The organism is Gallibacterium salpingitidis (assembly GCF_001678495.1).
In the GTDB taxonomy this organism is placed as follows: Bacteria; Pseudomonadota; Gammaproteobacteria; order Enterobacterales; family Pasteurellaceae; genus Gallibacterium; species Gallibacterium salpingitidis.
In genome coordinates this window covers 115343-173013 of record NZ_JTJL01000012.1, presented here as the reverse complement: position 1 = coordinate 173013, position 57671 = coordinate 115343, and the positions used below count along the sequence as shown (strand labels likewise).

53 protein-coding genes and 1 tRNA gene (2 of these 54 running past the window's edge) are annotated in these 57671 nt (G+C 37.3%); 25 read left to right on the top strand and 29 right to left on the bottom strand.

Annotation, left to right across the window (positions count from 1 at the left end; genetic code table 11):
- Window positions 1-622, top strand: partial view of a TRAP transporter substrate-binding protein gene (locus QS62_RS03705; protein ID WP_066106091.1) — the 3' portion only. Its footprint begins 428 nt before the window's first position; 622 of the gene's 1050 nt are visible here — the last part of the coding sequence; its start codon lies off the left edge, out of view; it ends in the stop codon at window positions 620-622.
- Window positions 623-791: 169 nt separating this feature from the next.
- On the opposite strand, the gene mglC is transcribed toward QS62_RS03705, so the two are convergent.
- The 4 genes from mglC to QS62_RS03685 all read right to left on the bottom strand — a co-directional run bounded on the left by mglC (window position 792) and on the right by QS62_RS03685 (window position 5611).
- Window positions 792-1802: a galactose/methyl galactoside ABC transporter permease MglC gene (mglC, locus tag QS62_RS03700; RefSeq protein ID WP_066106088.1), complete on the bottom strand. Its 1011-nt coding sequence runs from the start codon at window positions 1800-1802 to the stop codon at window positions 792-794.
- Between the two features lie 19 nt (window positions 1803-1821).
- Window positions 1822-3339, bottom strand: coding sequence for a galactose/methyl galactoside ABC transporter ATP-binding protein MglA (mglA, locus tag QS62_RS03695; protein WP_066106085.1), 1518 nt, complete (start codon window positions 3337-3339; stop codon window positions 1822-1824).
- Between the two features lie 63 nt (window positions 3340-3402).
- Complete coding sequence (gene mglB / locus QS62_RS03690; protein WP_066106082.1) at window positions 3403-4395, bottom strand: galactose/glucose ABC transporter substrate-binding protein MglB; 993 nt, start codon at window positions 4393-4395, stop codon at window positions 3403-3405.
- A 211-nt stretch (window positions 4396-4606) separates the two neighbouring features.
- The gene (locus tag QS62_RS03685) at window positions 4607-5611 is read right to left on the bottom strand and encodes a substrate-binding domain-containing protein (RefSeq protein ID WP_066106077.1); all 1005 of its coding nucleotides are present in this window, start codon (window positions 5609-5611) and stop codon (window positions 4607-4609) included.
- A gap of 177 nt (window positions 5612-5788) precedes the next feature.
- Between QS62_RS03685 and galT the strand changes: the two genes are divergently transcribed.
- From galT to galM, 3 genes are read left to right on the top strand one after another with little or no spacing between them, the layout of a single operon-like run.
- Window positions 5789-6835: a galactose-1-phosphate uridylyltransferase gene (galT, locus tag QS62_RS03680; RefSeq protein ID WP_066106074.1), complete on the top strand. Its 1047-nt coding sequence runs from the start codon at window positions 5789-5791 to the stop codon at window positions 6833-6835.
- Between the two features lie 15 nt (window positions 6836-6850).
- Window positions 6851-8005 carry a galactokinase gene (gene galK / locus QS62_RS03675; protein ID WP_066106069.1) on the top strand — a complete coding sequence of 385 codons (1155 nt, stop codon included), beginning with the start codon at window positions 6851-6853 and terminating at the stop codon, window positions 8003-8005.
- On the top strand, window positions 7999-9024 hold the full coding sequence (galM, locus tag QS62_RS03670) for a galactose-1-epimerase (protein ID WP_066106064.1): 1026 nt from the start codon (window positions 7999-8001) through the stop codon (window positions 9022-9024). Before galK ends, galM begins: the two co-directional genes overlap by 7 nt.
- 52 nt (window positions 9025-9076) lie before the next feature.
- On the opposite strand, the gene QS62_RS03665 is transcribed toward galM, so the two are convergent.
- The 6 genes from QS62_RS03665 to maiA form a co-directional block, all read right to left on the bottom strand.
- Window positions 9077-10354, bottom strand: a complete 1278-nt coding sequence (locus QS62_RS03665; RefSeq protein ID WP_066106062.1) for a TRAP transporter large permease — start codon at window positions 10352-10354, stop codon at window positions 9077-9079.
- Between the two features lie 2 nt (window positions 10355-10356).
- Window positions 10357-10857, bottom strand: coding sequence for a TRAP transporter small permease (locus QS62_RS03660; protein ID WP_066106059.1), 501 nt, complete (start codon window positions 10855-10857; stop codon window positions 10357-10359).
- 9 nt (window positions 10858-10866) lie between these two features.
- Window positions 10867-11838: a TRAP transporter substrate-binding protein gene (locus QS62_RS03655; protein WP_066106056.1), complete on the bottom strand. Its 972-nt coding sequence runs from the start codon at window positions 11836-11838 to the stop codon at window positions 10867-10869.
- A gap of 109 nt (window positions 11839-11947) precedes the next feature.
- Window positions 11948-12643 (bottom strand): fumarylacetoacetate hydrolase family protein, encoded by a 696-nt coding sequence (locus tag QS62_RS03650; protein ID WP_066106053.1) that lies wholly within the window; start codon window positions 12641-12643, stop codon window positions 11948-11950.
- A gap of 22 nt (window positions 12644-12665) precedes the next feature.
- Window positions 12666-13694: a cupin domain-containing protein gene (locus QS62_RS03645; RefSeq protein ID WP_066106050.1), complete on the bottom strand. Its 1029-nt coding sequence runs from the start codon at window positions 13692-13694 to the stop codon at window positions 12666-12668.
- Window positions 13695-13728: 34 nt separating this feature from the next.
- Window positions 13729-14370: a maleylacetoacetate isomerase gene (gene maiA, locus QS62_RS03640; RefSeq protein WP_066106048.1), complete on the bottom strand. Its 642-nt coding sequence runs from the start codon at window positions 14368-14370 to the stop codon at window positions 13729-13731.
- Between the two features lie 115 nt (window positions 14371-14485).
- Here maiA and QS62_RS03635 point away from each other — a divergent pair, with 115 nt between their 5' ends.
- Window positions 14486-15415, top strand: a complete 930-nt coding sequence (locus tag QS62_RS03635) for a LysR family transcriptional regulator (RefSeq protein ID WP_066106045.1) — start codon at window positions 14486-14488, stop codon at window positions 15413-15415.
- Between the two features lie 115 nt (window positions 15416-15530).
- Here the strand turns inward: QS62_RS03635 and QS62_RS03630 are convergent, their stop codons facing one another.
- Window positions 15531-15932: an NUDIX hydrolase gene (locus QS62_RS03630; RefSeq protein ID WP_066106042.1), complete on the bottom strand. Its 402-nt coding sequence runs from the start codon at window positions 15930-15932 to the stop codon at window positions 15531-15533.
- 108 nt (window positions 15933-16040) lie between these two features.
- Between QS62_RS03630 and QS62_RS03625 the strand changes: the two genes are divergently transcribed.
- The 3 genes from QS62_RS03625 to QS62_RS03615 are packed head-to-tail and all read left to right on the top strand — an operon-like array spanning window position 16041 to window position 18205.
- Window positions 16041-16391 carry an ArsC family reductase gene (locus QS62_RS03625; RefSeq protein WP_066106039.1) on the top strand — a complete coding sequence of 117 codons (351 nt, stop codon included), beginning with the start codon at window positions 16041-16043 and terminating at the stop codon, window positions 16389-16391.
- Entirely contained in the window at window positions 16391-17524 is a 1134-nt protein-coding gene (dapE, locus tag QS62_RS03620) for a succinyl-diaminopimelate desuccinylase (RefSeq protein ID WP_066106036.1), read from the top strand. The genes QS62_RS03625 and dapE overlap by 1 nt, the downstream gene beginning before the upstream one ends.
- A gap of 3 nt (window positions 17525-17527) precedes the next feature.
- Window positions 17528-18205 (top strand): M15 family metallopeptidase, encoded by a 678-nt coding sequence (locus tag QS62_RS03615; protein ID WP_066106033.1) that lies wholly within the window; start codon window positions 17528-17530, stop codon window positions 18203-18205.
- 3 nt (window positions 18206-18208) lie between these two features.
- Here QS62_RS03615 and QS62_RS03610 read toward each other — a convergent pair whose 3' ends face one another.
- The gene (locus tag QS62_RS03610) at window positions 18209-19045 is read right to left on the bottom strand and encodes an endonuclease/exonuclease/phosphatase family protein (protein WP_197495422.1); all 837 of its coding nucleotides are present in this window, start codon (window positions 19043-19045) and stop codon (window positions 18209-18211) included.
- A gap of 142 nt (window positions 19046-19187) precedes the next feature.
- On the opposite strand from QS62_RS03610, the gene QS62_RS03605 reads away from it, so the two are divergent.
- From QS62_RS03605 to glpK, 10 genes are all read left to right on the top strand, one after another.
- Window positions 19188-20516 (top strand): cation:proton antiporter, encoded by a 1329-nt coding sequence (locus tag QS62_RS03605; RefSeq protein ID WP_066106027.1) that lies wholly within the window; start codon window positions 19188-19190, stop codon window positions 20514-20516.
- Between the two features lie 94 nt (window positions 20517-20610).
- On the top strand, window positions 20611-21291 hold the full coding sequence (gene cmk, locus QS62_RS03600) for a (d)CMP kinase (RefSeq protein ID WP_066106023.1): 681 nt from the start codon (window positions 20611-20613) through the stop codon (window positions 21289-21291).
- 102 nt (window positions 21292-21393) lie between these two features.
- Entirely contained in the window at window positions 21394-23043 is a 1650-nt protein-coding gene (gene rpsA / locus QS62_RS03595) for a 30S ribosomal protein S1 (RefSeq protein ID WP_065234489.1), read from the top strand.
- Window positions 23044-23088: 45 nt separating this feature from the next.
- Window positions 23089-23403 (top strand): integration host factor subunit beta, encoded by a 315-nt coding sequence (locus tag QS62_RS03590; RefSeq protein ID WP_330997957.1) that lies wholly within the window; start codon window positions 23089-23091, stop codon window positions 23401-23403.
- 174 nt (window positions 23404-23577) lie between these two features.
- Window positions 23578-23874, top strand: a complete 297-nt coding sequence (locus QS62_RS03585; RefSeq protein WP_066106017.1) for a LapA family protein — start codon at window positions 23578-23580, stop codon at window positions 23872-23874.
- The gene (lapB, locus tag QS62_RS03580; RefSeq protein WP_066106014.1) at window positions 23874-25058 is read left to right on the top strand and encodes a lipopolysaccharide assembly protein LapB; all 1185 of its coding nucleotides are present in this window, start codon (window positions 23874-23876) and stop codon (window positions 25056-25058) included. The genes QS62_RS03585 and lapB overlap by 1 nt, the downstream gene beginning before the upstream one ends.
- A 30-nt stretch (window positions 25059-25088) precedes the next feature.
- The gene (gene pyrF / locus QS62_RS03575) at window positions 25089-25784 is read left to right on the top strand and encodes an orotidine-5'-phosphate decarboxylase (protein ID WP_066106011.1); all 696 of its coding nucleotides are present in this window, start codon (window positions 25089-25091) and stop codon (window positions 25782-25784) included.
- 3 nt (window positions 25785-25787) lie between these two features.
- The gene (yciH, locus tag QS62_RS03570) at window positions 25788-26111 is read left to right on the top strand and encodes a stress response translation initiation inhibitor YciH (protein ID WP_066106008.1); all 324 of its coding nucleotides are present in this window, start codon (window positions 25788-25790) and stop codon (window positions 26109-26111) included.
- 256 nt (window positions 26112-26367) lie between these two features.
- The gene (locus QS62_RS03565; protein WP_066106005.1) at window positions 26368-27168 is read left to right on the top strand and encodes an MIP/aquaporin family protein; all 801 of its coding nucleotides are present in this window, start codon (window positions 26368-26370) and stop codon (window positions 27166-27168) included.
- Window positions 27169-27198: 30 nt separating this feature from the next.
- Complete coding sequence (glpK, locus tag QS62_RS03560; protein ID WP_066106002.1) at window positions 27199-28719, top strand: glycerol kinase GlpK; 1521 nt, start codon at window positions 27199-27201, stop codon at window positions 28717-28719.
- A 162-nt stretch (window positions 28720-28881) separates the two neighbouring features.
- Here the strand turns inward: glpK and QS62_RS03555 are convergent.
- The 3 genes from QS62_RS03555 to putA form a co-directional block, all read right to left on the bottom strand.
- A tRNA-Ser gene (locus QS62_RS03555) sits at window positions 28882-28971 on the bottom strand.
- Window positions 28972-29155: 184 nt separating this feature from the next.
- Window positions 29156-30661, bottom strand: a complete 1506-nt coding sequence (putP, locus tag QS62_RS03550; RefSeq protein WP_066105999.1) for a sodium/proline symporter PutP — start codon at window positions 30659-30661, stop codon at window positions 29156-29158.
- 22 nt (window positions 30662-30683) lie between these two features.
- On the bottom strand, window positions 30684-34124 hold the full coding sequence (putA, locus tag QS62_RS03545; protein WP_066105996.1) for a bifunctional proline dehydrogenase/L-glutamate gamma-semialdehyde dehydrogenase PutA: 3441 nt from the start codon (window positions 34122-34124) through the stop codon (window positions 30684-30686).
- A 279-nt stretch (window positions 34125-34403) separates the two neighbouring features.
- On the opposite strand from putA, the gene QS62_RS03540 reads away from it, so the two are divergent.
- The 6 genes from QS62_RS03540 to QS62_RS03515 all read left to right on the top strand — a co-directional run bounded on the left by QS62_RS03540 (window position 34404) and on the right by QS62_RS03515 (window position 41056).
- Window positions 34404-35999, top strand: coding sequence for an ABC transporter substrate-binding protein (locus tag QS62_RS03540; protein WP_066105991.1), 1596 nt, complete (start codon window positions 34404-34406; stop codon window positions 35997-35999).
- Window positions 36000-36099: 100 nt separating this feature from the next.
- Window positions 36100-37110 carry an ABC transporter permease subunit gene (locus QS62_RS03535; RefSeq protein WP_066105987.1) on the top strand — a complete coding sequence of 337 codons (1011 nt, stop codon included), beginning with the start codon at window positions 36100-36102 and terminating at the stop codon, window positions 37108-37110.
- Window positions 37111-37120: 10 nt separating this feature from the next.
- Window positions 37121-38011 carry a dipeptide ABC transporter permease DppC gene (gene dppC, locus QS62_RS03530; protein WP_066105984.1) on the top strand — a complete coding sequence of 297 codons (891 nt, stop codon included), beginning with the start codon at window positions 37121-37123 and terminating at the stop codon, window positions 38009-38011.
- A 10-nt stretch (window positions 38012-38021) separates the two neighbouring features.
- Entirely contained in the window at window positions 38022-39005 is a 984-nt protein-coding gene (gene dppD / locus QS62_RS03525; RefSeq protein WP_066105982.1) for a dipeptide ABC transporter ATP-binding protein, read from the top strand.
- On the top strand, window positions 38998-39999 hold the full coding sequence (locus QS62_RS03520; RefSeq protein WP_066105979.1) for a peptide ABC transporter ATP-binding protein: 1002 nt from the start codon (window positions 38998-39000) through the stop codon (window positions 39997-39999). Before dppD ends, QS62_RS03520 begins: the two co-directional genes overlap by 8 nt.
- A 133-nt stretch (window positions 40000-40132) precedes the next feature.
- The gene (locus QS62_RS03515; RefSeq protein WP_066105974.1) at window positions 40133-41056 is read left to right on the top strand and encodes an EamA family transporter; all 924 of its coding nucleotides are present in this window, start codon (window positions 40133-40135) and stop codon (window positions 41054-41056) included.
- 47 nt (window positions 41057-41103) lie between these two features.
- Here the strand turns inward: QS62_RS03515 and QS62_RS03510 are convergent, their stop codons facing one another.
- The 11 genes from QS62_RS03510 to trmJ all read right to left on the bottom strand — a co-directional run bounded on the left by QS62_RS03510 (window position 41104) and on the right by trmJ (window position 53280).
- Window positions 41104-46338, bottom strand: a complete 5235-nt coding sequence (locus tag QS62_RS03510) for a YadA-like family protein (protein WP_066105971.1) — start codon at window positions 46336-46338, stop codon at window positions 41104-41106.
- A 103-nt stretch (window positions 46339-46441) separates the two neighbouring features.
- Window positions 46442-46636 carry an ESPR domain-containing protein gene (locus tag QS62_RS03505; protein ID WP_066105968.1) on the bottom strand — a complete coding sequence of 65 codons (195 nt, stop codon included), beginning with the start codon at window positions 46634-46636 and terminating at the stop codon, window positions 46442-46444.
- Between the two features lie 346 nt (window positions 46637-46982).
- The gene (iscX, locus tag QS62_RS03500) at window positions 46983-47177 is read right to left on the bottom strand and encodes a Fe-S cluster assembly protein IscX (RefSeq protein WP_065237834.1); all 195 of its coding nucleotides are present in this window, start codon (window positions 47175-47177) and stop codon (window positions 46983-46985) included.
- 2 nt (window positions 47178-47179) lie between these two features.
- Window positions 47180-47518, bottom strand: coding sequence for an ISC system 2Fe-2S type ferredoxin (gene fdx, locus QS62_RS03495; protein WP_066105965.1), 339 nt, complete (start codon window positions 47516-47518; stop codon window positions 47180-47182).
- Between the two features lie 14 nt (window positions 47519-47532).
- Window positions 47533-49386 (bottom strand): Fe-S protein assembly chaperone HscA, encoded by a 1854-nt coding sequence (gene hscA / locus QS62_RS03490; protein ID WP_066105962.1) that lies wholly within the window; start codon window positions 49384-49386, stop codon window positions 47533-47535.
- 18 nt (window positions 49387-49404) lie between these two features.
- Window positions 49405-49923 carry a Fe-S protein assembly co-chaperone HscB gene (gene hscB / locus QS62_RS03485; protein ID WP_066105960.1) on the bottom strand — a complete coding sequence of 173 codons (519 nt, stop codon included), beginning with the start codon at window positions 49921-49923 and terminating at the stop codon, window positions 49405-49407.
- A gap of 28 nt (window positions 49924-49951) precedes the next feature.
- Window positions 49952-50275, bottom strand: coding sequence for an iron-sulfur cluster assembly protein IscA (iscA, locus tag QS62_RS03480; RefSeq protein ID WP_066105958.1), 324 nt, complete (start codon window positions 50273-50275; stop codon window positions 49952-49954).
- A 54-nt stretch (window positions 50276-50329) separates the two neighbouring features.
- Window positions 50330-50713 carry a Fe-S cluster assembly scaffold IscU gene (gene iscU / locus QS62_RS03475; RefSeq protein ID WP_066105955.1) on the bottom strand — a complete coding sequence of 128 codons (384 nt, stop codon included), beginning with the start codon at window positions 50711-50713 and terminating at the stop codon, window positions 50330-50332.
- 14 nt (window positions 50714-50727) lie between these two features.
- Window positions 50728-51942: an IscS subfamily cysteine desulfurase gene (locus tag QS62_RS03470; protein WP_066105952.1), complete on the bottom strand. Its 1215-nt coding sequence runs from the start codon at window positions 51940-51942 to the stop codon at window positions 50728-50730.
- Window positions 51943-51966: 24 nt separating this feature from the next.
- Window positions 51967-52437, bottom strand: coding sequence for a Fe-S cluster assembly transcriptional regulator IscR (iscR, locus tag QS62_RS03465; protein ID WP_066105950.1), 471 nt, complete (start codon window positions 52435-52437; stop codon window positions 51967-51969).
- 99 nt (window positions 52438-52536) lie between these two features.
- On the bottom strand, window positions 52537-53280 hold the full coding sequence (gene trmJ / locus QS62_RS03460; RefSeq protein ID WP_066105947.1) for a tRNA (cytosine(32)/uridine(32)-2'-O)-methyltransferase TrmJ: 744 nt from the start codon (window positions 53278-53280) through the stop codon (window positions 52537-52539).
- Between the two features lie 157 nt (window positions 53281-53437).
- Between trmJ and suhB the strand changes: the two genes are divergently transcribed.
- A complete protein-coding gene (gene suhB, locus QS62_RS03455) occupies window positions 53438-54241 on the top strand; it encodes an inositol-1-monophosphatase (protein WP_066105944.1) in 804 nt (267 codons plus the stop codon).
- A 49-nt stretch (window positions 54242-54290) separates the two neighbouring features.
- On the opposite strand, the gene uxuA is transcribed toward suhB, so the two are convergent.
- The 3 genes in view from uxuA to QS62_RS03440 are tightly spaced (at most 31 nt apart) and all read right to left on the bottom strand, a layout consistent with a single transcriptional unit that may run on beyond the window.
- Complete coding sequence (gene uxuA / locus QS62_RS03450) at window positions 54291-55478, bottom strand: mannonate dehydratase (RefSeq protein WP_066105940.1); 1188 nt, start codon at window positions 55476-55478, stop codon at window positions 54291-54293.
- A gap of 31 nt (window positions 55479-55509) precedes the next feature.
- Window positions 55510-56271: an FCD domain-containing protein gene (locus QS62_RS03445; RefSeq protein ID WP_066105938.1), complete on the bottom strand. Its 762-nt coding sequence runs from the start codon at window positions 56269-56271 to the stop codon at window positions 55510-55512.
- An 18-nt stretch (window positions 56272-56289) separates the two neighbouring features.
- Window positions 56290-57671, bottom strand: the 3' portion of a protein-coding gene (locus QS62_RS03440) for a glycoside hydrolase family 31 protein (RefSeq protein WP_066105935.1). Its footprint extends 1000 nt past the window's final position; 1382 of the gene's 2382 nt are visible here — the last part of the coding sequence; its start codon lies off the right edge, out of view — the gene reads right to left on this strand; the stop codon is at window positions 56290-56292.

Below are 57671 nucleotides of genomic sequence, written 5' to 3'. Positions count from 1 at the left end.
GATTTCCAATTCTGGTGGATGGCGCAACTTTGCTACAACAAAAAAATCTATTCATAATCCTAAAGATATTAAAGGATTAAAATTAAGAACTGTACCAGCAGCTGTTCAACAACAATTGGTAAAAACATTAGAAGGAGCACCAACACCAATTGCTTGGCCTGAAGTATATACTGCTTTATCTACAGGCATGGTAGATGGAACTAAGAATAGCATCGTAGATATCGTTCAAATGAAACTCAATGAAAGCTTAAAATATATCATCTTAGATGGACATGGTTATATGGGTGGAGCTTGGGTAATGAATAACGATAAATTTAATTCATTACCAGATCATTTGAAAAAAGTAGTTATTGACGCCGTTGCTGCACAAAATCAATATTTAAGAGCTTATCCAAAATGGAAAGAATTTGAAGCTTATGAAGAATTCAAAAAGACAGGTGGTAAAATTTATAACCCATCTGAACAAGAAAAAGCAGAATTCAGAGCAGCAACAAAACCAATCCTTGATTCTTATATGAATTCAGGTGATGCCGAACATAAAAAATGGTTAACTATCTTTGAAAATCAAGTGAAAAGCTGTGAAGCAAAAATTAGTGACGAAGATAAAGCTGCATTAAAATAATACTTGAATAGATCCTCCACTAACTTAATAAGCTCATATTACAATTAGTATGAGCTTATTCTTTTGTATAAATAAATCATATATCCTTATTTATAATCAATAAAAAAACTGCACCCTATTTTTAATAGGATGCAGAAGTTATTTAAGGATGTTATATGAAACCTAACTATTATTTCTTCTTCGCATATTTCAAAGAGTCAATTGCAACCGCTAAGATAATAATTGTACCTTTGATAATGTATTGCCAATATGGGTTAACACCGATATAAGTTAAACCATAGTTGATAACGGTGAAGATGATTACCCCAGTGATAACACCGATAACTGTACCCACACCACCAGCGAATGATACACCACCAACCACACAAGCAGCGATAGCATCCAATTCGTACATAAAACCAAGGTTGTTAGTTGCACTACCGATACGACCGCCTTCTAACATCCCTGCGAAACCATAGAAGGCACCAGCTAGAACATAGACAAAGATTAAGTTACGAGCTACGTTTACACCTGATACTCTTGCGGCTTCTGGGTTACCACCGATAGCAAACATATTTTTACCAAAGCGGGTTTTATTCCACACTACCCAAACAAAGAACGCAGCAATCGCAGCATAAATCGTGATGTAAGAGAGTCTAAAATCACCTAATTGGAAGAAACCTTGGGTAAATTCTGAGAATGATTTGCTAAATCCAGCAATTGGTGAAGAACCTACTGCATCATAGTAAAGTGAGTTAGCACCATAAACGATAATCATCGTACCTAGGGTAGCAATAAATGGTGTTACATTAAGATAGGCAACAATTAAACCATTCACCATTCCAATAACTGCACCAATACCACATACAATAAGGATTACCACTGGAATTGGCATTTCAGCTAAATCTGGGAATACTCGGTTTGTATTATCTAACGCTTGTAACATAGTAGCAGACACCACCGCAGCAAGACCAACCTGACGCCCAGCAGACAAGTCAGTACCTTGAGTAATCAAAATACCCGCCATACCTAGTGCAATAATCAATCTTACTGATGATTGTGTGAGAATGTTACTGAAGTTCAATAAGCTTAAAAAGGTATCATCTTGAGAAACGATCACACCTAACAAGATTAAGAGAACAAAATAGATTGCATTTTGTTTCATAAAATCTAGTGATTTTTTTTGTTGAATACCAGCCATAATTCAATCCTTTTATCAACTATAAATATTTCGCTGCTAGTTGCAAAATCTCTTCTTGCGAAGTTTTTGCCGTTTCGACAATACCTGCAACACGACCATTACTCATTACTAAGATTCTGTCTGTTACCCCTAAAAGTTCAGGCATTTCAGAAGAAATCATAATGATCCCTTTGTCTTTTTCCGCTAACTGCATCATTAATTGGTAAATTTCAAATTTTGCCCCAACGTCGATACCACGTGTTGGTTCATCCATCATTAAAATTTCAGGTTGTGTCAATAACCAACGACCGATAATCACTTTTTGTTGGTTACCACCAGAAAGTGAACCAATATTGGTACGATGTGATGGTGTTTTTACATTCATTGAATCAATAACCCATTGCGTATCGCTTTTCATTTTAGCTGTACTCAATAAGCCAAATTTACCTAAGTAAGATTTCATATTAGAAATCAATGAGTTAAATTCAATGCTCAAATTGGCATAGATACCTGTCGAACGACGTTCTTCCGTAATCAACGCAAAACCATTGTTAATCGCTTCTAATGCACTACGGTTACGCATTTCTTTACCATGCAATTTGATTGTACCGCTGCGTTTTTCACGAATACCAAAAATGGTTTCTACAATATCAGTACGTTTTGCACCAACTAACCCAGCGATACCAAGAATTTCACCTTTACGAAGTTCAAAGCTAACATCTTGGATAGAAGGTTGGTTTTTGGCAGTTAAATGTTCTACGGTAAGGATAGTTTCTTTTGGTACATTGTGTTTTTCTGGGAAGCGTTGTGTTAATTCACGCCCTACCATCATTGCAACTAATTGATCCATATTGGTATCTTTAATTGCAACCGTATTCACCCATTTACCATCACGTAAGATGGTGACTTCATCACAGATTTTGAAAATTTCGTCCATTTTGTGTGAAATATAGATAATTCCACAACCACGACTCTTCAGTTTCGCAATAATCTTAAATAAATGATCAACTTCTTTTTCAGAAAGGGACGATGTTGGTTCGTCCATAATCACAATTTTTGCGTTGTATGAGAAAGCTTTTGCAATCTCAATCATCTGCATTTGTGAAACAGAAAGTTTTGCAACTCTTTCTTTTGGATCAATATCAATATCTAATTCATCAAAAATCGCTTTTGTATCACGATACATTTTACCATGATCCACTAATCCTGCTTTCAATGGATAACGACCTAACCAAAGGTTATCCATTACACTTCTTTGACGAACTAAGTTTAATTCTTGGTGCACCATGGAAATCCCGTTTTCCAGTGCCTCTTTTGATGTTTTAAAATTAACTGTTTTTCCGAGATAAAGAATCTCACCTTCATCTTTGGCGTAAATACCGAACAGACATTTCAGTAATGTTGATTTTCCTGCACCATTTTCACCCATTAATGCATGCACGGAATATGAACGTACCGTTAAGTTTGCATGATCGAGCGCTTTCACACCGGGAAATGACTTACTGACGTCCTTCATTTCTAACAGTATTTCACTTCGGTTTTCGACTTGCATTGACATATCTAACCCCAAACTAACGAAAGAGGGGAGGAATCTCCCCTCTAGGAATGACAAATCACGGTATTATTTTAAGAAATCACCTAAATTATCTTTATCTACGCCAACATATGGAACACGAACATAACGTTTATTAATTTTCCATTGTGTACCTTCGTCAGCTGCTTTGCCATGTGCTAAGTTGTTAGATAAATCAACAACTGCTTGCGCTTGGTTTACACCGTCATTTAACACAGTACCTGCAATTTCACCTTTCTTAATTAATTGCAATACTTCTGGTAATGCATCAACACCAAAGATTGGTAATTTCTTACCATGTGCTTTAGTCGCTTCTAATGCACCCATTGCCATACCATCGTTGTTAGAGATGATAACTTCGATATCTTTTGCTTTAGAGCTTGATAACCATGCGTCAGTTTTATCTTTCGCCATCGCAGCATCCCACATACCGGTATCTAAGAAGAGTTGCTCAGTTTGGATACCTTTTGCATTTAATTCTTCAATCACATATTTAGTACGTGCTTCTGCATCTGGGTGGCCTGGTTCACCTTTTAATAATACAAATTGGATTTTACCGTCTTTATTTAAGTCCCAATCTGGATTTGCTTTCCATTGTTTTGCGATTAAGTCACCTTGGATAACGCCAGATTCTTTTGGATCAGTACCAACGAAGTATGCTAAATCATAGCTATCGATTGCTTTTTGACCTGGATCTTTGTTGAAGAATACAACAGGTACATTACTTGGTTTTGCTTTAGCAATAATGGTTGGTGCTGCTGAAGGGTCAACTAAGTTAATTGCTAACGCTTTAACACCTTTAGAAAGTAGAACATCTACTTGGTCATTTTGGATTGATTGTGCATTTTGCGAGTCATTCATTAATAATTTAATGCCAGGAACTTTTTCTGCATCTTTATTAATTTCTTTACGCATTAATGACATAAAGTTGTCATCGTATTTGTAAATGGTTACACCGATACGCACATCTTTTGCTTGTGCTACAGAACCTAAACCTAAGCCTAATGATAAAGCAATCGCACTTAATACAATTTTCTTCATAATACAGATCTCCTGATTATATTTTACTGGAAATTCATAGTGTTAAAGTTAACAACTTTCCTTCGTTTAATAGCTCGCTACTTATTCGCCAACTATTTTGTTATCTTTCCATACCACTCTTGCAGAAATAATAACTGTTAATAGCATACCGCTTTTTTTGCACCTTTGATGTGATCGGTTTCACAAAAATGTAACTCCATTACAATTTTTTTTATTTTTGCCGTCTTTCTACGGAAAAACGTCTTACTAAAGTAGGATTAAATTGAATCGGTTTTGGTAAATTTACATCATCATTAGCTAATCCAAGCGCTAATTCAGCTGCATAATTTGCCATTAAATCAATAGGATAACGAATAGTTGTTAATTTAGGAATTAAATGGTTTGCAATCGGCATATCATCAAAACCAATAACAGAAAAATCTTTTGGCACTATAATACCGTTTTCACTAAGTACTGACATTGCCCCAGACGCCATAGAATCGTTATATGCCACCACAGCAGTTAAGTCACTGTTATAACTCAATAAATTGATCATTGCCTCTTCACCACCTTCAAAGTTTGGTGAAGCTTGTGTTATCGCTAATTTACGTACAGGTAGATTATATTTTTGCAACATATTTAAATAACCTTGTAAACGGTCTGTTTCATCATGAATCGGATGGTTAGATCCAATATAACCAATGCAGCGATGACCGCATTTAATCAAGGTTTCAGTTGCAATTTCAGTACCTTTAGTATTATCTAAACCAACACAGCGATGTTCAAAACCTGGTATCACACGATTGATAATGACCATTCCTTTTACTGCTCGTAAATAATTCGCCAACTCCTCATCAGACAAGGCTTTAGCGTGCACTACTAAACAGGTGCAACGCTTACGTAAAAGGTTATCAATCGCCTTACGTTCTTTCTCTGCATTATGATAACCAATGCCAATCAAAATATTTTTTTGATACTTTTCCGCAACCTGATCAACTGATTTTACTAAAATAGCAAAAAATGCATCTGTTACATCAGTTACAACCACCCCTATCGTATCAATACTTTGCGATGCTAAAGCTTGAGCATTCGCATTTGGCTGATAATTTAATTCTGTAACTGCTTGTAATACTTTATTTTTTGCCTTATCACTAATGCTTTCATGATTATTTAATACCCGAGAAACAGTGGCTACGGAAACGCCAGCTAGCTTAGCTACATCACGAATTGTTACCATATTTTCAACCCATCAATGACTCTGTTACATAATTTGCTTAAATAATACCGCTAAATTAACCTATATAGGGATAAATATGTTCTTTTTGTGATCTAGATAACAGTTTATTCGACAAATAATTGGTATCTTACACAGAAATTTTGTAACCGTTTTCATTTTTAATACAAGGAATATCTCATGAGCGATTTTTTTGATCCTACTGAACATCCACATCGTCGTTATAATCCGCTTAAAGGTGAGTATGTTCTTGTTTCACCACATCGTGCAAAACGCCCTTGGCAAGGTCAGCAAGAAAAGGTTGTAGATGAGCAAAAACCTAGCCACGATCCAAATTGTTACCTTTGTCCAGGCAACAAGCGCATTACTGGTGAACAAAATCCACAATATACAAAACCATTTGTATTTAAGAATGATTTTTCCGCTTTGCTGACACAAACACCGACACCACCAGCAAGCGATAATCCGTTATTTCAAGTTTCTCAAGCTACTGGAGAAAGTCGTGTTGTCTGTTTTTCTCCTGATCACAGTAAAACACTACCATTATTAACAGAACAAGAAATTGTTGAAGTGATCAAAGTGTGGCAACAGCAACTTACAGAATTAGGACAACAGTATCCATGGGTACAAATTTTTGAGAATAAAGGTGCGGCAATGGGATGTTCAAACCCACATCCGCATGGGCAAATTTGGGCAAATAGTTTCCTACCGAATGAAATTGCTCGAGAAGATCAAATGCAACGCCAATATTTGGCGCAACATGGTTCAGTTTTGTTAGTCGATTATGTGCAACAAGAATTACAACGCAAAGAACGTATTGTGGTTGATACAGAGCATTGGTTAGCAGTCGTACCTTTTTGGGCTATTTGGCCTTTCGAAACCTTATTATTACCAAAAGCTCACGTTAAACGCTTAACTGAACTAAATGAAGTACAACGGGCTGATTTAGCAGTTGCCATTAAACAATTAACCACGAAATATGACAATTTATTCTCTACTTCTTTCCCTTATTCTATGGGCTTCCATGGTGCGCCATTTAATCAGGAAGATAATCAACATTGGCAGTTACACGCACATTTCTATCCGCCATTGCTACGTTCCGCTACAGTACGTAAATTTATGGTGGGCTATGAAATGCTAGCTGAATCACAACGTGACTTAACTGCTGAACAAGCGGCGACTCGTCTTGCTGCTCTATCCACTATTCACTATAGCCAAACCAATTGATCGAGCGAGGAATTTATGAATCCAATCCAGCAATCTAAACAAGTCTTTATTGAACGTTTCGCTGTACAACCAACATTACAAGTTTATGCGCCCGGACGAGTAAACCTGATTGGTGAACATACAGATTATAACGACGGTTTTGTAATGCCTTGTGCTATCAATTATGGTACGGCTATCTGTGGCAATTTACGTGATGATCATCAATTCTATGTCTTTGCTGCAGATTTAAATGAAACTGATCAATTTTCTTTAATCGAAGAAATCAAACCTGTCGATCGTAAATGGTGCAATTATATTCGTGGTGTTGTTCATTTTATTCAACAAGCCTGCCCTGAATTTAAACAAGGAGCTAATTTAGTCATCAGCGGCAATGTGCCACTATCATCTGGCCTAAGTTCTTCAGCAGCATTAGAAGTTGCAACAGGGAAATTCTGTCAACAACTTGGAAATTTAGCGCTGACTAATACAGAATTAGCGCTGATTGGGCAAAAATCAGAAAACATTTTTGTTGGCTGCCAATGCGGCAATATGGATCAATTAATTTCTGCTTTAGGACAAGAACATCATGCACTTATGATTGATTGCCGTAGCTTAGATACTGTACCGACACCAATTCCAGATAATTTAGCCGTAATGATTGTTAACTCTCACGTTAAACACGATCTTGTCGATGGAGAATACAATACTCGTCGCCAGCAATGTGAACAAGCTGCAGCTTTCTTTGGTGTCAAAGCGTTACGTGATGTAACGGTTGAACAATTTAATGCAAAAGGTGATGAACTCGCAGCAGCTAATCCACTCGCTTATAAACGAGCAAAACACGTTGTTACCGAAAATCAACGTGTGTTAGAAGCGGTTGAAGCATTAAAACACAATGATATTACTCGTTTAGGAGAGTTAATGGCGCAATCTCACGATTCTATGCGTGATGATTTTGAAATCACTGTGCCGGAAATTGATTACTTAGTTGAATTAGCGCAATTAGTGATTGGAAAAACGGGCGGAGCTCGTATGACAGGCGGCGGTTTTGGCGGCTGTATTGTGGCAATTGCACCACATAATAAGGTCGAAGCTGTCCGCAAAATCATTGCTGATAACTATCATAAGCAAACTGGATTAAAAGAAGATTTCTATGTTTGTACCGCTTCACAAGGTGTACATCTATGTTAAAACAAAGCAGTATTTTAGCTCCCGATCAACAAGCCTATCAGTTGATCACTTTAACAAACTCAAACGGTATGCAAGTACAATTAACTGATTGGGGCGCAACGCTACTCTCTATTCTTGTTCCTGTTAAGGGTGAATTAAGAGAAGTATTATGTAGTTGTCCACTTGAACAACTTGCGAACAATCAAGCTTATCTAGGTGCAACGATCGGACGATTTGCTAATCGTATTGCAAAAGGTAAATTTCGTTTGAATGGTCGTACTTTGCATATCGTTAAAAACCAACAAAACTTACATAGCTTACATGGTGGAAAAGGTTTTGATCAGCGTCGCTGGCAAGTTGAGGCTATCCGACCAAATAGTGTCACACTATCACTCTATTCACCAGATGGCGATCAAGGTTTCTCAGGAAACTTACAAACAAAAGTGATTTACCGTTTACAAGATGATAATACGCTTGTGATTGAATTTATTGCAGAAAGTGATCAAGACACTGCACTAAACCTAACCAACCACGCTTATTTTAATCTTGATGATAAGGTTTCAGATGTTAGACAACATCAGTTGCAACTATTTGCTGATTACTATTTACCAGTAAATAACGAAGGTATTCCTAATCGACCATTGACCGCAGTGGATAATACTCACTTTGATTTCCGTCAAGCAAAAGTCATTGGTCAAGACTTTTTACAAGATAGCGATCAGCAGGCGGTTGGTGGTTATGACCATGCATTTCTACTACAAGGAAAAGTAGGAGAATTAAAACCTGCCGCTAAACTGACTTCGGCAACGGGTGATTTAACGCTAGTTCTTTCCACCACTCAAGCTGCAGTACAGGTTTATACAGGTAACTTTTTGGCTGGAAATCCAAGCTATTGTGGTACTTATCAGAATTATCAAGCAATTGCACTTGAACCTGAAGCACTACCAGATGCTCCAAATCATCCGGAATGGTATCAATATGGTGGGATTCAAAAAGCTGGAAAACGTTATCAGCATCAAATCATGTATCAATTTATCTAATCTTATTAATATTGATGAATGGAATCCTTTCCATTCATCTTTCTTCATTTAGTTATTTTAAAAATACACTAGGTAACCAAAGCGATAACTCAGGAATAAATGCAATTAATATCATACTGACTAACATTGCAAATAAGAAAGGTAAAATAGCTCTAAATAGAGGAATAATTTGTAATTTAGCAATAGCCATCGCAATAAATAATCCTGGACCTACTGGTGGTGTCACTAAACCAACTAATGTAGCAAGGCTGATCATTACACCAAAATGAATAGGATCAATACCAAAGGTTTTTAGCACTGGTAATAATAAAGGCACAATTACTATCATTACACTAATACTTTCTAAGAACATTCCTAACAAAATCACCAATAAATAAATTAACATCAAAAATACTATTTTAGATTCTGTCAAAGAGGCCATAAATGTAACGATTTGATCCGGAATCCCTTCAAAAGTTAAAGACCAGCCAAATACTGACGCTGCTGCAATTAACCCTGTAATTACTGCTGTACTTTTAGCAACACGAACTAAAATGCCTGGTAAATCTGAAAATTTAAGTTCTTTATAGACAAAAGAACCTATTGCAAAAGAAAGAACTGATGCAACAGCTCCTGCCTCGGTTGGTGTCATAACTCCACTTAAGATAAGGATAATAATAGACAAAGGTATACAACCTGGTAATAAGCCACCAATAAAATCTGCTTTAGGTGATTCATGAGTAGCATAACCACCATCTTTTGGTAATCCTTTTACCAAACCAATAATCATAATCACCAATGCAAAAGAAAATATAATAAGAAATCCTGGTAGAGTACCTGCTAAAAATAGGACAGCCACAGGCTGATAAGCAATTACACTATAAATAATCATCAACATAGATGGAGGAATAATTGGACTTAATAATCCACCGGCTATAGTTACGGCAGCCGAAAAGTTTTTGTCATATCCTTTCTCAACCATAGTCGGGATCATCAATTTACTCATAATGGAAATTTGTGCTGTAGCACTTCCTAAAATGGAAGCTGCCATTGCATTAGTAAATAAATTGACATATGCCAAACCACCTCTAAAGCCACCCACAAATAAATCAGCACAGGCTATCAGTTTCTTGGTAAGTCCTCCTTTATTCATTAATTCACCTACTAACATAAATAAAGGAATTGCCAATAATCCACTTTGATTTAACACACCATCCATTTGAATAGTAATCGAACTAAGCAACAGCTGATTGCCATTTTCTACCATGAAAATAATTGATGCTAACAGTAATGAGATAAAAATAGGTACACCAATAAATAAAGCAACGAAAAATCCAATTAGTGTTAACATAATTAATCCTCCACAATTTGTGATTGTTGCTCAATTGGTGCCAAACATTTCACAAATAAATGCAATGCCATAAGATGAAAACAAATCACCATAAATAAATGGTTATACCACTTTAATAAACCTGTAGTTGGCGAAATTGATAGCTGATTTTCGGGTCTTACTATCCAATCAATTGCATACCAACAAACAATACACATAGTGACCAACCCAATAAAATAAATTAATCTCTGTACTAAACCGATAGTGGATTTTGGTAACAACATAAGTAAAAAATCCACTTTGACCATTTCATTACGATAAGTAAGATAACTCACACCGACACAAGTTACCGCACCAAGCATTTGTACTGTCACATCCTCAGCCCAGAAAATTGGATTCGCAAAAAAATAACGTAAAACAACTTGAGCAATTAAAATAAACACTATCGCTAGAATTAACACCATCACAACGGTTCTTTCGAAACGGGCAATTAAGCGATCTATAGAAATTAATGGTTGCAACATTTTTACCTCCTAATTTCCATTGTTACTGAAACGTTGATAAAACGCCTTCATAAGAGGATCTGTTTCTGCATACTTAGCAGATACTCTCTTGCCAACCTCTTTTAAAGGTGCGTAATCTGGCGCAATAATTGTTACTCCGGCTGCTTTCAAAGCATTGAAGTTATTTTTTTCCTGCTGTATTTGTTGTGCAAAACCCCATGTTTCAGCTTCTTTGAATGCTTCTTTAATTTGATTTTGCTCTGTACTACTTAACGTATCCCACCAGGTTTTAGAAACCACCATCACCCCAGGAAATGTCATATGATTAAATAAAGTTAAATAAGGAGCTTGTTGATACATTTTCATACCCACCACAATATCTAAATCAGCATCAACACCACTGATTAAATTTGTCGTTAATGCAGGTAACATATCGCTAATACCTAAAGCTGTTGGCGCAGCATGTAATTCACTCCACCAAGTATTAAATAACTGATTAGGATAAGAACGAATTTTCTGATTACGTAATGCAGACAGATCATTTACTGGCATAGTAGAAATTAAAACCCTCATTCCTACCATTGAGTACCCTAATCCAATCAATTTATGCTTCTCTAAATCCTTCAATAACGCTTGAGCTTCCGGTGTATCAACTGCAGCAATAGATTCTTCCATTGTCGAAAACATATATGGTAAGAACCAGGCATTCATTGATGGTGAGCGATTAGATAGATTAGCGCCTGTTAACATTGCAAAATGCATTGCGCCAGACTGCAATAAATCAATCATCTGCTCTTCACCACCTAATTTAGCAAGCGGATAAATTTGAATTTGAAATTTATTATTACTAATCTTTTGCAAATTCTGAGCGAATCTCACTGATGTTTTATGCCAAATATGACTTGGCGGAGTAACATGGCCTAAACGCAAAGTTTCTGCATAGCTATTTATAACTAAACAACAACTTAGGAATAAAAATATGAGAGTGTTTTTAATAGACATAAAAACCTCCTATGAAAATATAGGATTAAAAATAAACCCCACTTTGCTACATATAACAAAGTAATAAGCAAACGTGGGGGAAGATAATAAATAAGAAAGAGATTTAAACTTATGCAATAATTAATTGGATCTTACCTAACCCCTCGATAGAACCTTCTAACTTATCACCACTCTTCACTGGCCCAACGCCTTCTGGAGTACCTGTATAAATCAGATCTCCTGGTTGTAGATGATAAAATTGAGATAAATGGGCAATAATTTCTCGGACATTCCAAATTAATAAAGATAATGACGATTTTTGCACAGTTTTTCCGTTTACCTTTAATTCTAATATTCCATCTGTAATGATGCCTGATTGACTAACTGGAACAATTGGAGATAGCACTGCGGACTCTTCAAAATTTTTGCCAAGATCCCAAGGGCGTCCCATATCACGTGCTTTTAATTGCAAATCTCGTCGTGTCATATCAAGGCCACATGCATAACCGAAAACAAGGCTATCTGCATCATCTTCAGCAACATTAAAGCCAGATTTGCCAATAGCAACCACAAACTCCATCTCATGATGATAGTTATTGGTTTTTGGTGGATAAGCGATAGTTGAACCTGTTGGCACATATGTAGATGAATCTTTTAGAAAATAAAAAGGTTCTTGTGTACTTTTATCTACTGCCACGCCCATTTCGGCAGCATGAGCAAGGTAATTCCGCCCAACACAGAAAATTCTATTAATTGGAAATTTTTTTTCTGTTCCAACAATATCAGCTAGTACTGGAGCTTTAATAGGAAATACGGTATCGGTCATAATTTATTCCTCTTTGATTCAATTAGAAAATATTAAGATAGCTATGTAATGGACTTTCATCAGCAGTAATAAAGAAAGCATCGCTATCGCTCTTATTGATTAATGTTGTTTCTGAATAACCTGGTACACAGAAAGTATCTTTCTCACACCAATCAATACAATCTGCATTGTCAACTTTGAAACTACCATTACCTTCAATAACGTGAAAAATTGCTGATGTTGTACGTTTTGGTAAAGTGCAACTCATCCCTGCTCTCAATAACAAAGCACCAAAACCAATACTTGGAAATAAGCTACGACCATTTTCTGGATTAACATAACTTACTTGTAAAAGTGGAGAACTACTGTGTTGCTTCATTTCAACCAAGCAATTGCGTGTTTTATTCCATGGATACCGTAACATTGGAGCATTCTCTTTATTACGTGCAAAACCCAAATTAGGCACGATTCCACAAGCACTATACTCTGCAAAAGACTTATCTCTTGATAAAGAAAGTGTTTGAGGTTCACCTTCAACACACCAAGAACTATCCAATCTATAAATTAATGGTAAATCTAAAACATCTAACCAAACTATCGGACCATCTCCATTGTGGCGATGCTCATGCCATGCTCCTGACGGAGTAAGAATTAAATCACCTCTCTCCATATGACAAGGTTCCCCGTTAATACTGGTATAAGCACCTTCTCCTTCAACAATAATCCGTACTGCATTAGGCGTATGTAAATGGTTAGGCGCAGTTTCTCCAGGTAAAATTAACTGTAAGCCAAGATAAATACTCGGTGTGACTTGAGCGTTTTCTAAACCAAAGCCAGGATTAGCTAAAATAAGAACTCGCCGTTCTGCTTTTTCAATAGGAGTAAGTTCACCTGCTTGTAACAACAATGGTCTAACATTTTGATAAGACCAAACCATCGGAATGGTATGGCTTGCTGGCTTACCATAGGGTAAAAAAGCTCTCATACTTGGCCACAATGGTACAAGATTTAAATTGGTTAAATTTTCTCGATATTCGATTGGTAATTCGTCTAATGTAGCTAAGTCGCTCATAACTTGTCTCCTTTGTGCTGACTGGCAGTCACATTTATTTAATAAAATCAGGTTGTTCTTCTGGTTGTGCTTGCATAAACGCAGGATGTTTAATGCTATGTTCAAACACTTCCATTAAACGTGGATAAGCACTTAAATCACATCCAAAACGTTTAGCATTGGCCATTTGTGGTATAAGACAGATATCCGCTAAACTTGGTTGTTCACCAAAACAATATGGTGTTTTCTCTCTGGCTGATAATACGCTCTCTGCCGCACTTAATCCTTCAGCTACCCAATGTTTATACCAATCTGCTTTCTGTTGTTCTGTCACCCCAAGTTGATTTTTTAAATATTTCAATACTCGTAAATTATTAATTGGATGGATATCACAGCTGATCCCATAAGCAAATGCTCGAACTTGCGCTCTAAGTTTGATGTCTTTAGGTAATAATGCTGGTTCAGGGAAACAAGCATCTAAATACTCAATAATTGCTAATGATTGATTTAAACGGAATCCATCATCATCAATTAATAACGGCACACCTTTTGCCGGATTTAAATGTATATAGTCTGCTGTTTCTTGTTCGCCAATACGAATATTTACCCCTTGATACTCATAAGAAACACCTTTTAGCGCCAACGCGATGCGTACACGATAAGAGGTAGAACTATTAAAAAAACTATAAAGTTTCATCGATATCTCCTGTTATTTTGGATGGCTCTATTATTTACTAAATAAGCTATGCTTGTATAATGATAAAAAATGATAAATCCATACCAAAAATGATATATAAAAGAGAAATAAAAAAATGAAATGGATTAGACAGTTAAAGTTAAAACAACTCAACTTATTGATATTATTAGCAGAAACTGAAAATTTAAGTGAAACTGCTCGTAAAGCCAATATGACCCAGCCAGCATTATCTCGTTGGCTTAAACAATTGGAAGACGATACAGATTTACAACTTTTTGTGCGTCATGCGAAAGGATTAACGCCTACTGACGCTGGTAATGTACTTATTGCTCATGCACGACGCATTTTGATTGAAGCTTCTCGTACCCAACAAGATCTGGATAACATTTCTAAAGGACAACAACGTACATTAATCATAGGAATGTCTCCCGCTGCAGCTCCTAGTTTTGTGCCAAAAGCCATTATGCGTTTTCTAGAAGAAAATCAAAATGTATATATAGAAATTAAAGAAGACACGATGGACAGTTTAATTGAACATTTAAAACAAGGGGAATTAGATCTTATTGTGGGACGATTAGATAGTTATACCCCTCAAGAAAGAATCCAAAGTGAATTACTCTATCGAGATCCTATTTGTATAGTAGCTAACCGCAATCATCCTTTAAGCAAACAAACGCATATTAGTTGGGATGATTTAGCGCAGTATGAATGGATTGTTTGGCCAACTGGTGTGCCAATACGTAGTCGACTAGATAATGCCGTAACCTCTACAGGAAAACCACCGCCTATCTACCGAATAAAATCTACATCACAAATGGCAAATTTATATATTTTAGAACATAGCGATATGTTATCTGTCGCTTCTAAAAGTGTCGCTGAACATTTTCAGAAAAGAGGTGTCTTGACAAAATTAGACTTTGATTTGGGTGTAGTGGATGGTGCCGTTGGTATGATCTGGCACGAACAAGTACAGCCAGACTTATTACTAGATGCACTTATCCAGTGCTGCAGAGATTCTGCTATAACCAATACTTTAGATAATTAATTTATATAACATAAAAGTGGATGAAACTACATCCACTTTATTTTTCTTTATTTTGTCACTGCAAATTAATGTGAAACCAACCAAATTAAGTTGGATAGATACACTATGAAATTATTTAATCAATAAGTCCCTTAGCAAAAAGATAATCCAAAACTAAACATCCCGCCTGTGAGCAAATTGCTTTATCTTTAGTAGTCAGCCAACGAATTTCTTCAATTTCTGCACTGGCAGATAGCTCTCCTTGATATTGCGCTTGATAACAACGCATAATCACCATTACCCCTTCTGCTTTACCATGTGCTTGTGCTTGAAAGGTTTCCACTAGTTGTAAGCTATCTGGTAATAAATCAACATTTAATTCCTCTTTAATTTCACGAATTAATGCTTGTTGATCACTTTCCCCTTTTTCTCGTTTGCCACCTGGTAAATAATACTGATCTTTACCATAGGAACGTGTCATCAATACACGTTTATTGTCTAATAAAATCCATGCGAGTTTATCAATATGTTGTGTCATTCTTTTCTCCTATAAAATTATTTTATGACTATTCCCTTGTGTAGAATTTCTTTGCTAGTATAGAGCGTTTTTGACAAACCGTAACCTTTAAATTGAGATAGGATAATTATGCTCACTGTCTATGGAATTAAAAATTGTGATACTGTGAAAAAGACTTTAGCTTGGCTGCAACAACATCATCTCGAAGCAGTATTACATGATTATCGTCAACAAGGCATCGATCGAAACTTTTTACAGCAAGTTGCCGATTATTTTGGTTGGGAAAATTTGGTAAATAAGAAAAGCACTACTTGGCGTAATCTTGATCAACAAACCAAAGAACAATTAAATCAAGACAATGTTTTCGATCTATTACTTGCACAACCTACATTGATTAAACGCCCAATTGTATTAGGTGATAATGTTCAACTCATTGGCTTTAATCAAAAACAATACGCTGAATATTTTGAGGTAAACTAATGAAACAACAGGTTATCTCTCTAGCTCAAGACTTAATTCGCCGTCCTTCTATCAGCCCTAATGACGAAGGCTGTCAACAAATAATTGCGGATCGTTTAGCTAAATTAGGATTTAACATTGAATGGATGCCATTTGGCGAAACATTAAACCTTTGGGCTACTCATGGTCAATCAGCACCTACTATTGTATTTGCCGGACATACTGATGTTGTACCAACAGGTAATGAACAGCAATGGCGCTATCCGCCATTTTCTGCAGAGATTGTCGGCGATATGTTATATGGTCGCGGGGCTGCTGATATGAAAGGTTCTTTAGCGGCAATGGTTGTTGCTGCTGAAGAATATGTCAAACAACACCCTAATCATCCAGGGCGTATTGCTTTTTTAATTACTTCTGATGAAGAAGCAGCAGCAAAAGATGGTACGGTAAAAGTAGTAGAAGCATTAATGGCTCGCGGTGAACAAGTCGATTATTGTTTAGTTGGAGAACCTTCTAGTACTACTGTCGTTGGCGATATTGTTAAAAATGGACGTCGAGGTTCTATTACAGGCAATCTTTATATTGAGGGCATTCAAGGTCACGTGGCTTATCCTCACCTTGCTGATAATCCAATTCATAAAGCAGCTGCGTTTATACAGGATTTAGTGGATATTCAATGGGATAATGGTAATGAATTTTTCCCACCAACTAGTCTGCAAATTGCAAATATTCATGCCGGTACAGGTTCAAATAACGTAATCCCGGGCGAATTGTACATTCAATTTAATCTACGTTTTAACACTGAAACCACTGATCACAAGATCAAACAACGTGTAGAAGAGTTATTAAAACAGCATAACTTGAAATATCGTCTTGAGTGGTGGTTATCTGGTCAGCCATTCTTAACGGCAAAAGGTAAATTAGTGGACGCTGTCGTACAATCATTGCAACAAGTTGCTAATATTACCCCTACCTTGGAAACCAGTGGTGGTACATCTGACGGGCGCTTTATTGCGTTAATGGGAGCTGAAGTAGTAGAGCTCGGACCACTTAATAAAACTATCCATCGTATTGATGAATGTGTAAGCTGTACAGACCTAGCTACACTGACTGCAGTACATATACAAATGTTACAATCTCTCTTAGGGAAATAATGTATGTTATCTATTGATTGTTTAACTGGCAAATCACGTCAACATTTATCCCTTGTGCCATTAGCGCATTCCACTGCACATTTTTTACAGAAAGATGCTGCTAAAGCTTTTCTTGCTCTACAAAAAACTGCAAAAAAAGCAGGCTTTAATCTACAACCAGTAAGCTGTTTTCGTGACTTTGCACGTCAGCAATGGATTTGGAACCATAAATTTAATGGCATAAGAAAAGTGCATGATAGATACGGCAATATTATTAATCTTTCTATGTTAGATGATTGGCAACGTTGTGAAGCAATTCTGCATTGGTCTTCTCCGCCTGGAGCAAGTCGTCATCATTGGGGAACAGAAATCGATTTTTTTGATCCTCATTTGCTCACTTCAAGTGAACCTTTATCTCTGGAAGCACAAGCATACCAAAAAGGTGGTTGCTTTTTCCCATTAGTGGAGTTTTTACTAGATAACATTGCGCACTATGATTTTGAGTTACCCTACACTAAACTGCCAGACAATAAAAAACGAGGTATCGAATATTGGCATCTTAGTTATCAACCATTAGCAGAAAAAGCGCGACAACGACTCACCCCAGAAGTCTTGTTCGATACGTGGAAAAATGAAAAAATCGCTGGGAATTCAGCACTAAAACAACGAATTTCGACGCTTTTTGAACACTTTATCCTATAAAGGCTAAAAAGAGAGTTCCACTAATAATGGATTGTGATCAGAAGCTTTACTCTGTTCCGTAGTCGCTTCGATCACTTCCATATCTCGGACAAAAAGATGATCTAATGGATATTGATTAAAACGTTCTCTTACATCAGGTGTAAATTTAACTTCACTTAATCCCAATTGTTGAGCCATATCTCTTATTAAGGTTGTTCGTTCTGCATTCCACGCATTAAAATCACCTGCCAAGATTACAGGCCCTTGATGAGCTTTTACTTGCTGTATTAATTGCTGCAATTGTTGCTGATAAGCTTCTGGTATCCATTCAAAGTTAATTAAATGAGCACTAATTACCAATAAAGATTGCCCATTTGCCAAAGCATAACTCGCACTAATACTCGATTTTGGTAAACGAATCCAAGGTTCTACTACGGATGCACTGCAATAGCGTTGTGGAACAAATTTCGTTAATAACGCCACTCCCGCCGTAATATCTTTATAAGCAACTGGGCTAGCAAATAATTGTTGTGGCAGATCACTTAATATCTTAGGTAAGTTCTGTTCACTGGTAACTTCTTGCAATAGCAACAAATCACGATCCTGACTATAACGAGTTAATGCTTGCTGCCACCCTTGATCAAATCCTTTATGTAAATTCCAAACCAAGATACGCAAGTGATCTTGATTAATCACTGTTGCTGTTTTTGCTAATGGTTGATAACAGGTGACTTTAGTCGTATCGTCTGGTGCGAAAGATTCTGCTTTAGTTAATGTTGAAAAAGAAAAATAAGCTGTTTGCGGTACAGGATAGATTGTTAATGGCTGCAGAAAAAACCAGCCAAGCAATAGTAACAACAAAACAAATAGTAAACTCTTTTTAAACAGACTTTTCATAAATTCTAAGAAAATTTTAAAATATACCTACATACTACCACTTTACTTATCCCCAATGAATTGCTTTAATAGCGCGCGTTAATGACTTTACCAAAGAAGGCTTATTATGAGCATTTATACCTATATTTGTTTTTTATCCGCCATCTCGATCATACTTGGTTTCGTTACCAGTAAAATCAGCGATAAAATTCAATCTACTATCGCCATTACTGCAGCAGCAATGGTAGGCTCCTTATTATTATTACTCCTTGGTTATCTTGGTTGGTTTCAGATCGATTCAATTGCAATCGAAGTGATGCAAAAAATTGATTTCAAGAGTTTCTTACTTGACGGGATCTTAGGGTTCTTATTATTTGCTGGTGCATTAGGCATTAAAATTCCTGTATTACGTGATCAAAAATGGGAAATCACTATTTTTGCTCTCTTCTCAACCTTAGCATCTACTTTTATCGTTGGCGCATTAATTTACCTTGTTGCCAATCTTATCAGCTTACCGATTGACTTTATATACTGTCTATTATTCGGTGCATTAATTTCACCAACTGACCCAATTGCCGTATTGGCAATTATTAAAAATTTACGTGCACCGAAGCGTTTATCAATGCAAGTTGAGGGTGAATCCTTATTTAATGATGGTGTAGGTTTAGTAATTTTCGTCACCATTTTCACTGTTGCTTTCAGTACAGAAGAGATGACCGCTAGTGAAGTGCTACATCTTTTCCTACACGAAGCAATCGGCGGGATCTTATTTGGTTTCGTCCTAGGCTTAGTTGCACATATTCTTATTTCAGCAACAGATGATGGTAGCTTGGAAATCCTATTGACTTTAACCATTCCAACAGCAGGCTTTATGCTAGCTAATATGTTAGGTGTTTCTGGTGCATTAGCAATGGTTGTTGCTGGAATTATGGTAGGTAACTGGACACGTCATCGTGGCTTCTCAGAACAAAGTCAGCGTTATCTTGATCACTTCTGGGAAATGATCGATCACTTCCTTAACTCACTACTCTTTTTCCTTATCGGTTTTGCGTTATTACTCATCGACTTTACCTTCAAAGGTTTCTTGATGATGTTATTAGCAATTCCAGTATGTTTGATCGCTCGTTACCTCAGTTTATGGATACCATATTCAGTACTAAAATTCTTCCGTACTTATAATCCATATACCTTAAAAATTATGACTTGGGGTGGTTTACGCGGAGGTCTTGCTTTAGCAATGGCGCTTTCCTTACCGGCCAAAACAGTATTTGTGAATGGTACTGATGTCAAAGATATTATTTTGATTATGACCTATGCGGTAGTGGTATTTTCTATTTTGGTACAAGGTGTCACCATTGAGAAAATGATTAAGAAATCAAAATTGGTTGATCCTAATCGTGAAGAATACCTAACACCAAGCAGTCATTTTGATTCTCATGTTTCTGCGCATAAATAATTTTGCTCACCATTAGAAGAATCAGTATAATTTACTCATCTCGCCGCACATCTCTATGTGCGGCATCTTTTTGTTTTGTATTTGGAGATAAATTATGACAGCAACAATTATTACTGTTGATGGGCCAAGTGGTGTAGGCAAAGGGACTTTATGTCAAGCACTCACCAAACATCTCGGTTTTCATCTACTGGATTCTGGCGCAATTTATCGCATTTTAGGCTTAGCTGCCGCACAACATAATGTTGATTTTACTGATGAAACAGCTTTAGCTGCATTGGCAAACCAAATTAAAATTAGCTTTATTGCACATGAAACTGGTGTGACCACTTTATTAAATCAACAAGATGTCAGTGATATTATCCGCACTCAGCAAGTTGCTGATTATGCTTCGAAAATTGCTGTTTTCCCTGCTGTTCGCGCTGCTTTATTGCAAAAACAACGTGATTTCGCAACAGCACCAGGTTTAGTTGCTGATGGGCGGGATATGGGAACAGTGGTTTTCCCAGAAGCTGAAATTAAGTTTTTTTTAGATGCAACTGCTGAAGAGCGCGCAAAAAGACGTTTAAAACAGTTGCAGGAAAAGGGAATTAATGGTAATTTTGCCCAGATTTTATCCGAAATTCAGGAACGAGATTATCGAGATAGAAATCGCGCAGTAGCGCCGCTTGTTCCAGCGGATGATGCGATTCTATTAGACTCATCTTCCCTTTCTATCAATGAAGTCTTTTCGTTGGCATTACAACATATTCGTCAGCGACTCCCTCATTTGGGATAGATCATTTTTGTGTGTTTATTCATGGATGGATAAACAATTATTATCAGCCCCGTTTAATAGGATTTTAAGCGGTCGTTATTAACTTATTGAAGATTAATTTATATGTCAGAATCTTTTGCTCAACTATTTGAAGAATCACTAAAAGAACTTGAAACTCGTCAAGGTTCAATTGTTACTGGTACCGTTGTTGCTATCAACAAAGGTTTTGTTTTCGTTGATGCTGGTTTGAAATCTGAAGCAGCTATTCCTGCTGAAGAATTCCAAAACGCTCAAGGCGAAATCACTGTTCAAGTTGGTGATCAAGTTCAAGTTGCGTTAGACGCTGTTGAAGATGGTTTCGGTGAAACTAAACTTTCTCGTGAAAAAGCAGTTCGTCACGAATCTTGGATTGCCTTAGAAAAAGCATACGAAGATCAAGAAACTGTTGTTGGTTTAATCAACGGCAAAGTGAAAGGTGGTTTCACTGTTGAGTTGAATGGTGTTCGTGCATTCTTACCTGGTTCATTAGTGGATACTCGCCCAGTTCGCGATACACTTCACTTAGAAGGTAAAGAATTAGAATTTAAAGTTATCAAATTAGACCAAAAACGTAACAACGTAGTTGTTTCTCGTCGTGCTGTTATCGAATCAGAAAATAGCCAAGAACGTGATCAATTATTAGAAACCTTACAAGAAGGCGCTGAAGTTAAAGGTATCGTTAAGAACTTAACTGATTACGGTGCATTCGTTGATTTAGGTGGTGTTGACGGTTTATTACACATCACTGATATGGCTTGGAAACGTGTTAAACACCCAGGTGAAATCGTAAATGTTGGTGATGAAGTTACTGTTAAAGTATTGAAATTCGATCGTGATCGTACCCGCGTTTCTTTAGGCTTAAAACAATTAGGCCAAGATCCTTGGGCTGCAATCGCTGAAAATCACCCAGTAAACAGCAAATTAACTGGTAAAGTAACTAACTTAACTGATTATGGTTGCTTTGTTGAAATTTTAGATGGTATCGAAGGTCTTGTTCACGTTTCTGAAATGGATTGGACTAACAAAAATATCCACCCATCTAAAGTAGTTAGCGTAGGTGACGAAGTTGAAGTAATGGTATTAGAAATCGATGAAGAACGTCGTCGTATTTCTTTAGGTTTAAAACAATGTAAACCAAATCCATGGCAACAATTTGCAGACACTCACAACAAAGGTGATCGTGTTCAAGGTAAGATCAAGTCAATCACTGACTTCGGTATCTTTATCGGTTTAGAAGGTGGAATCGATGGTTTAGTTCACTTATCAGATATTTCTTGGAATGTACCTGGCGAAGAAGCTGTACGTAACTACAAGAAAGGTGATGAAGTAGAAGCTATCGTATTACAAGTTGACGCTGCTAAAGAACGTATTTCTTTAGGTATCAAACAACTTGAAGAAGATCCATTCAACAACTTCGTTGCAGTAAACAAAAAAGGCAGCGTAGTAAGTGCTAAAGTTGCTGAAGTTGATTCTAAAGGCGTGAAAGTTGAATTAGACAACGGTGTTGAAGGTTATATCCGTACTGCAGATCTTAACGGCGATGTAAATGTTGGTGATGTAGTTGAAGCTAAATACACTGGCGTTGATCGTAAAGCACGTATTGTTCACTTATCAATCCGCGCTAAAGATGAAGCAGAAGAAGCAGCTGCATTAGCAAGCGTGAATAACAAACAAGAAGAAGTTGTTATTCCTAATGCAATGGCTGAAGCTTTCAAAGCAGCAAAAGGTGAATAATCTTAAGATCATTCATTGATTGAATAAATCCGATATGCTGTGCATATCGGATTTTCTGCGGTTTTACAAAAGGATACTAACATGACAAAGTCAGAATTAATTGAAAAATTGTTTAATCGTCATCCTACTATGCCGATTAAACAAATTGAAGGTTCAGTCAAAGAGATCTTAGAGCATCTTTCTAGTACCCTAGAAGCTGGAGATCGTATCGAAATTCGCCGTTTTGGTAGTTTCGCATTACGTTATCGCCAACCACGTACAGGACGCAATCCAAAAACTGGCTCTCAAGTTAGTCTTGAAGCGAAATCTGTTCCGCATTTTAAAGCAGGTAAAGAATTGCGCGAACGTGTTGATAGCTAAAGTTAATTACTATGTTCTATTCAAATTAAAATGCCACTGATTTTTTCCAAATTAGTGGCATTGCCTTTTCAATCAAGATAACTTTCCTGTTTAAATTCAGAATTTTACTATTATAGTTTCACTATTTTTGGCATAATGAACCAACTTTGAATCTATTTAATTCTAGGGGGCAACGTGAAACTAAAATACATTCTAACACTGGTCGTCGTGATTGCTTTAATTATAGTGGGTATCACAGTTGGAGCGAATAATGACCAAGTTATCGCGGTCAATTACATTATTGCCAAAAGCGACATTCAACTCTCCTCTCTCGTTGCTATCTTATTTGGCTTTGGTTTCTTACTTGGTTGGTTAGTTACAGGCTTCTTCTACCTCAAATTAAAAATGAGAAATATTGCACTAAATCGCCAAATTAAAAAACAACTCCAACAAATTAATGAGTTAATGACCGCAAGAGATAAAAACGCATAATGCTAGAACTTCTCTTTCTCCTATTACCTATCGCTGCAGCTTACGGCTGGTATATGGGGCATCGGAGTGCGAAAAAAGATCAAGAAGAAATTAGTAATAAACTCTCCCGCGATTATATGACTGGGGTGAACTTCTTGCTTTCTAATCAACAAGAAAAAGCGGTCGATCTTTTTCTCAAAATGTTAGAAAAGCAAGAGTCTGAAAACTCGATAGACAACAACTCCCAATTTGAAGCTGAACTCACCTTAGGTAATCTGTTCCGTTCGCGTGGTGAAGTTGACCGAGCATTACGCATCCACCAAAACATAGATAACAATCCAAACTACACTTACGAGCAAAAATTACTTACCAAACAGCAACTTGCCAAAGATTTTATGTTTATTGGTTTTCTTGATCGTGCCGAAAAGTTATACCAAGAGTTAAGTGAAGAACCTGATTATGCAGAAAATGCACTGCATGAATTAGCCAATATCTATCAGCGTACTAAAGAGTGGCATAAAGCTATCGAAGTCGGTGAACGTTACCGTAAACTAACACAAGCAGAAAATAATATTGCGCTTTCCCATTATTATTGCGAACTCGCTTTACAGCTTGAACAAGAACAAAAAAATCGTCAGCACATTATCTCTTATTTAACAAAAGCATTAATTGTTTCACCAAATTGTGTACGAGCTTCGTTAGTGTTAGCTGAGGAATATGCCTTACAAGGTGATTACCAACAAGCAATCAAAACCTTAGAACATATTGCTGAACAGAATATTGCTTATGTCAGTGAATCGCTACCGGCTTTAGTGAATTATTATCAACATTTACCTAATCATCACGAGTTAGAGTTATTCTTAATACGTTTACAACAACAAAAAGCAAATAGCGCTGTTGTATTAACTTTAACCCACTATATTGAACAAAAATCTGGCGCAACCGTTGCGAAAAATCATCTTTATCATCAACTGGAAAAACAACCAACAATGCGAATTTTTCATCGTTTTATCCAGTATCAAATTGATGAATTAGAAGAAGGCAATGGTAAAGAGAGTTTAAAGCTGCTCTACAATATTGTTGATGAAAGATTGAAACAAAGCTTTGAATACCGCTGTAACCATTGTGGTTTTCAAAGTCATAAATTGATTTGGCAATGCCCATCTTGTCGCCATTGGGAAACTATTACACCGACTGAAAACTAAATTTAACCTTGAAACATAATGAGGAAAATCATGGAAAATAAAGTTATCGTTGCTTTAGATTATGAAACTAGAAAAGAAGCTATGCAGCTTGTTGATCAATTAGATCCTAGTTTATGTCGTTTAAAAGTTGGTAAAGAGATGTTTACCACTTTAGGAACAGAATTTGTTAAAGAATTGCAGAACCGTCATTTTGATGTATTCCTTGATCTTAAATTCCATGATATTCCTAACACCGTTGCAAGAGCTGTTCGCTCAGCGGCTGATTTAGGTGTTTGGATGGTTGATATGCACGCCAGTGGTGGTTTAAGAATGATGGAAGCAGCGAAAAAAATTCTCGAACCTTATGGTAAAGATGCTCCTATTTTAATTGCCATTACCGTATTAACAAGTATGGAAGAAGCTGATTTATTACAAATTGGTGTAAACACTTCACCAGAAGAACACGTCATTCGTTTAGCTCGTTTAAGTCAACGTGCGGGATTAGACGGTGTTGTTTGTTCACCGCAAGAAGTAGAAATTCTGCATCAACGCTGCGGCGCTGATTTCAAATTAATCACCCCAGGCATTCGCCCTGAAGGTAGCCAACTAGGCGATCAACGTCGTGTAATGACACCGCGTGAAGCAATTGAAGCTGGTTCTGATTACCTTGTTATTGGTCGTCCAATTACACAAGCGGCAGATCCTATTGCCGTATTAAAACAAATTAATGCGTCTATCCAAGGGTAAGCCATGTCAGACAGCCAATTAGTCTATTCCACAGAATTAGGACGTATTAAACCAAGTAAAACAACCAATATCCCAATCAATAAAGGCGATGGTATTGTACGTATTCAACGTCAAACTTCTGGTCGAAAAGGAAAAGGAGTTTGTGTAATTACTGGTTTAGCGCTCGAATCCGCTGCATTAAATCAACTCGCTTCTGAACTTAAAAAACGTTGTGGTTGTGGCGGTTCTGTTAAGAATGGCACTATTGAAATCCAAGGTGAAAATCGCGATCTTCTTAAACAATTATTAGAAGATAAAGGTTTTAAAGTTAAACTAGCCGGCGGTTAATTCATATCATTCTCTCGTTGTTTTCAACGAGAGAATCTTTCTTTCCTTTCATTAAAAATAGTTTCAGATGAAACTTTTTTTGTGATATATCGCTCAAATTTAAACTATTTTCGCTTAAATATTTTGACACACCTCTCATAATCGAAAATATCCTCTTTATAAATACTCATTTTTTCTTTTAAATACACCGCAAATGTTCGATTTTGAACATTAATTACCACTATCTACTCTTCAATTAGGAAAAAAAGGAGTGTTTATGGCACTTGATCATTCACTTAAAGGACAATGTATCGCAGAATTTCTCGGTACTGCGTTGTTGATATTTTTTGGCTGTGGTTGTGTCGCAGCGGCACGTGTTGCTGGTGCACAATTCGGTCTTTGGGAAATTAGTATTGTTTGGGGAATGGGTGTAGCACTAGCAGTATATTTAACTGCTGGAGTTTCTGGTGCTCATCTTAACCCTGCCGTCACTATCGCTTTATGGAAATTTGCTTGTTTCGATGGTAAAAAAGTAGTGCCATTTATCGTTGCACAAGTCGCTGGTGGCTTTTTCGGCGCTGCCGTAGTTTATTTCTTATATCGTGGTGTTATTATCGATTACGAAGCAAGTCAACACATTATCAGAGGTTCAGCTGACAGCCTATTTACTGCCGGCATCTTCTCTACTTATCCAAATAGCCATATCGACTTACTTACCGCTGGTTTAGTTGAGCTAACTCTTACTGCTACATTAGTTGCTTTAATCCTTGCTTTAACCGACGATGGCAACGGTGTACCTCGTGGTCCATTGGCGCCATTACTTATTGGTATTTTGATTGCTGTACTTGGCGGTGCAATGGGACCATTAACTGGTTTCGCTATGAATCCTGCTCGTGATTTTGGCCCAAAACTTTTCGCTTCCCTTTCTGGTTGGGGTGAAATGGCAATGACAGGCGGACAAGCAATTCCTTATGCTTTAATTCCGATTATCGCACCAATTATTGGCGGTCTATTAGGCGCTTGGGGTTATCGCCGCTTCATCGGTAACAATCTTCCATGCAATAGTTGTAAAATTTGATCACGCACTCTTCATCAAAAGGTAATTATTATGACAGATAAAAAATATATCATCGCTCTCGACCAAGGTACCACTAGTTCTCGTGCAGTTTTACTTGATCATGATGCTAATATTGTCGGTATTGCACAACGCGAATTTACTCAAATCTATCCAAAAGCAGGTTGGGTTGAACACGATCCAATGGAAATTTGGGCTACCCAAAGCTCAACATTAAACGAAGTTGTTGCTAAAACAGGTATTAGTTCCGATCAGATCGCTGCAATTGGTATCACTAACCAACGTGAAACCACTATTGTTTGGGACAAAAATACTGGTAAACCTATTTATAACGCTATCGTATGGCAATGTCGTCGTACCGCAGATTTTTGCGATAAATTAAAAGCTGAAGGATATACCGACTATATTCGCAGTACGACTGGTTTAGTGGTTGACCCTTATTTCTCTGGTACTAAAGTAAGATGGATCTTAGAAAACGTTGAAGGTGCAAGAAAACAGGCAGAAAAAGGTGAATTACTTTTTGGTACTGTCGATACTTGGCTAATTTGGAAATTAACTCAAGGACGGGTACATGTCACTGATTATACGAATGCTTCACGTACAATGATGTTCAATATTCATACCAAACAATGGGATGAGAAAATGTTGGAAATCTTAGGCATACCACGTTCAATGCTACCAGAAGTGAAAAACTCTTCTGAAATTTATGGACAAACCAATATTGGTGGTAAAGGTGGTATTCGTATTCCAATTTCAGGAATTGCAGGCGACCAACAAGCAGCATTGTATGGACACCTTTGTGTCAATCCAGGACAAGCCAAAAATACTTACGGTACCGGTTGCTTTATGTTAATGAACACTGGTGACAAAGCGATTACCTCTAAAAATGGCTTATTAACTACCATTTGCTGTAATGCGAAAGGTGAACCAGCTTATGCGTTAGAAGGTTCAGTATTCGTTGCTGGTGCTTCAATTCAATGGTTAAGAGATGAACTTAAAATTGTTCATGACAGTTCTGATACCGAATATTTTGCACAAAAAGTTCACGATTGTAACGGCGTATATGTTGTACCTGCATTTACCGGTTTAGGTGCACCTTATTGGGATCCATATGCACGCGGTGTGATTGTTGGCTTATCTCGTGGTGCAAATCGTAATCATATTGTACGTGCAACCTTAGAATCTATTGCTTACCAAACCAGAGATGTTCTTGAAGCAATGCAATCTGATTCAGGTGAAAAACTACAAACTTTACGGGTTGATGGCGGAGCCACAGCAAATAATTTCTTAATGCAATTCCAATCTGATATTTTGAACACCAAAGTTGAACGTCCAACCGTCAAAGAAGTAACCGCACTTGGCGCAGCTTATCTCGCTGGTTTGGCAACAGGATTCTGGAAAGATCTTGAAGAGTTGCGTGATAAAGCTTCTGTTGAAAGAACCTTTACCCCAGATCAAGATGAGGCAAAACAACAACGCCGTTATAAAGGTTGGAAAAAAGCGGTCAAACGTGCCTTAGAATGGGCAAAAGAAGATGCCGAAGACGAAATCTAAAATAGATTATACAAATCAATAAACCCCATAATTCGTCCATAATCAAAACCTACAATTTATTTATAGATTGTAGGTTTTTCTCACGCTAAACCAAACATCATCATTAATTTGCAATACAGAAATAGTATTTGAAATCTAAACGTTAAAAGGGATAAATAAAAATGGCGGTGAGAGAGGGATTCGAACCCTCGATGCACTTTCGCACATACACACTTTCCAGGCGTGCTCCTTCAGCCTCTCGGACATCTCACCTTAAAATGAAGTAATCAATGAAATTAAGGAGTTGCAATATATTCACTTTCCCTAAATTCGTCAAGTCTTTTTAGGACAATCCTTTCAGATTATCTATTCTTTGACTAAAGAATAGATAAATCTAGTCGTAACACAATAAAAAGGCTGATCTCAATTATCAGCCTTTCAGAAAATTTTAATTTATTTATGCACTTTTCTGAGTATTAAATGCATCTACTGCTGCATCAAATTTCTCAGCAACATCTTCAGCAACTGGTGAGAAAATAGATGATGTTACAGTAACGATCGAACAAGCTAAAAATCCTGGAATAATCTCATATAAATTCGCAATATCATTCCAATTTAATGTCTGCATCAATGGTTTCCACGCTACTACGGTCACCGCACCAGCTAACATTCCCCATAATGCAGCATTAGAAGTAATGTTACGATTAAATAGTGAAAGAATAACTAATGGACCAAAAGATGCTCCAAAGCCTGCCCACGCATAAGAAACTAAGCCCATCACTTTAGAATTTGGATCTTGTGCAATCCACATTGCGACTACAGCAATAATTAATACCATCACACGACCAACCCAAACTAACTCTTTGCTTGACGCATTTTTGCGTAAGAAACCATGATAAAAGTCTTCTGTAATTGCCGCTGAACACATCAAGAATTGCGCTGATAAGGTACTCATTATCGCTGCTAAAATTGCTGACAATACGATTCCAACAATCCATGGATTAAAGATTGCTTTTGAAACCTCGATAAACACCGATTCAGCAGAATCCAACATCACTTTATTAACTTCAAAGTAAGCTAAACCGAAATAACCGACCGCACAAGCACCACCAAGACATAAGATCATCCAGGTAATGCCGATAACACGTGCTTTTTCCAATGCTTGTACAGAGCTTGCTGCCATAAAACGAGCAAGAATATGCGGTTGGCCAAAATAGCCTAAGCCCCAAGAAAGCGCTGAAATTACGCCAATTCCAGATACGTTATACAACCAATTTGAATATGGGATACCTGTTTGTTCAGACTTCACTGCCAATGCTGCAGTAATATCTCCCCAACTAATATTCAATAAGACAATCACAGGCGCTAATAACAAGGCGAAAATCATCAAAGAGGCTTGAATAGTATCACTCCATGAAATTGCCAAATAGCCACCAATAAAAGTGTAGGTAATAGTAGCAATTGCACCAAACAGCAAGGCAGTACCATAATCAATACCTAACAAACTTTGGAATAATTTTGCTCCTGCCACAACCCCAGATGCACAATAGATGGTGAAGAAAAACAGAATTACTGAAGATGAAATAATCTTTAGTGATTTCGCACGACGAGGGAAACGCACAGCAAAAAACTCAGGAAGCGTTAATGCATTACCATATTGTTCAGTAAATACCCGCAACCGTCCAGCAACAATACGATAATTGAAGTAAGCACCGATGGTTAAACCTACTGCAATCCACGCTTCTGATAAGCCAGTAACAAAAATTGCGCCTGGCAATCCCAACAATAGCCAACCAGACATATCTGACGCACCAGCTGACATTGCGGTAACAAAGCTGCCCATTTTACGACCACCTAAAATATAGTCATTAAAATTTTTGGTGGAATAATACGCATAGATACCTATGCCTAAAATAACGAAAAGGTATAAGGCGAAAGCCGTATAAATTTGATAGTTTTGCATACATTCTTCCTGTATTTGTTGGTTATTGTTCTTCAATAGCCATCAGTGTTGCATTTCCACCTGCGGCCGCAATATTTTCACTACGTGAAAACTCGTGATACAACAAAGTTAAATCTTGAGTTGTTGTCCAATCATATAAACAGAAAATCGCTGGATTATTTTCCGTTAAAGCGCGACGTTGCTCTTGGCTAATTGGTGAAACGAAAACACCTTTTTGATAATACTGCCCATCAATGCGACACTCTAAATCAGTCAACTCTTGTTCAAGTAATGGATTACCTTTTTCCACTACAACTTTAAACCCTGCTTGTTGTAAATTCTTATAAGCTGCAAGCAAACGTGCAGTATCATCACCAAGTAATAAAACCGTTGTCGTTTTATAATCGATACTATTAAGCTCACCTGTAATACTTGGTAATACTTTCGGTGTTTCTACCAAAGACGAATAATATTGAGCAGTTTTAGTTAAACGTTGCACATACAACTCACCACCAGCCTTCGGACCTGTTCCAGACAGACCATGTCCACCAAACGGTTGAACACCTACCACTGCGCCAACAATATTACGATTAATATAGAAATTACCACACTGCAAATTCTCTTCAACAAACTTCACTGTCCGTTGAATACGACTATGGCAGCCACCAGTAAGCGCATATCCTTTCGCATTAATTTCTGATAGCAATCTTGGTAATGCTTGAATCCGATAACGAACGAAATGCAGAATTGGACCAAATACTTCATGGGTAATTTGATCTAAAGAACCCAATTCATAGATTGATGGAGCGACAAAATGTCCATTTGTTGGTGCAGTCAATTCCAAATAACGACGAGAGATTTTACGGACGGTTTCTTGATAATCAAGTAATTTTTGCTGTGCTTCTTGATCAATAACCGGCCCAATATCTGTATTTAAATGTGCCGGATTACCTAATACTAATTCTTGCATTGCTTCCGTTAACATTTGATACAAACGATCTGCAATATCTTCTTGTACCAATAAAATTCTTAAAGCAGAACAACGTTGTCCAGCAGAATCAAACGCTGAACTTAAAACATCCGTAACCACCTGTTCTAACAATGCTGACGAATCCACAATCATCGCATTCATACCGCCTGTTTCAGCGATAAACACAGGTTGATCATCTCTTGTGATTAATTGCTTATTAATTAAATGAGCCACTTCGGTAGAACCAGTAAACATCACACCATTAAATGGTTGTGCTACTAATGCAGCACCTAATTCTCCTGCCCCTAGGGTCAGTTGGAGAGCGTCTTGTGGCACACCTGCTTGATGTAATAAATTCACAGCATAATATGCAATCAATGAAGTTTGTTCTGCTGGTTTGGCGACTACACTATTGCCAGCTGCTAACGCTGCTGCAATTTGTCCTGTAAAGATAGCCAATGGGAAATTCCATGGAGAAATACATAAGATCGAGCCTAATGGCGCTGCTAATGCACCTTTTTCTGCTAAGAAACGAATTTGCTCAGCATAATAACGTAAGAAATCAACTGCTTCTCGTAATTCACCTATTGCATTAGGTAAGGTTTTACCCGCTTCTTCAATCGCGAGTTTAATTAATAAACCATAATTTTCTTCATAAAGATCAGCCGCTTTTTCCAGAATAACGGCGCGTTCCTCTACTGATTTTTCTTTCCATACACTATTTGCTGCAGCTTGGAATACCGCTGCTGCTGATTCCGCAGCCATAAAATTGGCTTGAGCCAAGCTATGATCTTGCTGTGCTGGATTGATGACTGTAAATTGACTTCCCGTCGAAACTTCAACAGCACATAAAGAACTCACATCACCATATTGAGCTTGATTTAGTGCTGTTTCCAATTGGCATAATGCTGTTTCATCATTTAAATTGAATCCTTTAGAGTTACGACGTCCTGCGAATAAATTTGCTGGTAATTTTATGGCTTTATTCGGCTCCCCTTGGAAACGAACGAATTTTTTCCAAGGCGCTTCGATCAACTCTGCAATGGAAATATTAGGATCAACTAACTGATGGACAAACGAAGAGTTCGCACCATTTTCTAGTAAACGACGCACCAAGTAAGCCAATAAAGTTTGATGTGTACCTACTGGTGCATATACACGTACTCGACGGTTAAATTGGTGCGCACCAACCACATTATCATAAAGCGTTTCCCCCATACCATGTAAGCATTGGAACTCAAACTCTTTACCTTTGCCTAATTCAGCAATTGTCGAAAGCGTCTGTACATTGTGTGTAGCAAATTGTGGGTAAATAACATCTTGTGCCGCTAATAATTTTTGTGCGCAACTTAAATAAGAAATATCGGTATGTACTTTACGTGTATATAACGGAAAACCTACCACGCCCTCCGTTTGCGCCCATTTAATTTCACTATCCCAGTAAGCTCCTTTTACTAAGCGCACCATCATTTTGCGTTGATAACGACGATTCATTTCAATGATGTAATCTAAAACATAAGGGCAACGTTTTGAGTAGGCTTGTACTACGAAACCAATACCATCAAACCCAGCTAAATCAGGATCTTGTAATAATTTCTCCAATAAATCTAAAGAGATTTCTAAACGTGACGCCTCTTCTGCATCAATATTTAATCCAATATTGTATTGTTTCGCTAATACAAATAACTGTTTTAAACGTGGATATAACTCTTGCATTACTCGTTGTTGTTGTGAACGAGAATAACGTGGATGAATCGCTGATAATTTAACTGAAACACCATTAGTATCATAAAGCGAACGCCCTGCTGATTGGCGCCCTACTGCATGAATTGCTTCTATATAATCTTGTAAATATTTATCGGCATCTTGCATTGTCATTGCTGCTTCGCCAAGCATATCGAACGAGAAGCAATATCCCATCTTTTCACGATCAACAATATTCTTTAACGCATCTTCCATTGTTTCGCCAGTAACAAACTGATCACCTAAGATACCCATTGCTTTTTCAATGGCTAATTTCATCATTGGCGCAGATAATTTAGCGAAACTCTTCATTAACGCCGACGAAAGTACTTCTTCACTTAATGCAGCACTAATTTTACTGCCTAACAATAAGCCATAACTTGCCGCATTCGTAAATAACGAACCAGATCTTTTTACGTGTGCTCGCCAATTACCTAATTTTAATTTGTCATCAATTAACGCATAACGTGTTTCAGTATCTGGAATACGTAATAACGCTTCCGCTAAACACATTAATGCAATACCTTCATCACATCCCAAAGAAAATTCGTGCATTAAAGCATCAACACCATAATGTTTCTGTTTTTTCTCGCGAATTTTTGTGATCAACTGTCTAGCTACATTTTCAATGGAAGCTTCCTGTTCTGCGGAAAAATTTAATGTATTAACTAATTTAGTTACTGCTTCTTTTTCAGAACAAGCATAATTTTGGCTAATTAATTGGCGTAATTCAGATTTTTGACTGAAATCATTGGCATATTGATATTGCATTTTAGACTCTACCCATCAAATGTTATGAGAAATAAACGAACATAAGTGTAAAAGATTGTTTAAAATAATAAATATTAATTTGTTAAATTTGTGACTCCATTCAAAAATTTATTTAACAATTTAAAAACATAAATACAACCTCAGCAAAAAGTGTTACATTTATATTAGTTAAGATGCTTTTTTGCCTCTTGACAAAATCAGTTATTAATATGTAAATAAACGGGTTTTATACAACTTTATATAAAAATTACTGCTAAACACACTCAAACTGGAGAAACTATGAAAAAACTCACAAAACTCTCATTGACTACATTAGCCTTATCTTTATCTACTGCAGTATTCGCCGCTCCGAAAACATTAGTTTATTGTTCTGAAGCCTCTCCTTCCTCTTTCAACCCACAACTCGTTACCGACGGTTCATCAATTGATGCTAGTGGACAAGCAATTTATAACCGATTAACTGTTTTTGCACGCGGTAAAACAGACGTGGTACCATCATTAGCGGAAAGTTGGGATGTTTCAGAAGATGGTAAAGTTTATACTTTCCATCTGCGTAAAGGCGTAAAATTCCAATCTAATAAATTATTCAAACCAACTCGTGACTTTAATGCAGATGACGTTTTATTCTCATTTAATCGTCAGTTAGATCCAAATAACCCATATCACAAAGTTTCTGGCGGTTCTTACGAATACTTTATTGGTATGGATATGAATAATATCATTGATAAAATTGAAAAAATTGATGATTACACTGTTCGTTTTACCTTAAAAGCTCCAAACTCACCGTTTTTAGCTAACTTGGCGATGGATTTCGCTTCTATGCTTTCTAAAGAATATGCCGATAAAATGTTAGCTGCAGGAAAACCTGAAACTGTTGATACCAATCCAATTGGTACAGGTCCATTTGAATTTGTTTCTTATCAAAAAGACTCTTTAATTCGCTATAAAGCGTTTGATAATTATTGGGAAGGCAAGGCAAAAATTGATCGTTTAGTATTTGCAATTACTCCTGATGCATCTGTACGTTATGCGAAATTGAAAAAAGGTGAATGCCAAGTAATGCCATATCCAAACCCAGCAGATATTGCGGATATGCAAAAAAATCCAGATCTTAATGTGTATAAAGCACCTGGACTTAATATTGGCTACTTAAGCTTCAACGTAACCAAATCACCATTTGATAATGTGAAAGTGCGTCAAGCATTAAACTATGCTGTAAATAAGAAAGCGATTATTGATGCAGTTTATCAAGGTAGCGGTCAAGTAGCGAAAAATCCAATTCCACCAACAATATGGTCTTACAATGATGACATCAAAGACTACGAATATAACCCTGAAAAAGCGAAACAGTTATTAAAAGAAGCTGGCTTTGAAAAAGGTTTCAGCACTGAATTGTGGGCAATGCCGGTTTCACGTCCATACAACCCAAATGCTCGCCGTATGGCTGAATTGGTTCAAGCTGACTGGAAAAAAGTTGGTGTTGACGCCAAAATTGTTAGCTACGAATGGGGTGAATACTTACAACGTATGAGAAAAGGTGAAGATCCAACAGGTATGATGGGTTGGACTGGTGATAACGGTGACCCAGATAACTTCTTCGGTACACTATTAAGCTGTGCATCAAAAGAACAAGGCTCTAACTATGCTAAATTCTGTTACGCACCATTTGATAAATTAATTCGTGAAGCGGTTCAATCAAACGATCACGCGAAACGTGTTGAATTATACAAACAAGCTCAAGTGATATTTAAAGAACAAGCACCTTGGATCACTATTGCTCACTCAACCACTTACGAACCAGTTCGTAAAGAAGTGAAGAACTATGTGATCAATCCATTCGGGCTTCATCCGTTTTATGGCGTTGACTTAGAATAGTCGCTCCAGCTATATTACTTGACTTTTTGATAACTATAATAACTATTCTTGCCATAGGATCTATGGCAAGAATATCTTTGATAATTAGCGAGCAGTTAATATGTTTCGATTCATTTTCAAACGGGTGGCCATGGTTATTCCAACCTTTATCGGTATCACTCTTTTAACTTTTGCCCTAATTCATCTTATTCCTGGTGATCCAATTGAAATACGAATGGGCGAACGTGGGTTAAGTCCAGAAGTTCATCAACAAATGATGCACCAATTAGGTTTAGATAAATCTTTACCAGAACAATATTTCGATTATTTAAAAGGGATCGCTCACGGTGATTTTGGTACATCATTCAAAAATAATGTTCCTGTATTAGATGAGTTTTTATCACTCTTTCCTGCCACCATTGAATTAGCCACTTTTGCAATTCTATTTGCCATTATTATTGGTATTCCCATTGGGATTATTGCTGCAATTAAACGAGGGTCGGTATTCGATCACTCGGTGATGGCAATTTCTCTGACTGGGTACTCTATGCCAATTTTCTGGTGGGGCTTATTATTAATGTTGTTGGTTTCTGTACAGTGGAACCTTACCCCTGTTTCCGGTCGTATTGATGCTGAATATTGGATCGATTCTGTCACTGGTTTTATGTTAATCGATAGCTGGCTATCCGGCGAACCAGGCGCATTTAAATCAGCAGTAATGCACCTCATCTTACCATCTATCGTCTTAGGAACTATCCCATTGGCGGTTATTTCACGAATGACACGTTCTTCAATGTTAGAAGTATTAGGTGAAGATTATATTCGAACTGCACGAGCTAAAGGGCTTTCCTCAATGCGTGTTATCGTTATTCACGCTTTGCGTAATGCTTTAATTCCTGTTGTAACTGTTATCGGTCTTATCGTAGGACAGCTATTATCTGGCGCTATTTTGACTGAAACCATTTTCTCTTGGCCAGGTATCGGTAAATGGGTTATCGAAGCAATTCGCGCCCGCGATTATCCTGTTGTACAAAGTGCCGTATTAATTATTGCAACAATTATTATCATTGTGAATTTATTGGTTGATCTCTTATATGGTGTGGTCAATCCTCGTATTAGATACCGTAAATAAGGATTAAAGCATGTCAAATCCCTCTATTTCCGCACCAACACCACGTACACCGCTACAAGAATTTTGGTTTAATTTTAGCCGTAATAAAGGTGCTGTGGTTGGTTTAATCTATATTGTGATTATCTTTTTTATTAGTGTATTTGCTGATTTTATTGCACCACATGATCCTATTATGCAAGTGCGTGATGCGTTCTTATTACCGCCTGCATGGGTAGATGGTGGAACTTGGAATCATATTCTCGGTACCGATGATGTTGGTCGTGATATTCTCTCACGCTTAATTCATGGTGCACGTTTATCACTATTTATTGGCTTATTGGTAGTTTCACTTTCATTCATTTTCGGCGTAACTTTAGGTTTAATCGCTGGCTATTTTGGTGGTATTGTCGATATTATCATTATGCGAATTATCGATATTATGTTGGCATTACCAAGCTTATTGCTCGCTATTGCAATTGTCGCCATTTTAGGCCCTTCATTACTGAATGCCTCTTTTGCTATCGCCTTTGTTTCCTTACCAAGTTATGTACGTTTAACTCGTGCTTCGGTACTAAATGAAATCAACCGCGATTATGTTACTTCTTCAAGAGTTGCCGGTGCAGGTATTCTCCGTTTAATGTTTATCACTATCTTACCTAACTGTTTGGCACCACTCATTGTACAAACCTCAATGGGTTTCTCAAATGCAATCTTAGATATGGCAGCTCTCGGCTTCTTAGGTATTGGCGCACAACCACCAACACCGGAATGGGGAGCGATGTTAGCAGAAGCATTACAATTCGTACAACGAGCTTGGTGGGTAGTTACTTTCCCCGGTTTGGCAATTTTATTTACGGTGCTTGCCTTCAACTTAATGGGTGATGGTTTGCGCGATGCCCTAGATCCAAAATTAAAACAATAAGGAGTGAACCATGGCATTATTAACTGTAAATAATCTCTCTGTTCACTTTGGTGAGAAAGATAAGCCTTTTAAAGCTGTTGACCGAGTGAGCTATCAAGTTGAACAAGGTGAAGTTTTAGGTATTGTGGGCGAATCAGGTTCAGGTAAATCAGTCAGCTCTCTTGCGATTATGGGGCTAATCGATTTTCCTGGTCGAGTATCTGCCGATCAATTACATTTCGATAATCAAGATTTGCTCCAGTTAAATGAGAAACAAAAACAGAAGCTGGTAGGTGCTGACGTTGCGATGATCTTCCAAGATCCAATGACCAGTTTAAACCCTTGCTATACTGTTGGTTTCCAAATTATGGAGGCATTAAAAGTCCATCAAGGCGGTAGTAAAAAACAACGTCGTGATCGTACTATCGAGCTATTAAAAATGGTTGGAATCCCTGATCCAGAATCACGTCTTGATGTTTATCCGCACCAATTATCAGGTGGAATGAGCCAACGGGTAATGATCGCAATGGCAATTGCTTGTAAACCTAAATTGTTAATTGCTGATGAGCCAACTACCGCGCTTGATGTAACTATTCAAGCACAAATCATTGATCTATTACTAGAATTACAGCAAAAAGAGAATATGGCGTTAATCCTTATTACGCACGATCTTGCTCTCGTTGCTGAATCTGCACATCGCATCATCGTCATGTATGCAGGGCAAGTAGTAGAAGAAGGTTTAGCCACAGATATTTTCCATGAGCCTAAACATCCTTATACTCAGGCATTATTACGTTCTTTACCTGAATTTGCTTCTGGTAAATCTCGTTTAGAATCATTACCTGGTGTTGTACCTGGAAAATATGATCGTCCGCAAGGCTGTTTGCTTAATCCTCGTTGCCCTTATGCAACGGATGAATGTCGTCAAAGCGAACCTGAATTACATCGTGTTGGTAATCGCCAAGTGAAATGTCATATGCCACTTAATGCAGAAGGAAAGCCAGAACATGTCTGAAGCTATAATTTCACAAGCACAATCGCCAACGGCTACTCCTTTGCTGAAAGCGATTGATCTAAAAAAATATTATCCTGTCAAAAAGGGATTCTTTTCCCCTGTACAATATGTCAAAGCGCTAGATGGGGTTTCTTTTACTCTTGAACGAGGTAAAACATTGGCAGTAGTGGGCGAATCTGGTTGTGGTAAATCCACGTTAGGTCGTCTATTAACAATGATTGAATCACCGACAGAAGGAGAGCTTTACTATCAAGGTAAAAACTTCTTAGAAAAAGATAACGAAACCGTCAAATTACGTCGGCAAAAAATTCAGATCGTTTTCCAAAACCCTTACGCTTCACTCAATCCACGTAAGAAAATTGGTACCATTTTAGAAGAACCTCTCAAAATTAATACCAATTTAACCAAAGAAGAACGCAAAGCCACTGTGTTATCTATTATGGAGAAAGTCGGCTTACGTCCTGAATTTTACGATCGTTATCCGCATATGTTCTCTGGTGGACAACGCCAACGGATTGCGATTGCCCGCGGATTAATGTTAAACCCTGATATTGTTATTGCAGACGAACCTGTATCAGCACTCGATGTTTCCGTACGTGCACAAGTATTAAACTTGATGATGGAATTGCAGGAAAATTTAGGTTTATCCTATATTTTTATCTCGCACGATCTCTCTGTGGTGGAACATATTGCTGATGAAGTAATGGTAATGTATCTCGGTCGCTGTGTTGAACAAGGTACAACAGAACAGATCTTTGGCAACCCACGTCACCCTTATACCAAAGCATTGTTATCAGCAACGCCAAGATTATCACCTGAATTGCGTCGCGAACGGATTAAATTATCAGGGGAATTACCAAGTCCACTGAATCCACCAAAAGGTTGTGCTTTTAATGCTCGTTGTCAATTCGCCACCGAACGTTGTCGTCAGGAACAACCTGAATTAAAAACTTATCCTGACGGTGTAAAAATCGCTTGTTTTATGGTGGATTAACAATACCATTTAATGCATTGGCTCGTGTAAAGATTAAATAAAATCACGAGCCAATCTCACTTTCTATTGAATAATCTTTTACGAGTTCTATAATAAGCCACATCTTTGTTTTATTCCTTTTTCCGTTCTAATAATGATTTCCAAACAACTTGCTAAAGGATTAATCTTCGGCTGTATTGCCGCGTTTTTCTATGGTTTAAATCCTTTATTTACCTTACCGTTATACCAAATCGGTTTAACAGCTGACGCTGTACTCTTTTACCGTTTCTTTGTTGCTAGCCTTATTCTTGCTGCAATTATGTATCAGCAAAAAATTTCATTTGCGCTAACGAAAAAAGAGTTACTGACATTATTGCTAGTAGGGGTAACTTTCGCAGTTTCTTCATTAACACTGTTTGTGAGTTATCAACTAATAGAAGCAGGCATCGCTTCAACCATTTTGTTTATTTATCCACTATTGGTTGCCATTATTATGGTGCTGTTCTTCCATGAGCGATTAAATCTGATTACGATGCTGGCGATTACTCTAGTCATTTTTGGCGTTTCATTACTTTACCAAAATGATAATGGCACCAGCCTTGATCCGTTTGGTGTCTTTCTCGTTTTTATTTCTGCATTGACTTATGCAATCTATATTATTGCAGTAGAGAGATCGCCATTACATAATATTCCTGTTATAAAACTCACATTCTACGGTCTATTATTTGGCTCATTGGTCTTTTTCATTCGTCTTGATTTTGGTACTGCATTACCAATGGATTTCACGCCAACATTAATCTTTAATGTCTTGGGGTTAGCTGTTTTTACTACGATTGTTTCTTTAATCTTGATGAATCACTCTATCCAAATGATTGGGCCAACAACAGCATCTATTATTGGTGCTTTAGAACCAATCACTGCTTTATTAGTCGGTGTTTTAATTTTTAACGAACAGATGACGGCGAGAATTTTCCTTGGCATTGTGTTAATTCTTTCCGCGATTATTTTGACGGTGTCTGGAAAAGAGATCTTACATTTCTTATTTGGGCGACATCATTATTTTAGATTTAAGCATTAACTGTTAAAAAAGGTGTACCTTCCGATACACCTCCTTATTTGCATTATTTACCAGCCATAACCAACACTAATAGCACCGCCTCGATCTCCGCTACTGTCACTCATACCTGAAATACGAATACCTAACTTACCATTATCGGATATTTTAGAAATACCAATTGCAACAGCGTTTTCACCTTTAAATGTCGCTGTTCCGACTGATACAACCGTACGTCCAGCTATTGCAGAAGTTTGTAATCCGGCAATTGCCATTGCTCCTGCAATACCAGCCCTAGATTCCGTAGCTAATTTGTTAACACGCTTATTCAAATTAATAATTTCTTGCTTGGTTTCATTATTAACTTGTTTTAACTGACGAACTGTCACAGCATCGTTTAACTCTTTTCCATCGGCTAAACCACTAATACGTCCATCATTATTGATGGTGATTTTACCTGCAGTAATTGATCCCTTGCTGCCTAAATTAATTTTCTCCTGAAGTTTCACTTGAATTTGACCATCTTTAGCAACAGTTTCAATATTTTTCGCACCATCTGTACCAGTTTGTCCTCCTACAATAGAAACAGTTTGATTAAGTGTTTTCAACATCTCGCCACTATCTGTGGTAAATTTCAAACCATCGTTCATAGTAGCAATTTGGATAGGTTGTGGATTAAACGCTGTTCCACCACCATTACCGCTTTGATAACTTAGGCGAGAAACTTTTGTACCATCAAGCTGTGTATTGTTATCTGTAGCTTCTGTTACACCAATTTTTGCACTTGCTTTTTGGCTAGCAATATTAATTGTCCCAGATTGTCCACTTGAATCTTGGCCAACAATATTAATCGCTCCCGTTTTACCATCAATTTCAATGGTAATTCCATTAGTTCCTTTAATTGTAACTTTACCATCGGTTGCTGGTTTTCCATCTTTGCCATCATTACCGAATGACACTTGATCATTAAGGCTAATTTCAACTGCTTTTTTACCATTTTGATCAACAACACGAGTTGTAGTATTACGGCCATCACCTTTAATACCTATCTCACCACCAATTGGTACCTTAATTTCATTATTAGCGGTATTACCATTATTAGAAGTATTATCTCCATTATTAGATGCATTACCACTATCACTATTATTAGAAGTATTACCACCATTACTATGATTAGATTTGTTATCATCAGACCAAATTTTAAAACCATCTTTTAAGTAAGCAATCGCTTCAGCAATTGTTGACTTACCAGTGTTTCCAATACCTGTTGTAGATAACTTATCTGGATCAAAACCCAATGCTTTCCATAACTGACTACCATTAATAGCATCAGAAGAGCCTTTCCCAATAGTACCTGCCGTTACCCCAGTGATCTTACTGTTTACAGTTACTCCATTACTATCTAGTTTTAATGTTGAACCTCCATCCTTAGCTTGCATCGTTAGAGTGTCACTCGTTAGAGCAAAACCTGCTCCACTACCTTTACTGCTTCCTTGATATATTGAAGAAATATCGGTTAAATCTCTATTCAAGTTAAATCTCACCACGCCACTATCCGCTATTTCTGCCGTTGTATTAGTACCATTGGTAAAATCTAATCCATCAGATAGACTCACTGTTTTCTTAGTACTTGTAGTCTTTCCACCATTGGATTTATAAGTAAAGTCCAAACTGCTAACACCTAACCAAGATTTCCAGTTAGCTTTTGCTTGATCATTAATTGATGAATCTTCCTCTTTTGCTTTTGTTTGATCCGTCGTTATCTTAGCTGGATCAAAAAATAACGAGTAAAGTTGTTGACCAGTAATCGCCTCCGTTGAATCTGATTTTACTAAACCATTCGCTAAACCAGATAAAGAAATATAATCTGCTGCAGTACTACCAACTTTACCTAATACCAATTTTAATCCCGCTTTTTCCCCAGTTATTTCTTGTGGAGTTAAACTGATCTTCCCTAATTTAATTCCATCAAAAGTTGGTTTTTTAGCAAATAGGATACTGATACCACTACTAGTTATTTTAGTAGCAACATTTGTCGCAACATAATCCTCAATTTTATCGTCTGTGCTTAATGCATGACCTGTAATAACAACTGTATCCCCTAAACTACGTTTATAGTAATCTTTTTCCGCATCAGGATTACTATCACCGCTAAAAGTTAACTTCTTCACATCATAAACAGGTTTACCGCTGTTATCGCTCACATTAGCAATTAAATCAGCAACTTCTTTTAACTGGCTTCCATTCACTGCCTCTTTTGATGTCGCAGAAATTTCTCCATCTTGCAACCCAGTGATTTTACCTGCGTTAGTTAAAGCTAATTCACCTGCTGAAGTATTAATGGTTAATGAACCTGTGTCATCTTTACTTGTACCTAAGGTAATATCCTTATTTAAGTTAAACTTCACCACGCCATTATCCGCTATTGCTGCCGTTGTATTAGTACCGTTAGTAAAATCTAATCCATCAGATAGACTTACTGTTTTCTTAGTACTCGTAGTCTTTCCACCATTGGATTTATAAGTAAAGTCCAAACTGCTAACACCTAACCAAGATTTCCAGTTAGCTTTTGCTTGCTCATTAATTGATGGATCTTTTGCTTTTGTTTGATCAGTCGTTATCTTAGCTGGATCAATAAATAGCGAGTAAAGTTGCTGACCTGTAACTGAATCGGTAGAACTGTCGTTAATCAATCCATTTGCTAGACCTGTCATTTTTTTACTATTGGCAGTAATGGCATTTGCATCAAGTGTCAGCATTGCACCATTTTGAGGACCAGATAGAACTAAAGAATTAGTGTTCAATGAAATACTCACTCCAGTTCCCTTAGTACTCCCTTGAGAAATAGATGAAATTCCCGTTAAGTCTGCATTTAGGTTAAATTTGATTTTACTGCTAGAATCAATTTCAGCCGTTGTATTAGTACCATTGGCAAATTCAAGAGTATTGGTAGTTTGATTAATTGTTTTTTCTGTACTTCCCGCCTTATATTGAAAAGATTGTAAGGCAGTATCAGCTTTCTTCAATGAAGCTTTAGCTTGATCTTCTAAAGCAACAGTTATCGTTGGATCACCAGAGGTTGAATTTGTTACCTTGATCTCATTCGTCGTACCTTGAATTGTCAAATTACCACCAAGCTCCATCTTCTGGTTATTGACTTTAACCCCTTTATTCACCGCCGTGATTAAATCATCAATCGCCCCTTTATAGGTAGTTAGTACGGTTGCTGATGCTGCATTAATCGCAGTAAAGGTCGGCGTAGTAAAGCCTGTTTTATTACTATCCACCGTCAAGCCTAAAATAGTTACGCCAAGTTGATTAAATTGTGCGCCATTAATAGCTTGGTGTCCTTGTCTTGTCGTTTGGCTATTGGTGGTATTTTCTGCTTCTATAATGCCCTTTGCCACATTTTCATAGGCAAATGCTCTCGTACCTGCATTAGCTGCTTGCTGACTATTGCCAGCATCAACATTAGCTACAGTATCACCAGACAAATCTTTTACTGCAATCGCAATATTAGCAAGATCCACTGCCGTTGCAGCAGTGTTCGGCACATTATATTGATCTAACGGGTAATACTTACCATCAGTTGCTTTGCCTACTTTAACGCCTGTTTTGGTATCAATATAAACCATATTAGCTTCTTTCTGTACCGATTCTAATTGGCGTAATTGCCCAACATTGACCGCATCGGTATCCAACGCCCCCGGTGCAAGATTAATAATACGACGAGTACCAATAGTCCCGTTATCAACCCAACCACCAACAGAAACAACCCCAGCACTATCAGAAGATACAGGCTTATAGGTAGAACCCACAGGTGCGTAGGCTGTTAAACCTAATGCCGAGGTTCCAGTGGTGGTAGCAATACGCTGTTGGCTGTCATTTAACGTATTATCATAAAAATAGAGCGTCTGCGAACGATAACCTAAAGCGACTGAGTTTTGAATTGTTCCTCGTGCTGATGTCCCTAATACAGTGGTATTTTGTGCCGTTGTTCCTGCCATTACCCCTGCTACAAAAGAGTTAGCACCACTCACGATTGTCGCCACCCCTATTGCAATTGAGTTATTGGCGCCCGCTTTTACATAAGAGTAAGAACCGAGTGCAAACGAATTATCTGCATCAGACAAAGTACCAAAGCCCATCGCTAGCGAGTTTTCTTTCACCGCAAAAGAGGAATTACCAATCGCAATCGCATTTTTCGAAGCAGTGTTGTTATCCGTCGTATAGGTACTGGTTTTTTGTACTTTGCTGCCATTACCAAACGTCAAATAAGTATTATTTTCTTTTACGAGCGGTAAGTCAGTTTCTAACATCTTATTTAATTTTGTATTAAACTCATTTAAAGCAGAGCTAATATTGTCAACTCCCGCTGCATTTACTGTTTCATATTGTTTTTGAAGATTAAAAGTGGTGCTGTCATTTGGGTTATCAGCAGCAGTTATAGTAGCATTAAATTTTGCTCCTGCTGCTACCCTATTCCCAATCGCTATTGAGTTTTGTGCTACCGCTTTGGCTAAATAACCATAGGAAACGGTACCTGTATTGGTGGATTCAGTACGGTTACCAATCGCTACCGAGTTGCTAGCAAATACTGAGGAACGTTCACCGATCGCTGTTCCACCAATGGCGCTTGATTCAACAAAAGAGCGAATACCTACCGCAGTAGAACGCTCGGCTAAAGCAAAAGAGAGTGAACCTAAAGACGTAGATAAATCTTTCGCTGCTACGGTACGAGAACCAATCGCAATCGCACCACGACCGCCAGCATAGGTTGGCGAATAGATAGCTTTATCGCCTTTATATTTATTATTAAATGCAGTTGCTGAATCAAAAAAATTCTGATCATTTCCAAGAGAGTTATAGATTGTATCAATCACTCCGCTTTCTAATTTATCACCAAACTTACTAAGAATTTCAGCTTTACCCGTATCAAGACCAATTAAATCATCACTTCCTAGTGCAACAGAACTTTGTCCATAGGCATAAGCGTCATTTCCGATTGCAGTCGCTTGTGAATTTGCACCAGAAGAACTCCCAAATACGGTTGCTTGTGTATTGTAGCCTCTACTGTTCGATCCTACAACAGTAACAAATTCATTGTTTTTTGCTTTACTGTTATAACCGATAGCGATAGAGTTATTAGAACTTGCTTCCGCTTGATAGCCAAGAACTGTAGTATAATTGGAAGTCGCATTAGCCTGATAACCAACAGCAATAACACCTGTTGCTTTTGCCTTTGCTTGTATCCCAATAACAACAGAATTACTACCGGTATGTTCTCCACCATAATTTAAAGCCACTGAGTTAGAAGGTATCTTACAGACACTGAACCCCCCAAAATCCATTCCTATGCTAGAATGATCGCTACACCATTGTATAGAACCATAACTAGCAATAGCTGGATTAGTATAAAGTGCTAGTACCCCCCCCCCACACTAGGAGAGCAATCGCAGAAAGGCTTAATAAACGTTTTGGCGGGTTTGTTGAACTGAGAGAACGAGAAGATTTTGAGGATTTAATTTTATTACGAGTTAATTCCGATACCGCAATAAACACACCTCTCGTATGATCGAAAATAACACGAAAAATATGATTCATAACTTTTCCTTTAAATCAGTAATGACAATAATTGAGAAAACTGAGTAAAACTGCTGCGCAATTTGACGCCGATTGTAACATATGAAAAACAATTGTAAACCTCATGCACGACATAAAAAAACGGAATTAACCAATAAAAACTAATATTTAATACCAAATAAAACAAGAAATTTAGCATATTAAACAAAAAATAATAAAATATATAGTTTAAATAGGATAAGTAATGAAGGGGATTACGAAATGATAAAATATTATATTGATCTTATTAAATTCTCTACATAAGAAAATATATCAATCAAAAGCTCCCACTTTTGAATTAAATTTGGGAGCTTTATATTGTAATGATTTATTCAAATTCATCTAACCAACATAAAAAAATAGCTTCCAAAATACGTTCATTTGATTTTTCGGGATCGTCATCAAATTCATCTAATTCACAAATCCAACGATGCATATCGGTAAAACGTACTGTTCTCGGATCTAAATCGGGAAAGCGTTCATATAACGCTTCACCAATTTGTTGTGCATCTTGCCATTTCATTATTAATGTTCCTCTTTTGCATGATTAACAGTATAACGAGGAATTTCCACCACTAAATCTTCATCGCCTACTACAGCTTGGCAACTTAAACGGCTGTCTACCTCTAAACCCCACGCTTTATCTAACATATCATCTTCTAGATCTGAACTCTCATTTAATGAATCAAATCCTTCACGCACAATTACATGACAGGTAGTACAAGCACAAGATTTTTCACAAGCATGGTCGATCTCAATACCCGAACGTAGTGCAGCATCTAAAATAGTTTCACCTTTAGCAGCATCTACTACCATACCTTCTGGACAATGTTCTTGATTAGGTAAGAAAACAATTTTCGGCATAATATAACTTTCCTTTATTCAGCAAATTGTTCAACAGAATGTCCCGCTAACGCTTGCTTAATAGAATTATCCATTCTTCTTGCTGCAAAATCACGAGTTGCTTGATCAAGTTGTTTGATTCCTTGCGCTATTTGTTGGCTATCATCCTGTTGTTGTAATTGTTCTAATTTTTCTAATGCAGCTTTTACGTCAGTCAATTCTTGCTCATTTAATAAATGCGCATCCTCTGCTAACGCACTATAGACATTTTCCAATACACGAGCAGCTTCTACACGTTGTTCAGCCAATTCACGTGCTTGCATATCGGCTTTCGCATTTTCGTAAGAAGATTTAATCATTTGGCTAATTTCTTCATCTGTTAAACCATATGACGGTTTTACTTGGATAGATGAATGAACACCAGTCGATTTTTCCATTGCTGTCACGCTTAATAAACCATCGGCATCAACTTGATAAGTAACCCGAATATGTGCCGCCCCAGCCACCATCGGTGGAATCCCTTTTAGGCTAAAACGAGCCAATGAACGACAATCTTGCACTAATTCACGTTCACCTTGCACAATGTGCACTGACATTGCAGTCTGCCCATCTTTAAAAGTAGTAAATTCTTGTGCTCGTGCTACCGGAATAGTGGTATTACGAGGAATGATCTTTTCGACCAATCCTCCCATCGTTTCAATACCTAATGACAAAGGAATGACATCAAGTAATAGCATTTCGCTATCTGGTTTATTGCCAGCCAAAATATCCGCTTGAATCGCTGCACCTAATGCAACAACTTTATCAGGATCAATAGAAGTTAATGGTGCTTTGCCAAAAAATTCTGCTACTTGTTCACGCACAAAAGGAACTCTTGTTGAACCGCCGACCATCACCGTTTCAATCACTTCACTAACATCAACATTCGCATCTTTCAACGCACGACGACACGCTAGCAAAGTTCGTTTTACCAACGATTGAATAAGTTGATTAAAGGTAGCACGAGCAACTGTCACATCTTGGTTATTTACTGGTACTGTCACTTGTTCCTTAGCCGAGAGATCAATCTTAACTTGAGCGGCTAAATCTAATAATTGGCGTTTTTGTTGATCGGTTTCTGGGGTAAATTGCCCTTGTACTGCTAAATACTCTGCTAGCAAATGATCGAAATCATCGCCACCTAACGCCGTATCACCACCTGTTGCTAATACTTCAAAAACACCTTTGCTTAAACGTAAAATCGAAATATCGAAAGTACCACCGCCCAAATCATAAACGGCAATAACGCCTTCTTGTCCGCTATCTAGCCCATAAGCAATCGCTGCGGCAGTAGGTTCATTTAATAAACGTAGTACATTTAAACCAGCTAAACGAGCAGCATCTTTAGTGCCCTGACGCTGTGCATCATCAAAATAAGCCGGTACAGTAATAACACAACCTACTAGCTCACCGCCTAAACGTTGTTCTGCTAATTGATTTAAACGTGACAAAATATCAGCAGAAACTTCAACAGGGCTACGTAATCCTTGCTTAGTAATAATTAGCGGTAGGCCATTTTCACTGGCTTGGAAACGATAAGGCAAATTAGGATAACGCGCTTGCACATCAGCCAGACTGCGTCCCATTAAACGTTTTACAGAGATAATCGTATTATCGGGTTCTTGCCCTGCATAAACTTTCGCCTCAACACCTACCAGCGGCTGTTGAGCGCCATAATAAACTACAGAAGGGATCAATGCTCTATCTTGCTCATCCAACAAAATGTCTGCTTTCCCACTACGAACAGTCGCCACTAATGAATTTGTTGTACCAAGGTCAATACCAACTGCTAATCTTGCTTGATGAGGTGCAGCACTCTGTCCTGGTTCTGCAATCTGTAATAATGCCATTTGCCTTATTTCCCACAATTAAAAATCAAATAATTTTTCTTCTAAACGTTCAATTTCTTGTTGTAATTTTTTGATAAATTTCAAACGATCGATGGTTTGTTTAGTGCCAGTCCAATCTTGTTGAGCAATTTTTTCAGCTAATACTGCGATATTTTGCTGATAACTTGCTGCTGTTTGTTGTTGTAAATCAGCCAATTTTTGCTCATCTTGTTGCGCTTCCGCTTCTTCTAGTTGTTCGCGCAATTCCATTTGCTGCATTAAGAATGCCAAATCATGCGTTGTATTTTCATTATCTACTGGCTTTTGTAATGCTAAACTCAAAATCGCTTCTGCACGCAAAATAGGATCTTTTAAGATCTGATAAGCGTCATTAACTTGGGTTGATTTCTGTAATGCTAAACGTTGTTCTTGCTCACTGGCAGCCGCAAAATTATCAGGATGTAGCTGTTTTTGTAACTGTAAGTATTGCTGAGATAACATTGCAAGATCGAGTTGAAAACTGACTGGCAGAGAAAACAATTCAAATGGATTAAACATAGTATTTTCAATAAGATATTTTTAACAGTTAAACGTGAAAACTTTCACCACAACCGCATTGTTCTTTCACATTCGGGTTAGTAAATTTAAACCCTTCATTTAGACCTTCTTTAACAAAATCTAATTGAGTACCATCTAAATAGACCAAGCTTTTATTATCAACAATGATTTTTACGCCATTGTCTTCAAACACTTGATCATCTTCATTCAACACATCTACAAACTCTAAAACATAAGCTAAACCTGAACAGCCTGATGTTTTAATCCCTAGACGTAATCCAATCCCTTTTCCACGATTTGCAAGAAAATCTCTTACTCGTTGCGCTGCACTTTCAGTCAATGAAATTGCCATATTTTGCTCCTCAAACAGGAAAAGGTGTTATCTACTGATAACACCTAAAAAATCTTATTTTGTTTTTTTCGCTTTGTAATCTGCGATTGCTGCTTTAATTGCATCTTCTGCAAGAATTGAACAATGCACTTTTACTGGTGGTAATTCTAATTCTGCAGCAATGTCGCTGTTTTTGATCGCTTGTGCTTCATCTAAAGATTTACCCTTTACCCATTCAGTAATTAATGAGCTAGAAGCAATGGCAGAACCACAACCATAAGTTTTAAATTTTGCATCTTCAATAATGCCGTTATCATTTACTTTGATTTGTAACTGCATTACATCACCACACGCTGGTGCACCAACCATTCCACTACCAACAGTTGGATCTTTTTTATCGAATGATCCGACATTGCGTGGGTTTTCATAATGATCAATCACTTTTTCACTGTATGCCATAATTCACTCCTCAATTAATGTGCAGACCACTCAACGGTGCTGAAATCAACACCTTCTTTATACATATCCCAAAGTGGAGAAAGCTCACGTAATTTCGCCACCGCTTTTTTCACTAACTCAATCGTATAATCAATTTCTTCTTCTGTAGTGTAACGTCCTACGGTAAAACGAATTGAACTATGTGCTAATTCATCATTTAAACCTAATGCACGTAATACATAAGAAGGTTCTAAACTTGCTGAAGTACACGCAGAGCCAGAAGAAACCGCGATATCACGTAAAGACATCATCAATGATTCACCTTCTACATAGTTGAAACTCATATTAAGGTTTGTACCAACACGATGTTCCATTGAACCATTCACATACACTTCTTCAATATCTTTTAAGCCGTTATATAGGCGATCACGCAATGCAGTTAAACGTGGCATTTCTGTTGCCATTTCTTCTTTACAGATGCGATAAGCTTCACCCATACCTACGATTTGGTGCACTGGTAAAGTACCTGAACGCATTCCTCTTTCATGACCGCCACCATGGATAATCGCTTCTAAACGCACACGCGGTTTACGACGCACATATAACGCTCCGATACCTTTTGGTCCATAGAGTTTATGCCCTGACATTGACATCAAATCTACTTTTAATGTTGACAAATCAATCGGTAATTTACCTACAGATTGCGTTGCATCTACATGGAAAATCACTTTACGTTCACGACAAATTTCACCAATCGCGGCAATATCTTGAATAACACCAATTTCATTATTTACATGCATAATAGAAACAAGGATGGTGTCATCACGCATCGCTGCTTTTAATTCTTCAAGATCAATTAAGCCATCTGCTTTTGGCGCTAAATAAGTAACTTCAAAGCCTTCACGTTCTAATTGACGACAAGTATCTAATACCGCTTTATGTTCTGTTTTACAGGTGATGATATGTTTACCTTTCGTTTGATAGAAATGCGCAGCACCTTTGATCGCCAAGTTATCCGATTCTGTTGCACCTGACGTAAACACGATCTCACGCGCATCTGCCCCAATTAAATCGGCAATATGATTACGCGCAACATCTACTGCTTCTTCTGCTTGCCAACCAAACTTGTGTGAACGAGATGCTGGGTTACCAAAAGTTCCATCTATTGTTAAATATTCCATCATCTTCTTAGCAACACGTTCATCGACTGGACAGGTTGCCGCATAGTCTAAATAAATAGGTAATTTCATTTTCACTCCGATAAGAATACTTTCTTAATTTTCAATACGTTCTAATTGTTGCTGGACATTGATTTCAGCACGATAACGCTTTTGCATTTTTTCTTGTTGAGAACTCACTAATTCAGCAACAGTAATTTCATTTAAAAAATCTTCGATACGATCACTCAATTTCTGCCATAAAGAGTGGGTTAAGCATTGCACACCATCTTGGCAATTTCCCTTACTGCGGCATTTAGTAGCTTGTACATTTTCATTAACAGCTGAAATAATCATACCAATTGAGATATCTTCACAAGGATACCCCAATTGATAACCACCACCTGGACCACGAGTACTTTTGACTAATCCATGGCGACGTAATTTGGCAAATAATTGTTCTAAATAAGAAAGTGATATTTTTTGACGTTCAGAAATATCCGATAAAGTAACAGGACCATCAGCAGCATTTAACGCAATATCTAAAATAGCGGTAACTGCATAACGTCCTTTTGAAGTAAGTTTCATCGTAAATTCCCTAACCTTGTTTCAAACGGGGAAAATTCTCACATAACCTACTAAAACAGTCAAGTATTATTCCATCTATAATAACGTTTTTAACTATCGTTATTTCCGATGTTTCGACGGTAATAATTGCTCTACGGCAGTTAACATTCCTTGCAAAATATTCAGCTCATTACGTTGGATTGCAGTACGCAAATAAAGACGACGTAATTTTTTCATTACCGCATTGTTCTGAATAAAACCAATCTCTTGATACACTTTTTCAGTGCGCTCAAAGAAATATTCTAAATCCTCAGCAACAACACCGCTTGGCGCTGCAATAGGATACTCTTTTTGTGAACTATTTTCAGTTTGTGATTGCAAATAAGCCATTCGAATTTCATAACTGACCAGTTGTACTGCCATTGCTAAATTCAACGAAGAATATTCAGGGTTTGCAGGAATATTTAAATGGTAATGACATTTCAAAAGCTCTTCATTTGTCAGACCAATACGCTCACGTCCGAACACAATCGCTACTTTACCTTTTGCTGCATTTTCGATTGCTTGCATACCGCATTGTCTTGGTGTAATTGCTGTTGTTGTTAAATGTCTTGCTCTAGCACTTGTACCAATAACCAATGTACAATCTGCAATAGCCTCATCAAAAGAGCAGACGATTTTTGCATTTTCTACAACATCGGAAGATCCTGCAGATAAAGCAATAGACTCTTCATTAGGGAGAATTTTTGGGGATACTAAATAAAGCTGTGATAATCCCATTGTTTTCATTGCTCTGGCAGCGGAACCTATATTGCCAGGATGAGAAGTTTCTACTAATACAATTTTGATTTGTTCAAATGACATAAACTTGTTTTTATTTAAAAAATGATGGCAAATTCTAACATATTAATGAAACCCAGAAAATTACTCGCAATTTGCCTAAACTTTCCCTATAATGCACGCCGATTTTACATACATCACTTAAACAAAAACTGTTCTTTAAAATCTGGTGGAGATAATAATGAATCCAATGTTAAATATTGCTATTCGCGCAGTGCGAAAAGCAGGCAACATCGTTGCCAAAGGTTTTGAACGTCTTGATGAAATTCAAACCAGCGAGAAATCAGCTAATGACTATGTAACTAATATAGATAAAGCTTCTGAAGCAGCAATTATTGAAATTATCCGTAAATCTTACCCTGATCACACCATTATTGGTGAAGAAAGTGGTGCTTTAGAAGGTAAAGAAGGCGACGTACAATGGGTCATTGATCCACTAGATGGTACAACCAACTTCGTGAAAGGATTACCGCATTTCTCCATTTCAATTGCGGTGCGTGTAAAAGGACGTACTGAAGTTGGTGTGGTTTATGATCCTATTCGCAACGAGCTCTTTACTGCTGTTCGTGGTGAAGGTGCTAAACTCAACGAATACCGTTTACGCTTAGAAGGTCGTAATGAATTAACTGGCGCTATTTTAGCAACTGGTTTCCCATTCAAAGTAAAACGTTATATTCCAATTCACCTCAATATGATTACCGCTCTTATTGAAGAGTGTGCAGATTTCCGTCGTACTGGTTCTGCTGCGCTCGATCTTTGCTATGTTGCAGCTGGTCGTGTTGATGGTTATTTTGAAATGGGCGTCAAACCTTGGGATTGTGCTGCTGGAGATTTAATTGTGCGTGAAGCTGGCGGTATTGTAACTGACTTTATCGGCGGACACAGTTACCTCACCTCTGGCCATATCGTTGCAGGCGCACCTCGCATCACTAAACAAATTCTCAATAAATTACAACCTTGTTTATCAGATGAGTTCAAAGGATAAACAACTTTCTTAGTAAAAAAGCTAGCAATTTGCTAGCTTTTTTAGTTTGTTATTTATTTTCAAAATAAACTTTCTTTAATCCTAGTTCTAAACCTCTAAATTCAGCCAATCCACGCAAGCGCCCAATCGCTGAATATCCAGGATTCGTTTTCTTTTTTAAATCATCTAACATTTGATGCCCATGATCTGGACGCATCGGAATCAAACGTTTATTGCCATTAGATAAACGACGATACTCTTCCGTTAATAATGCTTTTACCACATTAAACATATCCACATCCCCTTCTAAGTGTGCTGCTTCATGGAAACTAAGAGGATTATCTTCTCTACAAGTAGAACGTAAATGAGCAAAGTAAATACGATCAGCAAATTTCTCTGTCATTTTGACCAGATCATTATCTGAACGGACACCATAAGAACCAGTACACATTGTAAATCCATTTGCTGATAACGGTTCTGTCTCAACAAACCATTGCATATCTTCAATTGTTGAAACAATACGAGGTAGCCCTAAAATCGGACGTGGCGGATCATCTGGGTGAATTGCTAGTTTAATTCCCACCTCCTCCGCAACAGGCACAACTTGATGTAAAAAATATGCCAAATGAGTACGAAATTTATCAGGAGAAATATCTTTATAACGATCTAGTTGGGCTTGAAACTCTTCTAAGGTATAACCTTCTTCTGCACCTGGTAATCCAGCAATAATATTTTTTGTTAATTGCTCAATTTGTTCTGCCGACATTTTTTCATAGTAAGCTTTGGCTGCCTGGCGCTCTTGTTCACTATAACTTTGCTCTGCACCAGGACGTTTCAAAATATATAATTCAAATGCTGCAAATGCAATTTGATCAAAACGAAGTGCTTTAGAGCCGTCTGGTAATTGGTATGCCAAATCAGTACGAGTCCAATCCAACACTGGCATAAAATTATAACAAACTGTATCAATACCACATTTAGATAAATTACGTAGAGTTTGTTTGTAATTATCAATCCATTGTTGATAGTTCCCTGTCTGCGTTTTAATTTCTTCATGTACAGGGACACTTTCTACCACAGACCATGTTAATCCCGCTTGCTCAATTAATGCTTTACGTTTTTCAATTTCATCAATACTCCAAATTTGACCATTTGGAATATGATGTAATGCAGTCACAATACCTGTTGCTCCTGCTTGTCGAATATCAGATAAAGATACTGGGTCATTCGGCCCATACCAACGCCAAGTTTGTTCCATTTTCTACTCCTTATATCAATAAACTTCTAATTCATTCCGTTTCAATCCCTACAACAACAGGGCTAATATTAAATAAATAACCATCAAAATTCGGATCGTCCACATCAGAAAGTTCAAACAATTTCTGTTTTACATTTTCTAAATGCTGCCACATTGCTTTTCTGGCTAAAACTGGATCCTTTTTCTGCATAGCAAGTACAATATTTTCATGATCTTTAATCCACAAATAACGATAATTTTGATCAGGAATATGCATATGCAATCCTTGCCACATCTTGCTATTATTCCTTAACTCCCATAGCGATTTTTGCATTTGAATAATGACTTCATTCTGAGTAATCTCAGCAATAGTTCGATGGAAGTCTTCATCTGCTACATAATCCTCATCACCATGCTCTAATGTTTGTTTTTCACGTAATAATATTTCTTTTAATTTAATAATATCGCCCCTTGTTGCTTGAATAGCTGCAAACTCAGCAATACTACTTTCTAATAACTGCCGTGCCTGTAATAACTCGAAGGGACCAACATCTATTTGATGCATGGAATCATCATTCTCAGCCACTCTCGGAAGATCAATTAAATAAACTCCAGATCCTTTTCTTACCTCAACGAATCCTTCTATTTCCAACATAATTAATGCTTCCCTAATGACCGTTCTACTAACATTAAAGGATTCAGCTAAATCTCTTTCTGTTGGTAACTTATCACCGATTTTATATGTTCCATCAAATAGTTGCTGCTTTAACTCATTCCCAATCTTTTTATAAGAACGTAAATCTTCAGTGATCATAATGATCTCCTAACTAACCTAATGGATATTCAATAATGAAATTGACATATTTGCTGTCACTTTTTCCCCATTAACAAATAATTCTCTTTTTTCATTATTTGGTAATTTAAAGTATATTTTCTCATATTGAGGTATAAATAACCCTGACTTAGATAAATTAATATCGATACGATTATCAAAACAACTGACCCTCATATTTAGAATTAAATATTGTTTGTCTAAATAAGAAAAACTTTCACCATCATCATCAAAAATTTCAACTTCATATTCACCAGTACCAAGCAATGGCATAACTAAAAATTCTCGACATTGATCTTCGATTGTATTATTTGAATTTTTCGGATTCATAGGGATAACGGAGCCTGCTCTAATAAACAAAGGGATACGTTCTAGTGGTGCAGGAACAATAATATCTTGTCCACCGCTATACCACTCTTGAGTATAAAAATCATACCAACCAGTTTTATTTGCTGGTAAATAAACCTTCCTTTCTCTTTGAGATGGTTCCACTACAGAAGCTACTAATAAATCTCTACCTAGTAGATAATCATCATTTTCTTCAAACGTTTTTACATCCTCTTCATAATCTAAAAATGTTGGACGTAACATTGGTTCATCATATTTATGTGCCATCCATAAAAGATTATATAAATAAGGAACTAGATGATAACGTAATTGAATTGTTCTTCTAACAATATCAGTAACTTCAGGGTACATCCACGGCTCATTAACAGTATGATCATCATTCCAAGAATGAATTGTAAAACGAGGGTGCATCACTCCATTTTGTACCCAACGTACAAATAATTCTGGATCTGGTTTGTCGCCAGAGAAACCGCCCACATCGTGTCCTACGTTATATAATGCAGACAAACTCATTCCCAATCCCATTTTGATATTGTATTTCAGTGTATTCCAGCTTGTTCTATTATCCCCACTCCATGTTTGTACATAACGATTCATTCCTGGTGAACCAGAACGAGAAATTAAATAAGGACGACTATTAGGCTTATATGATAATTGTGCCTCATAAGATGCTTTCATCATCAATAATGGCATCAACGGGCGAAGTAATTTAATCGGTTTTGTATTACCAAAATAACAACAACGAGCTTGTTCATCCCAAACTTCAAATTCATTATTGTCATTCCAAGTTGAATCAATCCCATACTCCAATAATTGAGATGTGACATTATGCTTCCACCATTCTATGGTCTTAGGATTAGTAAAATCTAAATGTGATCCTTCATCATCCCAAAACATTGAACGTTCTGGAGCATCTACAATAGAATCTTGTATAAATAAGCCTTGATTAGCAACCTCTTCATACTTTGGATGATCTTGTAACAAACATGGCTTAATATTTGCAGCTAATTTCATATTAGCTTGATGAAAATACT

What these genes read in the sequence shown, in the direction of transcription:
- QS62_RS03625 (WP_066106039.1), top strand. Translation starts at nt 16,041, where the DNA reads ATGCTCACTGTCTATGGAATTAAAAATTGTGATACTGTGAAAAAGACT.
- dppC (WP_066105984.1), top strand. Translation starts at nt 37,121, where the DNA reads ATGTCAAATCCCTCTATTTCCGCACCAACACCACGTACACCGCTACAA.
- mglC (WP_066106088.1), bottom strand. Translation starts at nt 1,802, where the DNA reads ATGGCTGGTATTCAACAAAAAAAATCACTAGATTTTATGAAACAAAAT.
- QS62_RS03505 (WP_066105968.1), bottom strand. Translation starts at nt 46,636, where the DNA reads ATGAATCATATTTTTCGTGTTATTTTCGATCATACGAGAGGTGTGTTT.
- fdx (WP_066105965.1), bottom strand. Translation starts at nt 47,518, where the DNA reads ATGCCGAAAATTGTTTTCTTACCTAATCAAGAACATTGTCCAGAAGGT.
- galK (WP_066106069.1), top strand. Translation starts at nt 6,851, where the DNA reads ATGAATCCAATCCAGCAATCTAAACAAGTCTTTATTGAACGTTTCGCT.
- QS62_RS03665 (WP_066106062.1), bottom strand. Translation starts at nt 10,354, where the DNA reads ATGTTAACACTAATTGGATTTTTCGTTGCTTTATTTATTGGTGTACCT.
- cmk (WP_066106023.1), top strand. Translation starts at nt 20,611, where the DNA reads ATGACAGCAACAATTATTACTGTTGATGGGCCAAGTGGTGTAGGCAAA.
- galM (WP_066106064.1), top strand. Translation starts at nt 7,999, where the DNA reads ATGTTAAAACAAAGCAGTATTTTAGCTCCCGATCAACAAGCCTATCAG.
- QS62_RS03645 (WP_066106050.1), bottom strand. Translation starts at nt 13,694, where the DNA reads ATGAGCGACTTAGCTACATTAGACGAATTACCAATCGAATATCGAGAA.
- QS62_RS03520 (WP_066105979.1), top strand. Translation starts at nt 38,998, where the DNA reads ATGTCTGAAGCTATAATTTCACAAGCACAATCGCCAACGGCTACTCCT.
- QS62_RS03630 (WP_066106042.1), bottom strand. Translation starts at nt 15,932, where the DNA reads ATGACACAACATATTGATAAACTCGCATGGATTTTATTAGACAATAAA.
- QS62_RS03655 (WP_066106056.1), bottom strand. Translation starts at nt 11,838, where the DNA reads ATGTCTATTAAAAACACTCTCATATTTTTATTCCTAAGTTGTTGTTTA.
- iscU (WP_066105955.1), bottom strand. Translation starts at nt 50,713, where the DNA reads ATGGCATACAGTGAAAAAGTGATTGATCATTATGAAAACCCACGCAAT.
- iscX (WP_065237834.1), bottom strand. Translation starts at nt 47,177, where the DNA reads ATGAAATGGCAAGATGCACAACAAATTGGTGAAGCGTTATATGAACGC.
- QS62_RS03635 (WP_066106045.1), top strand. Translation starts at nt 14,486, where the DNA reads ATGAAATGGATTAGACAGTTAAAGTTAAAACAACTCAACTTATTGATA.
- QS62_RS03605 (WP_066106027.1), top strand. Translation starts at nt 19,188, where the DNA reads ATGAGCATTTATACCTATATTTGTTTTTTATCCGCCATCTCGATCATA.
- yciH (WP_066106008.1), top strand. Translation starts at nt 25,788, where the DNA reads ATGTCAGACAGCCAATTAGTCTATTCCACAGAATTAGGACGTATTAAA.
- QS62_RS03660 (WP_066106059.1), bottom strand. Translation starts at nt 10,857, where the DNA reads ATGTTGCAACCATTAATTTCTATAGATCGCTTAATTGCCCGTTTCGAA.
- QS62_RS03565 (WP_066106005.1), top strand. Translation starts at nt 26,368, where the DNA reads ATGGCACTTGATCATTCACTTAAAGGACAATGTATCGCAGAATTTCTC.
- mglB (WP_066106082.1), bottom strand. Translation starts at nt 4,395, where the DNA reads ATGAAGAAAATTGTATTAAGTGCGATTGCTTTATCATTAGGCTTAGGT.
- QS62_RS03685 (WP_066106077.1), bottom strand. Translation starts at nt 5,611, where the DNA reads ATGGTAACAATTCGTGATGTAGCTAAGCTAGCTGGCGTTTCCGTAGCC.
- maiA (WP_066106048.1), bottom strand. Translation starts at nt 14,370, where the DNA reads ATGAAACTTTATAGTTTTTTTAATAGTTCTACCTCTTATCGTGTACGC.
- dppD (WP_066105982.1), top strand. Translation starts at nt 38,022, where the DNA reads ATGGCATTATTAACTGTAAATAATCTCTCTGTTCACTTTGGTGAGAAA.
- hscA (WP_066105962.1), bottom strand. Translation starts at nt 49,386, where the DNA reads ATGGCATTATTACAGATTGCAGAACCAGGACAGAGTGCTGCACCTCAT.
- iscR (WP_066105950.1), bottom strand. Translation starts at nt 52,437, where the DNA reads ATGAAACTTACTTCAAAAGGACGTTATGCAGTTACCGCTATTTTAGAT.
- QS62_RS03535 (WP_066105987.1), top strand. Translation starts at nt 36,100, where the DNA reads ATGTTTCGATTCATTTTCAAACGGGTGGCCATGGTTATTCCAACCTTT.
- rpsA (WP_065234489.1), top strand. Translation starts at nt 21,394, where the DNA reads ATGTCAGAATCTTTTGCTCAACTATTTGAAGAATCACTAAAAGAACTT.
- putP (WP_066105999.1), bottom strand. Translation starts at nt 30,661, where the DNA reads ATGCAAAACTATCAAATTTATACGGCTTTCGCCTTATACCTTTTCGTT.
- QS62_RS03615 (WP_066106033.1), top strand. Translation starts at nt 17,528, where the DNA reads ATGTTATCTATTGATTGTTTAACTGGCAAATCACGTCAACATTTATCC.
- QS62_RS03445 (WP_066105938.1), bottom strand. Translation starts at nt 56,271, where the DNA reads ATGATCACTGAAGATTTACGTTCTTATAAAAAGATTGGGAATGAGTTA.
- QS62_RS03470 (WP_066105952.1), bottom strand. Translation starts at nt 51,942, where the DNA reads ATGAAATTACCTATTTATTTAGACTATGCGGCAACCTGTCCAGTCGAT.
- uxuA (WP_066105940.1), bottom strand. Translation starts at nt 55,478, where the DNA reads ATGGAACAAACTTGGCGTTGGTATGGGCCGAATGACCCAGTATCTTTA.
- trmJ (WP_066105947.1), bottom strand. Translation starts at nt 53,280, where the DNA reads ATGTCATTTGAACAAATCAAAATTGTATTAGTAGAAACTTCTCATCCT.
- iscA (WP_066105958.1), bottom strand. Translation starts at nt 50,275, where the DNA reads ATGGCAATTTCATTGACTGAAAGTGCAGCGCAACGAGTAAGAGATTTT.
- putA (WP_066105996.1), bottom strand. Translation starts at nt 34,124, where the DNA reads ATGCAATATCAATATGCCAATGATTTCAGTCAAAAATCTGAATTACGC.
- hscB (WP_066105960.1), bottom strand. Translation starts at nt 49,923, where the DNA reads ATGTTTAATCCATTTGAATTGTTTTCTCTGCCAGTCAGTTTTCAACTC.
- galT (WP_066106074.1), top strand. Translation starts at nt 5,789, where the DNA reads ATGAGCGATTTTTTTGATCCTACTGAACATCCACATCGTCGTTATAAT.
- lapB (WP_066106014.1), top strand. Translation starts at nt 23,874, where the DNA reads ATGCTAGAACTTCTCTTTCTCCTATTACCTATCGCTGCAGCTTACGGC.
- pyrF (WP_066106011.1), top strand. Translation starts at nt 25,089, where the DNA reads ATGGAAAATAAAGTTATCGTTGCTTTAGATTATGAAACTAGAAAAGAA.
- QS62_RS03650 (WP_066106053.1), bottom strand. Translation starts at nt 12,643, where the DNA reads ATGACCGATACCGTATTTCCTATTAAAGCTCCAGTACTAGCTGATATT.
- glpK (WP_066106002.1), top strand. Translation starts at nt 27,199, where the DNA reads ATGACAGATAAAAAATATATCATCGCTCTCGACCAAGGTACCACTAGT.
- mglA (WP_066106085.1), bottom strand. Translation starts at nt 3,339, where the DNA reads ATGTCAATGCAAGTCGAAAACCGAAGTGAAATACTGTTAGAAATGAAG.
- QS62_RS03515 (WP_066105974.1), top strand. Translation starts at nt 40,133, where the DNA reads ATGATTTCCAAACAACTTGCTAAAGGATTAATCTTCGGCTGTATTGCC.
- QS62_RS03540 (WP_066105991.1), top strand. Translation starts at nt 34,404, where the DNA reads ATGAAAAAACTCACAAAACTCTCATTGACTACATTAGCCTTATCTTTA.
- suhB (WP_066105944.1), top strand. Translation starts at nt 53,438, where the DNA reads ATGAATCCAATGTTAAATATTGCTATTCGCGCAGTGCGAAAAGCAGGC.
- dapE (WP_066106036.1), top strand. Translation starts at nt 16,391, where the DNA reads ATGAAACAACAGGTTATCTCTCTAGCTCAAGACTTAATTCGCCGTCCT.